The organism is Leucobacter sp. GX24907, from assembly GCF_053567335.1.
This window is the reverse complement of sequence record NZ_JBSGPD010000003.1, coordinates 110,920-168,590: the sequence shown is the minus strand read 5'-3', so window position 1 is coordinate 168,590 and position 57,671 is coordinate 110,920. Positions and strand designations below refer to the sequence as shown.

General features: G+C 65.0%; 53 protein-coding genes (1 of these 53 running past the window's edge). 13 read left to right on the top strand and 40 right to left on the bottom strand.

Features of this window, described 5'->3' with window-relative positions; translation table 11 throughout:
* Positions 1–352: the 3' portion of a PAQR family membrane homeostasis protein TrhA gene (gene trhA / locus ACUYV6_RS05875; RefSeq protein WP_449277723.1), read on the top strand. Its footprint begins 440 nt before the window's first position; only the last 352 of its 792 coding nucleotides appear in the window; the start codon falls outside the window, past its left edge; its stop codon occupies positions 350–352.
* A 307-nt stretch (positions 353–659) separates the two neighbouring features.
* Here trhA and ACUYV6_RS05870 read toward each other — a convergent pair whose 3' ends face one another.
* Positions 660–1,346: a TetR/AcrR family transcriptional regulator gene (locus ACUYV6_RS05870; protein WP_449277722.1), complete on the bottom strand. Its 687-nt coding sequence runs from the start codon at positions 1,344–1,346 to the stop codon at positions 660–662.
* 125 nt (positions 1,347–1,471) lie between these two features.
* Between ACUYV6_RS05870 and ACUYV6_RS05865 the strand changes: the two genes are divergently transcribed.
* Positions 1,472–2,380 (top strand): NAD-dependent epimerase/dehydratase family protein, encoded by a 909-nt coding sequence (locus tag ACUYV6_RS05865; RefSeq protein ID WP_449277721.1) that lies wholly within the window; start codon positions 1,472–1,474, stop codon positions 2,378–2,380.
* Between the two features lie 8 nt (positions 2,381–2,388).
* Here the strand turns inward: ACUYV6_RS05865 and ACUYV6_RS05860 are convergent, their stop codons facing one another.
* From ACUYV6_RS05860 to mca, 4 genes are read right to left on the bottom strand one after another with little or no spacing between them, the layout of a single operon-like run.
* Positions 2,389–3,159, bottom strand: a complete 771-nt coding sequence (locus ACUYV6_RS05860) for a DedA family protein (protein ID WP_449277720.1) — start codon at positions 3,157–3,159, stop codon at positions 2,389–2,391.
* Between the two features lie 5 nt (positions 3,160–3,164).
* A complete protein-coding gene (recQ, locus tag ACUYV6_RS05855) occupies positions 3,165–4,979 on the bottom strand; it encodes a DNA helicase RecQ (RefSeq protein WP_449277719.1) in 1,815 nt (604 codons plus the stop codon).
* Positions 4,980–5,018: 39 nt separating this feature from the next.
* On the bottom strand, positions 5,019–5,393 hold the full coding sequence (locus ACUYV6_RS05850; RefSeq protein ID WP_449277718.1) for a hypothetical protein: 375 nt from the start codon (positions 5,391–5,393) through the stop codon (positions 5,019–5,021).
* The gene (mca, locus tag ACUYV6_RS05845) at positions 5,390–6,274 is read right to left on the bottom strand and encodes a mycothiol conjugate amidase Mca (RefSeq protein WP_449277717.1); all 885 of its coding nucleotides are present in this window, start codon (positions 6,272–6,274) and stop codon (positions 5,390–5,392) included. The genes ACUYV6_RS05850 and mca overlap by 4 nt, the downstream gene beginning before the upstream one ends.
* Before the next feature lie 88 nt (positions 6,275–6,362).
* Between mca and ACUYV6_RS05840 the strand changes: the two genes are divergently transcribed.
* Both ACUYV6_RS05840 and greA read left to right on the top strand, forming a co-directional pair.
* Complete coding sequence (locus ACUYV6_RS05840; protein WP_449277716.1) at positions 6,363–6,812, top strand: DUF4307 domain-containing protein; 450 nt, start codon at positions 6,363–6,365, stop codon at positions 6,810–6,812.
* A gap of 49 nt (positions 6,813–6,861) precedes the next feature.
* Complete coding sequence (greA, locus tag ACUYV6_RS05835) at positions 6,862–7,347, top strand: transcription elongation factor GreA (RefSeq protein ID WP_449277715.1); 486 nt, start codon at positions 6,862–6,864, stop codon at positions 7,345–7,347.
* 82 nt (positions 7,348–7,429) lie between these two features.
* On the opposite strand, the gene ACUYV6_RS05830 is transcribed toward greA, so the two are convergent.
* The 8 genes from ACUYV6_RS05830 to ACUYV6_RS05795 form a co-directional block, all read right to left on the bottom strand.
* On the bottom strand, positions 7,430–8,335 hold the full coding sequence (locus ACUYV6_RS05830) for an amino acid ABC transporter permease (RefSeq protein WP_449277714.1): 906 nt from the start codon (positions 8,333–8,335) through the stop codon (positions 7,430–7,432).
* Positions 8,332–8,988 (bottom strand): amino acid ABC transporter permease, encoded by a 657-nt coding sequence (locus ACUYV6_RS05825; RefSeq protein ID WP_449277713.1) that lies wholly within the window; start codon positions 8,986–8,988, stop codon positions 8,332–8,334. The genes ACUYV6_RS05830 and ACUYV6_RS05825 overlap by 4 nt, the downstream gene beginning before the upstream one ends.
* Positions 8,989–9,053: 65 nt before the next feature.
* Complete coding sequence (locus ACUYV6_RS05820) at positions 9,054–9,959, bottom strand: glutamate ABC transporter substrate-binding protein (RefSeq protein ID WP_449277712.1); 906 nt, start codon at positions 9,957–9,959, stop codon at positions 9,054–9,056.
* 60 nt (positions 9,960–10,019) lie between these two features.
* Positions 10,020–10,766, bottom strand: a complete 747-nt coding sequence (locus ACUYV6_RS05815) for an amino acid ABC transporter ATP-binding protein (RefSeq protein WP_449277711.1) — start codon at positions 10,764–10,766, stop codon at positions 10,020–10,022.
* A 243-nt stretch (positions 10,767–11,009) separates the two neighbouring features.
* Entirely contained in the window at positions 11,010–11,999 is a 990-nt protein-coding gene (locus ACUYV6_RS05810; protein ID WP_449277710.1) for a TAXI family TRAP transporter solute-binding subunit, read from the bottom strand.
* Positions 11,996–13,369, bottom strand: a complete 1,374-nt coding sequence (locus tag ACUYV6_RS05805; RefSeq protein WP_449277709.1) for an ATP-binding protein — start codon at positions 13,367–13,369, stop codon at positions 11,996–11,998. Before ACUYV6_RS05805 ends, ACUYV6_RS05810 begins: the two co-directional genes overlap by 4 nt.
* Position 13,370: 1 nt before the next feature.
* A complete protein-coding gene (locus ACUYV6_RS05800) occupies positions 13,371–14,042 on the bottom strand; it encodes a response regulator transcription factor (RefSeq protein WP_449277708.1) in 672 nt (223 codons plus the stop codon).
* Positions 14,043–14,159: 117 nt separating this feature from the next.
* Entirely contained in the window at positions 14,160–14,678 is a 519-nt protein-coding gene (locus tag ACUYV6_RS05795; protein ID WP_449277707.1) for a helix-turn-helix domain-containing protein, read from the bottom strand.
* 23 nt (positions 14,679–14,701) lie between these two features.
* Between ACUYV6_RS05795 and ACUYV6_RS05790 the strand changes: the two genes are divergently transcribed.
* On the top strand, positions 14,702–15,907 hold the full coding sequence (locus tag ACUYV6_RS05790) for a benzoate/H(+) symporter BenE family transporter (RefSeq protein ID WP_449277706.1): 1,206 nt from the start codon (positions 14,702–14,704) through the stop codon (positions 15,905–15,907).
* Between the two features lie 79 nt (positions 15,908–15,986).
* Here ACUYV6_RS05790 and ilvA read toward each other — a convergent pair whose 3' ends face one another.
* The 10 genes from ilvA to truB form a co-directional block, all read right to left on the bottom strand.
* Positions 15,987–17,228: a threonine ammonia-lyase gene (gene ilvA / locus ACUYV6_RS05785; protein WP_449277705.1), complete on the bottom strand. Its 1,242-nt coding sequence runs from the start codon at positions 17,226–17,228 to the stop codon at positions 15,987–15,989.
* Positions 17,228–18,442 (bottom strand): AI-2E family transporter, encoded by a 1,215-nt coding sequence (locus ACUYV6_RS05780; RefSeq protein ID WP_449277704.1) that lies wholly within the window; start codon positions 18,440–18,442, stop codon positions 17,228–17,230. The genes ilvA and ACUYV6_RS05780 overlap by 1 nt, the downstream gene beginning before the upstream one ends.
* Positions 18,443–18,569: 127 nt before the next feature.
* On the bottom strand, positions 18,570–18,866 hold the full coding sequence (locus tag ACUYV6_RS05775; RefSeq protein WP_449277703.1) for a hypothetical protein: 297 nt from the start codon (positions 18,864–18,866) through the stop codon (positions 18,570–18,572).
* Positions 18,863–20,206: an anion permease gene (locus ACUYV6_RS05770; protein ID WP_449277702.1), complete on the bottom strand. Its 1,344-nt coding sequence runs from the start codon at positions 20,204–20,206 to the stop codon at positions 18,863–18,865. The genes ACUYV6_RS05775 and ACUYV6_RS05770 overlap by 4 nt, the downstream gene beginning before the upstream one ends.
* 183 nt (positions 20,207–20,389) lie before the next feature.
* Positions 20,390–21,439 carry a 6-phosphofructokinase gene (locus tag ACUYV6_RS05765; RefSeq protein WP_449277701.1) on the bottom strand — a complete coding sequence of 350 codons (1,050 nt, stop codon included), beginning with the start codon at positions 21,437–21,439 and terminating at the stop codon, positions 20,390–20,392.
* 61 nt (positions 21,440–21,500) lie between these two features.
* Positions 21,501–23,615 (bottom strand): DEAD/DEAH box helicase, encoded by a 2,115-nt coding sequence (locus ACUYV6_RS05760; RefSeq protein ID WP_449277918.1) that lies wholly within the window; start codon positions 23,613–23,615, stop codon positions 21,501–21,503.
* A gap of 194 nt (positions 23,616–23,809) precedes the next feature.
* Entirely contained in the window at positions 23,810–24,769 is a 960-nt protein-coding gene (locus tag ACUYV6_RS05755) for a bifunctional riboflavin kinase/FAD synthetase (RefSeq protein ID WP_449277700.1), read from the bottom strand.
* Positions 24,766–25,221: a hypothetical protein gene (locus ACUYV6_RS05750; RefSeq protein ID WP_449277917.1), complete on the bottom strand. Its 456-nt coding sequence runs from the start codon at positions 25,219–25,221 to the stop codon at positions 24,766–24,768. The genes ACUYV6_RS05755 and ACUYV6_RS05750 overlap by 4 nt, the downstream gene beginning before the upstream one ends.
* A 61-nt stretch (positions 25,222–25,282) precedes the next feature.
* Complete coding sequence (locus ACUYV6_RS05745; RefSeq protein ID WP_449277699.1) at positions 25,283–25,642, bottom strand: hypothetical protein; 360 nt, start codon at positions 25,640–25,642, stop codon at positions 25,283–25,285.
* A complete protein-coding gene (truB, locus tag ACUYV6_RS05740; protein ID WP_449277698.1) occupies positions 25,639–26,637 on the bottom strand; it encodes a tRNA pseudouridine(55) synthase TruB in 999 nt (332 codons plus the stop codon). Before truB ends, ACUYV6_RS05745 begins: the two co-directional genes overlap by 4 nt.
* A 41-nt stretch (positions 26,638–26,678) precedes the next feature.
* On the opposite strand from truB, the gene ACUYV6_RS05735 reads away from it, so the two are divergent.
* Positions 26,679–27,563 carry an A/G-specific adenine glycosylase gene (locus ACUYV6_RS05735; protein WP_449277697.1) on the top strand — a complete coding sequence of 295 codons (885 nt, stop codon included), beginning with the start codon at positions 26,679–26,681 and terminating at the stop codon, positions 27,561–27,563.
* 32 nt (positions 27,564–27,595) lie between these two features.
* On the opposite strand, the gene rbfA is transcribed toward ACUYV6_RS05735, so the two are convergent.
* A complete protein-coding gene (rbfA, locus tag ACUYV6_RS05730; protein WP_449277696.1) occupies positions 27,596–28,024 on the bottom strand; it encodes a 30S ribosome-binding factor RbfA in 429 nt (142 codons plus the stop codon).
* Between the two features lie 124 nt (positions 28,025–28,148).
* On the opposite strand from rbfA, the gene ACUYV6_RS05725 reads away from it, so the two are divergent.
* The gene (locus ACUYV6_RS05725; RefSeq protein WP_449277695.1) at positions 28,149–28,979 is read left to right on the top strand and encodes a DUF805 domain-containing protein; all 831 of its coding nucleotides are present in this window, start codon (positions 28,149–28,151) and stop codon (positions 28,977–28,979) included.
* A 254-nt stretch (positions 28,980–29,233) separates the two neighbouring features.
* Here the strand turns inward: ACUYV6_RS05725 and infB are convergent, their stop codons facing one another.
* From infB to ACUYV6_RS05675, 10 genes are all read right to left on the bottom strand, one after another.
* Positions 29,234–31,930, bottom strand: coding sequence for a translation initiation factor IF-2 (gene infB, locus ACUYV6_RS05720; protein ID WP_449277694.1), 2,697 nt, complete (start codon positions 31,928–31,930; stop codon positions 29,234–29,236).
* Between the two features lie 74 nt (positions 31,931–32,004).
* Positions 32,005–32,262, bottom strand: coding sequence for a YlxR family protein (locus tag ACUYV6_RS05715; RefSeq protein WP_449277693.1), 258 nt, complete (start codon positions 32,260–32,262; stop codon positions 32,005–32,007).
* A 91-nt stretch (positions 32,263–32,353) separates the two neighbouring features.
* Complete coding sequence (nusA, locus tag ACUYV6_RS05710) at positions 32,354–33,349, bottom strand: transcription termination factor NusA (RefSeq protein ID WP_449277692.1); 996 nt, start codon at positions 33,347–33,349, stop codon at positions 32,354–32,356.
* A 107-nt stretch (positions 33,350–33,456) separates the two neighbouring features.
* The gene (locus tag ACUYV6_RS05705; RefSeq protein ID WP_449277691.1) at positions 33,457–38,109 is read right to left on the bottom strand and encodes an FtsK/SpoIIIE domain-containing protein; all 4,653 of its coding nucleotides are present in this window, start codon (positions 38,107–38,109) and stop codon (positions 33,457–33,459) included.
* A gap of 30 nt (positions 38,110–38,139) precedes the next feature.
* Positions 38,140–38,679 carry a hypothetical protein gene (locus tag ACUYV6_RS05700; protein WP_449277690.1) on the bottom strand — a complete coding sequence of 180 codons (540 nt, stop codon included), beginning with the start codon at positions 38,677–38,679 and terminating at the stop codon, positions 38,140–38,142.
* A gap of 2 nt (positions 38,680–38,681) precedes the next feature.
* Positions 38,682–39,095: a hypothetical protein gene (locus tag ACUYV6_RS05695; RefSeq protein ID WP_449277689.1), complete on the bottom strand. Its 414-nt coding sequence runs from the start codon at positions 39,093–39,095 to the stop codon at positions 38,682–38,684.
* 122 nt (positions 39,096–39,217) lie between these two features.
* Complete coding sequence (locus ACUYV6_RS05690; RefSeq protein ID WP_449277688.1) at positions 39,218–41,017, bottom strand: hypothetical protein; 1,800 nt, start codon at positions 41,015–41,017, stop codon at positions 39,218–39,220.
* A gap of 34 nt (positions 41,018–41,051) precedes the next feature.
* Positions 41,052–41,348 (bottom strand): hypothetical protein, encoded by a 297-nt coding sequence (locus ACUYV6_RS05685; RefSeq protein WP_449277687.1) that lies wholly within the window; start codon positions 41,346–41,348, stop codon positions 41,052–41,054.
* An 80-nt stretch (positions 41,349–41,428) separates the two neighbouring features.
* A complete protein-coding gene (locus ACUYV6_RS05680; protein WP_449277686.1) occupies positions 41,429–41,722 on the bottom strand; it encodes a WXG100 family type VII secretion target in 294 nt (97 codons plus the stop codon).
* A gap of 415 nt (positions 41,723–42,137) precedes the next feature.
* Positions 42,138–43,904: a proline--tRNA ligase gene (locus tag ACUYV6_RS05675; protein WP_449277685.1), complete on the bottom strand. Its 1,767-nt coding sequence runs from the start codon at positions 43,902–43,904 to the stop codon at positions 42,138–42,140.
* A 69-nt stretch (positions 43,905–43,973) separates the two neighbouring features.
* Between ACUYV6_RS05675 and ACUYV6_RS05670 the strand changes: the two genes are divergently transcribed.
* Entirely contained in the window at positions 43,974–45,647 is a 1,674-nt protein-coding gene (locus ACUYV6_RS05670; protein ID WP_449277684.1) for a dolichyl-phosphate-mannose--protein mannosyltransferase, read from the top strand.
* Positions 45,648–45,803: 156 nt separating this feature from the next.
* On the opposite strand, the gene ACUYV6_RS05665 is transcribed toward ACUYV6_RS05670, so the two are convergent.
* Both ACUYV6_RS05665 and ACUYV6_RS05660 read right to left on the bottom strand, forming a co-directional pair.
* Positions 45,804–46,466, bottom strand: a complete 663-nt coding sequence (locus tag ACUYV6_RS05665; RefSeq protein WP_449277683.1) for a response regulator — start codon at positions 46,464–46,466, stop codon at positions 45,804–45,806.
* Positions 46,463–47,827 (bottom strand): ATP-binding protein, encoded by a 1,365-nt coding sequence (locus ACUYV6_RS05660; RefSeq protein WP_449277682.1) that lies wholly within the window; start codon positions 47,825–47,827, stop codon positions 46,463–46,465. The genes ACUYV6_RS05665 and ACUYV6_RS05660 overlap by 4 nt, the downstream gene beginning before the upstream one ends.
* 112 nt (positions 47,828–47,939) lie before the next feature.
* Here ACUYV6_RS05660 and ACUYV6_RS05655 point away from each other — a divergent pair, with 112 nt between their 5' ends.
* Positions 47,940–49,772 (top strand): PspC domain-containing protein, encoded by a 1,833-nt coding sequence (locus tag ACUYV6_RS05655; RefSeq protein ID WP_449277681.1) that lies wholly within the window; start codon positions 47,940–47,942, stop codon positions 49,770–49,772.
* Complete coding sequence (locus ACUYV6_RS05650) at positions 49,769–50,062, top strand: hypothetical protein (protein ID WP_449277680.1); 294 nt, start codon at positions 49,769–49,771, stop codon at positions 50,060–50,062. Before ACUYV6_RS05655 ends, ACUYV6_RS05650 begins: the two co-directional genes overlap by 4 nt.
* A gap of 58 nt (positions 50,063–50,120) precedes the next feature.
* On the opposite strand, the gene ACUYV6_RS05645 is transcribed toward ACUYV6_RS05650, so the two are convergent.
* Positions 50,121–51,632 carry a sensor histidine kinase gene (locus tag ACUYV6_RS05645; RefSeq protein WP_449277679.1) on the bottom strand — a complete coding sequence of 504 codons (1,512 nt, stop codon included), beginning with the start codon at positions 51,630–51,632 and terminating at the stop codon, positions 50,121–50,123.
* Positions 51,633–51,888: 256 nt separating this feature from the next.
* Here ACUYV6_RS05645 and ACUYV6_RS05640 point away from each other — a divergent pair, with 256 nt between their 5' ends.
* On the top strand, positions 51,889–52,380 hold the full coding sequence (locus ACUYV6_RS05640; protein ID WP_449277678.1) for an Rv3235 family protein: 492 nt from the start codon (positions 51,889–51,891) through the stop codon (positions 52,378–52,380).
* Between the two features lie 36 nt (positions 52,381–52,416).
* Here ACUYV6_RS05640 and rlmB read toward each other — a convergent pair whose 3' ends face one another.
* The 3 genes from rlmB to phoU all read right to left on the bottom strand — a co-directional run bounded on the left by rlmB (position 52,417) and on the right by phoU (position 55,603).
* Entirely contained in the window at positions 52,417–53,433 is a 1,017-nt protein-coding gene (gene rlmB / locus ACUYV6_RS05635) for a 23S rRNA (guanosine(2251)-2'-O)-methyltransferase RlmB (protein ID WP_449277677.1), read from the bottom strand.
* Positions 53,430–54,887: a cysteine--tRNA ligase gene (cysS, locus tag ACUYV6_RS05630; protein ID WP_449277676.1), complete on the bottom strand. Its 1,458-nt coding sequence runs from the start codon at positions 54,885–54,887 to the stop codon at positions 53,430–53,432. Before cysS ends, rlmB begins: the two co-directional genes overlap by 4 nt.
* 74 nt (positions 54,888–54,961) lie before the next feature.
* Positions 54,962–55,603: a phosphate signaling complex protein PhoU gene (gene phoU, locus ACUYV6_RS05625; RefSeq protein WP_449277675.1), complete on the bottom strand. Its 642-nt coding sequence runs from the start codon at positions 55,601–55,603 to the stop codon at positions 54,962–54,964.
* Between the two features lie 152 nt (positions 55,604–55,755).
* On the opposite strand from phoU, the gene ACUYV6_RS05620 reads away from it, so the two are divergent.
* Both ACUYV6_RS05620 and ACUYV6_RS05615 read left to right on the top strand, forming a co-directional pair.
* A complete protein-coding gene (locus ACUYV6_RS05620) occupies positions 55,756–56,976 on the top strand; it encodes a sensor histidine kinase (RefSeq protein ID WP_449277674.1) in 1,221 nt (406 codons plus the stop codon).
* The gene (locus ACUYV6_RS05615; protein ID WP_449277673.1) at positions 56,973–57,671 is read left to right on the top strand and encodes a winged helix-turn-helix domain-containing protein; all 699 of its coding nucleotides are present in this window, start codon (positions 56,973–56,975) and stop codon (positions 57,669–57,671) included. Before ACUYV6_RS05620 ends, ACUYV6_RS05615 begins: the two co-directional genes overlap by 4 nt.

Sequence of the window (57,671 nt, the reverse complement as noted above, 5' to 3'; positions counted from 1 at the left end):
CCTGCTCCTGCTCGTGCTGGTGTGGGCCGGTGCGCTGCTCGGCATCGGGTTCAGGGTGTTCTGGATCGGCGCTCCGCGCTGGCTCTACGTTCCCCTGTACGTGCTCCTGGGCTGGGCAGCGGTCATGTACGTGGTCGATATCGCGAACGCGAACCTCGCCAGCATGGTGCTCGTGGTTGTCGGCGGACTGCTCTACACAGCAGGCTCGGTGGTCTACGGGATGAAGCGGCCCAACCCGGTGCCCGGTGTGTTCGGGTTCCACGAGATCTTCCACTCGTTGACGGTGCTGGCGTTCCTGTGCCACTGGACGGCCGCGCTACTCGTCGCGCTCGATCCCGTGGCGCTGCGCTGAACGAGTGCTCGGCCTCGCGCCACCGGCTCTGCTCTCCCCGCGGCTTCCATCCACGTCCGCCGTACCCTGCGGCCTTCCCTCCCCCGTCCCCTGTCCCCGTCCCCGTCCCTGTACCCGGCCGAGATAAGCCTCGTTGTTGCTTCGCGCGCCGGCAAGGAACCACAAGGCTCATCTCGACGGGCAACTCGAGGTCGGATCGGGGCGCCGTTCCTCGATTCGAGGCACCGCGCACGAGCACCGCGCACGAGCACGAGCACGAGGCACCGCGCACGCGCGCTGCTGAGTCCGGACTCGAGGTCCGGCTCCTTCACTCCAGACCGAAGCGGAGAATCGTCGAATGGATCCAACGCTCCATCAGCTCGTCTCCGTGGCCGGAAAGGTCGACGCCGAGTTGCCCGAAGACCTCAGCGCTCACCAGTCCGATCATCGAGCACCAGGCCTCGACCGCGGCGGCGGCGAGCGGCGGAGCGGCATCGATCCCGAACTCTTCCGAAGCTGCGACGAGTTCATCCTCGAGACCCTGCGTAAGGTCCCGCCGGCCGTGTTCAGAAGGGACTGACCCACTCGCGAGGATCTCCAGAAACAGGTGCATCACTCGGGTCCCGGGGCCCGTCGTACGCTCCGCGGGTGCCCGGTAACCGGGCACCGGAGACCCGTAGGCGAGTGCCCATCTCGACGGGCTCGCGATCGCCCACTGTCGCAGAGTACGGACCAAGTTCTCGAATCGAAGATGAGGAGCTGCCGTGGGTTCATCCTTCGCATGCACGGTGTCTGCCAGATCCGTGTAGGCATCGACGAGCAGCAACGTCAGCAGATCGTCACGGTCCGCAACATGACGATAGATCGCTGAAGAGGCGACCCCGAGCCCTCGCGCGATCTCCCTGACTGAGAGCGCCGCCGCACCGACAGCGGCGAGCTGTTCATTACCGAGGCGCAGGATGCCCGCACGCATCTCGGCGCGCGCTTCGGCATGTGTGCGACGGGGGCGATCCATGCATTCAGTCTGGCACCCGGCGCAGATTGTGGCAATTCAGAGATCACTGCTCTTGTTTTCTCGAATCATCGCCGGTAACGTTATCTCAACATTTAGAGATCACTGATCACAAAGTTGGGAATCCCATGCGTTACCTCATCACCGGAGCCGGGCAGATCGGCGCACAACTCGTGCAAGACCTTTCCGCTGCCGGGCACGAGCCGATCGTCTTGCGGCGCCGAGCGGCTCCAGTACCCGGTGCCGCCATGATCACGGGTGATGCCGGCGATCCGACAACCCTCCGAGAGGCCGCTGGAGGTGCCGCAGCGATCTTCCACTGCATCCACGCTCCGTACTCCGCGTCGGCGTGGCGCAGGGAGCTCCCCACCCGCGAACTCGCCGTTATGGACCTCGCAGCCGAACTGAACATCCCCGTCGTATTCCCGGAGTCGGTCTACGCGTTCGGCATCGGCGCCCGAGAACTCGATGAGAACTCGGATCCGGCTCCCGTCTCCCCACTCGGACACGTGCGTGCAGAACTGCTCGCCGCGCGCGCCGAGCACCCGGCCCGCACCGCATCGGTCATCGCCTCAGACCTGGTCGGCCCGACTGCGGACCCGAAGGCATCGGTCATCACTTCGACAATCATCACGCCGGCGTCACAGGGGCGGCAAGTCTGGGTGCTGGGAGATCCGGATGCCCCTCACGCGGTCACCTACATCCCGGATCTCACACAAGCCATGATCGCCGCAGTGTCCTGGGCTCGACGCGGTGGAATCACACTCAACGCCCCGACGAACGAGGCCACGTCGCAGCGGCACCTGGCGGAGGCCATCGCTTCCGACGCCGGGCACAGCAGACCGACTGTCCGCCGCATTCCGGCTGCCGCCTTCGCGCTGTGCACCCCGTTTTCTCCGACATCGCGCGAACTGTTCAGGCAACGCTACCTCTGGGAACAGCAGAGCGCTCTGCTGCCGGGCCGGCTCAGTACTGAGCTCGGTCTCCGCCCCAGCCCCTGGAGCGAACTGCTCGGCACGGTCGAGCGGCGCGGCTGATTCGCCTGTCAGCCCTCGGGGCTCGGACCACCAGGACCCGAGGCATCAGCATCCGAGGCATCAACATCCGAGGCGCCAGACTCCGAAGCATCGGAATCCGAAGCACTCGAGGCGCCAAGATCCCCGACCTCGACAGCAGCACCGTCCGCGAAGTAGCGGGCCTCACGCTTCAGAATCAGTCGCTTCACGCCCCACACGATGAGCAAGAAGACCGCGATCGCTCCGACGAACACGTAGCCGGCCCCGTGCAGCTGTCCGCTGAGTTCTCGGAAGCTGCCCGCCGCCAACCAGCCGACCGCGGTGTAGGCGACCGCCCAGATCACGCAGGCCGGTACGGTCCATGCGAGGAACCGTCGGTATCGCATTCCGCTCATTCCGACGGCGAAGGGCACGATCGAGTGGAGCACGGGCAGGAAGCGCGAGAAGAACACTGCTGGGCCGCCACGAGTACTGATGTAGTGGCGGGATCGCTCCCAGTTCTCCTCACCCACACGTCGGCCGACCCTCGACGCAATAATGCGCGGCCCGAAGAACCGCCCCAGGAGGAACCCGATGCTCTCCCCCGCCAGCGAGCCGGCGAGCACGGCGACCATCATCGCGAACCATTGGCGGGGATTTTCAATCGCGGTCGAGGCGACGAGCACGATCGAGTCGCCTGGCACGAGGAGCCCCACGAAGATGGAGGTCTCGAGCATGATCCCGATCCCGGCGAACAGGGTGCGCAGCACGGGATCGATGCTCTGCACGAGGCCGAGCAGCCATTCGACGAAGACGTCCATCCCGGCTACTCCGCCGCCAATACGTCGAGCACGGCGTCTCCGTAGCGCTCGAGCTTGACTTGACCGATGCCCGGGATAGCGGTGAGCGAGGCCCGTTGTGTGGGTTTTGCCGCGGCGAGCGCTGCGAGCGTCGCGTCGCTGAACACGACGTAGCCCGGCACGCCCTGATCTTTCGCTTCGGCGGTGCGCCACTGCCTGAGGCGCTCGAAGATCTCGGTCTGCGCTTCGGTGAGGTCAGCCGTCGCGGCCGCACGCTTCGGAGCCGACGATCGCGTGCCTGATGAGCGAGCGATCACCTCTTCCCGCATCATCACCCGCTCTTCGCCGCGCAGCACCGGTTTGGCGGCTTCCGCGGGCACGAGCACGCCCCATTCCCCCTGTGATTCGAGCAGACCCGTCGCCAGCAGGTGGCGCACGACTCCCCGCCACTGCGCGACGGAGAGATCGGCGCCAATGCTCCAGGTCGAGAGTTCGTCGAGGCGCATCTGGGAGACGCGCTCAGACATCACCCCGCGCAATACATCGATGTGCTGCCCTGCGGCGTAGGTGCGGCCCCGCTCCTTTTGGGTTCGGATCACGGTCGAGAGCAGCTTCTGCGCGGGCACGGTCGCGTCCCAGAGCTTCGGCGGATCGAGGCACACGTCGCAGTTGCCGCACGCTTCGGCCGCCTCCTGGCCGAAATATTCAATGAGGTATTTCCGTCGGCAGCTCGTGCTCTCGCACAGTTCCAGCATCTGGTGCAGGTGTCGCAGTTGGTTGCGTTGCGCGGCGGCGTCACCGTCGGAGTTCTCGATGAACTGGCGCTGCTGCACGACGTCTGACAGCCCATAGGCCATCCACGCTTCCGAGGGCAGTCCGTCTCGCCCCGCACGTCCGGTCTCTTGGTAGTACCCCTCGACCGACTTCGGGAGATCGATGTGGGCGACGAAGCGCACATCGGGCTTGTCAATGCCCATCCCGAACGCGATCGTCGCAACCACGACGACACCGTCCTCACGGAGAAAGCGGCTCTGCGCTTCGAGGCGCTGCTCGCCGGGAAGCCCCGCGTGGTAGGGCACCGCATCGATGCCGGCCTCGCGGAGCGCCTCAGCTGTCTGTTCAACGCGCTTGCGGCTGAGCGCGTACACGATCCCGGCTTCACCCGCATGCTCGCCTCGGATGAAGTCGATGAGCTGCTTGCGCACCTGCCCTTTGGGTGCGATGCGGTAGCGGATGTTCGGCCGGTCGAAACTCGATACGAAGTGCCGAGCGTTGCCGAGGTGCAACCGCTCCGTGATCTCACGGTGTGTTTCAGGGGTCGCCGTCGCGGTGAGCGCGATCCGCGGCACGCTCGGCCAGTGCTCGGCGAGCGCCCCGAGCCGCAGATAGTCGGGGCGGAAGTCGTGCCCCCACTGGGAGACGCAGTGGGCCTCGTCGATCGCGAAGAGCGAGATCGTGCCCTGTGAGAGCAGTTCGACCGTGCCGGGAGCGCTGAGACGCTCCGGTGCGAGGTAGAGCACGTCGAGTTCACCGGCGCGGAAGGCTGCTGCGGTCTCGGCACGCTCGTCCGCACCCATGGCCGAATTGAGCGCGCCCGCACGAACTCCGGCGAGGCGCAGGGCCGCAACCTGATCGTGCATGAGCGCTACGAGCGGCGACAGCACGACCCCGGTGCCTTCTCGCACGATCGCCGGAATCTGGTAGCAGAGCGACTTGCCGCCGCCCGTCGGCATGAGCACGACTGCGTCTCCTCCTGAGACGACGTGCTCGACGATCTCCCGCTGCGCATCGCGGAACGACTCGTAGCCGAAGACCTCGGAGAGGACCTGCTCGGGTGTCACTTCAGCGCTCTCATCTCTCAGGTCGGAGATTGGACGCGCTCAGCCGCGCGCCTCGTCGTCTCCGGCGCTGGTGTCTCCGGCACTTGCGTCGCCACCGTCGTCATCGGCCGAGCCGCGGTCACCGTCAACTGCTCCGCCGGCGCTGGTTCCGCGACCAGCAGTGCCACCGCCACTGTCCGACCCGTCACCGTCCCCCTCTAGCGCAGCGAGCTCCGCGGCGATCTCCTCACGAATCTGATGCCGGTAGGCGTTGCGGCGCAGCCGGCGCACCAAGCTGATGCCGAGAAAGATTACCGCTACCGCGACCGCGGCGGTCCAGATGAACCCCTGCACCCCCGGCGAGACGATCGTCGGGTCGAACTGCTCTTCGCTCTCAGCGAGAAATGCGACGAATCGGTGGGGTGCGAGCATCATGCGGTCTCCTCATCGTCGTGCTGGGCGTCAATGCCTTGGAACAGATCTGCCTCGAATTCGGTCGTCGCGACCCGTGAGGCGGCCAGTCGGTAGTCCTCGAACGGCCAGGCCTGGCGCTGCAGCTCGTTCGGCCAGAAGAAGAAGGGGCTATCGGGTGGCACCTGGCTGGCGTGCGCTCGCAACGCCTCATCGCGCCGCTCGAAGAAGCGGCCGACCTCGATACGGGCCGTGCTGTAGTTCGTGCGCGTCACCGCGCGCTCATTGAGGTAGGAGAACTGCTCGAGCAGTGGCGACTCCGGATCCTGATCGACCAACCATTGATACACGGTGCGCACGCGCTCGGGGTTGAAGATCTCTTCGTAGTAGAGCTTCGATATTGCCCAGGCCGGGCCCGCATCCGGGTACGCCTGCGCGTCGCCGGAGAGCTCCCAGGCGAGGCGTGAAATCTCGTGGCACCGAATGTGGTCGGGGTGCGGGTAGCCACCGTTCTCGTTGTAGGTGATCATGACGTGCGGTCGGAACTCACGCACAATGCGTACGAGCGCTTCAGCCGAGACTTCCGCCGGGATGTCTGCGAAAGATCCCCGGGGCACCGCTTCGCCCTCTCCCGGCAGCCCGGAGTCCTCGTAACCGAGCCAGCGGTGTTCGAAGCCGATGATGCCCTGGGCCCGTTGCATCTCGCCGCGGCGCAGCCCTGCCAGGTCTCGCGTACTCTTCGGATCGCGGGCGACGAGCTCATTCAGCACGTCTCCGCGCTCGCCGCCGGTGCAGCTGACAATGAGTACCTCCGCACCCCGGTCGAGGTAATAGGCGTACGTTGCTGCGCCCTTGCTCGACTCATCATCGGGATGCGCGTGCACCGCGATCAATCTGAGCGTCATTCGAGTCCTTTCACATATGCCGCGCGGGTCACCCCGATACGCTGGCACTCGAGCTTGTATTCTACTCAGCCGAACTTCGGAGGATTCCGTGCCGAGCCCCGCACCGACAGAGCCGCCGCTTACCGACGGTTCCGCCGACACCGAGCGTGCGGCGCTCGAAGAGCGTTACGGCACCTCCCGCAGGAGGGGCATCGACCGGCGCTTCGGGTGGATCACCGCGGGCGTTCTGGTCGTCGCGGGGCTTGCTTTCTTCTTCTTCGCCGGCTGGCAGCAGTCGAGCACCGTCGAGGTTCGTGACCTCGATTACTCCGTGGAGTCGGATTACGGCCTCACGGTCCGTTTCGAGGTCACCGCCGATCCGGAAGCCCGTGTGGCCTGCGCGGTCGAGGCGCTCAACACCTCCAAGGCGGTGGTCGGATGGAAGGTCGTGGAGATCCCCCGCAACGGCGAGCGCTCCCACACCGTCACCACCTCCCTCACCACGACAAATCGTGCCACGACCGGTCACGCGAAGACGTGCTGGCTCGCAGAGGAGTGAAGGCGACTGATATCCTCGCCGTGTTCGCATACGGAAATGAGGATCGACGATGGCTGAGCCCGCACAGACCTGGCTGACGCAGGAGGCATACGACCGACTCCAGGCCGAACTCGATCATCTGACGGGTTTTGGCCGCCGCGACATCGCGGCGCGTATCGAGGCCGCCCGCGAAGAGGGCGACCTCAAGGAGAACGGCGGCTACCACGCGGCTCGCGACGAGCAGGGCAAGATGGAAGCCCGCATCCGCGACATCGAGGCGCTGCTGAAGGAGGCCGTCGTCGGCGAGGCCCCGGAAAGCAAGGGCATCGTCGAGATCGGCACCGTCATCACCGCTGAGATCGTCGGAGACGAGGAGCGCTTCCTGCTCGGCAACCGGGAGCTCGCGGATGGATCAGATCTCGACGTGTACAGCGCCGAAAGCCCGCTGGGGGCTGCGATTCTCGGGCTGAAGGTCGGCGAGAGCACCACCTATGCCGCTCCCAACGGCAAGAAGATCGAGGTGAAGGTTCTCGGCGTCGACACGTACAGCGGCTGAGGCGTACTCGCCGATCCGCACGACGCGGTGATGGGCCCGGGCTCTGAGGAGTCCGGGCCCATCACATTCCGCCGCCAATGGGTTATTTGAGTCCGCGCTGCACGGCGAGCACCTCGGTGACCGTTCCCCCGTCGTGCAGACGAGGATCCGGTTCGTCGTCCGGCCCCGCTGCAGCTACGGCACGCGCCTTGGGCGACTTGCCCATGCGTATCTCGAGCCACTTCGCGATGCCCGACAGGATCAGACACATCACGATGTAGATGCCGCCGATGACGAAGGCCGACTGCAGGAGCGGCCGCCCGGCGTTGCTGCTCATGATCTTCGCGAGGGTGAGCAGCTCCGGATAGGTGATGATGAAGCCGAGTGCGGTGTCCTTCATCGTGACCACGAGCTGCGCGACGATGACTGGCAGCATCGAGCGGATCGCCTGCGGCAGCAGAATCAGCCGCATCACCCCGCTCTTACGCAATCCGATCGAGTAGCCGCCTTCTTTCTGCCCGCGTGGCAGCGATTCAATACCGGCTCGGAGCGTCTCGGCGAGCACCGATCCGTTGTACAGCACAAGCCCGATGACGACTGCCCAGTAGGGCTCCATCTTGATGCCCACGCTCGGCAGACCGTAGTAGAGCAGCATCATCATGACGAGCACTGGCACGGCTCGGAACGCCTCGGTCACGATCGTGACCGGCACCCGCACCCAGGCATGGTCGGAAAGCCGCCCGATCGCGAGCACGAACCCCACCACGAGGCTGAAGACGGCGGCAACTGCGAAGGCTGCGAGGGTCTTCCCCAGAGCTTCGAAGATCTTCTCCCAGACCGCGGTGTACGTGAAGATCGACCATTTCTCAGGTGAGAACTGTCCAGACACCGATAGACGGTAGACGAGGAAGCCGATCACACCGCCGACGAGGATCACCGTCAGCACCGCGAGGATGCGGTTGCGCAGGATTGCCCGAGGGCCAGGCACGTCGTAGAGTACAGAGGTCATCGCACGATCCTCCATTTCCTTTCGAGTCTGTTCTGCACCAGGCTCAGGATCAGCACGAGTACGACGAACACGACTGCGACCCAGAGAAGCACTTCCATCGGATTGCCCGGTCGATCGGGCGCATCGTTGATCGTGGCCCGCAACGCCGCGAGCTCGGCGACCGAGAAGCCGGCCGCGATCGTGGTGTTCTTCAGCAGTGCAATGAAGACGCTCATCATCGGTGGCACGACGGACCGGAAGGCCTGCGGCATCACCACCAGACTCATCGATTGCCCGAATGGGAGCCCGATCGCTCGAGCCGCCTCCGCCTGCCCAACCGGCACCGTGTTGATGCCGGCCCTCAGTACTTCGGCCACATAGGTCGCGGTGTAGACACCGATCGCCAGTACACCGAGTACGAGTGAATCAAGCTTCGGCAGACCCAACGCGGGATAACCGAGCACGAAGAAGAAGAAGACGAGCGTGAGCGGGGTGTTCCTGATCAGATTGACGTAGAGCGTACCGACGCCTCGGGCGATCGGTACGGGTGAGACACGCATCGCGCCGACGATGCTGCCGAGCACGAGCGCGATGACTCCTCCGCCGAAGAATACGATCAGGGTGTTCCTGATCGCCTGACCCCAGAGGTCGAGGTTTCCGAAGATGACGTCCATGCGTCTTCCTCTCTCCGCAGTGTCCAGGTGAGGGGAGGCGGCACCGCCTCCCCTCACCGACGGTTCTAGTAGGCGTCGACCTCGGGCTGCTCCACCGAGATGCCGGAGGAGCCGAGGTTCTGATCGAAGATGGCCTGCCAGACATCGCCGCCATCGGTGAAGAGGTCATCAATATGACCACGGAGCACGTCATCGCCCTTGCTCAGGCCGACGCCGTAGCGCTCCTCGGTGAACAGTCCGCCAGTGACCTTGAGCTCGTCAGGATACTGGGCCGCGTATCCGAGTAGGATCGCCTGGTCGGTCGTCACTGCGTCGACCTGCCCGTTGATGAGATCCTCGACGCAAGCCGAGTACAGGTCGTACTCCTGGGTCTTGATCTCAGGGAAGTTCGCCTTGATGTTCTGGATCGGAGTGGAGCCTGTCGCAGAGCAGACCGTCTTGCCGTTCAGCTCTTCGAGTTCCTCGACGTCGTCGTCATCGCTGCGGATGAGGAGGCCCTGACCCGTGACGAAGTACGGACCGGCGAAGTCGATATCTTCCTTGCGCTTGTCATTGATCGAATAGGTGCCGACGTAGTAGTCGATATCACCGTTCATGATGGCCTGCTCGCGGTTCGCAGAGGCGATCGCCTTGTACTCGATGTCTTCTTCGTCGTAGCCGAGCGAGGCTGCGATCCAGCGCGCGATATCGATGTCGAAGCCCGAACGCTCATCGGTGGTCAGATCGAGATACCCGAGACCAGGCTGATCTTCCTTGACGCCGATGATCACACCGTCGCGCTTCGTAATATCGTCAAACGTGGGGCTGCCGTCAAGAGTGACCCCCTCTGCCACCTCCCATGGCGTGCCGGAGCTCTCTCCCCCACCGTCCGTAGTCGAGTCGCCGCCGGGGCTGCCACTATTGCAGGCCGTCAGTGTGGCTGCCAGTGCCACGACTCCGAAGCCGGCGAGCAGTCGTCGAGTGTGCTTCATGATGTTCCCTTTCGTTTCTTCGGGGTGTGCCGCAGCCGGAGTTCCGACCAGACACGGCACTCAGTTGGTGATGAGCTTGGAGAGGAAGTCCTTGGCCCGGTCGCTCTTGGCGTTGGTGAAGAACTCCTCGGGAGTGGCTTCCTCGACGATGCGCCCATCGGCCATGAAGACCACGCGATCTGCGGCGCGCCGAGCGAAGCCCATCTCGTGGGTGACCACGATCATCGTCATGCCTTCTTTGGCAAGGCCGACCATCACGTCGAGCACCTCGTTGATCATCTCGGGGTCGAGCGCACTCGTCGGCTCGTCGAAGAGCATGACCTTCGGGTGCATCGCGAGTGACCGAGCGATGGCCACGCGCTGCTGCTGGCCACCTGAGAGCTGGGCCGGAAGCTTCGATGCCTGCTGGTCGACGCCGACGCGGGCGAGAAGCTCCATGGCCTCACGCTCCGCGGTCGCCTTGTCGATGCCGCGTACCTTGATCGGGCCGAGCGTCACATTCTCCAAGATCGTGAGATGCGCAAAGAGGTTGAAGGACTGGAACACCATGCCGACCTCCGCGCGCAGTTTCGCGAGAGCGCGACCCTCGGCAGGCAGCTCCTTGCCGTCGACGCGGATCGATCCACTGGTAATGGTTTCCAGACGATTGATCGATCGGCACAGCGTTGACTTTCCGGATCCCGACGGGCCGATGATCACAACGACTTCGCCGCGATCCACTCTGAGATCGATATCGGTCAGCGCTTGGAAATCGCCGTAGTGCTTCTGCACGTTCTCCACGACGACAAGCGATTCGCTCGTTCCCATCTTGTCTCCACCTCTGAATCGTGACCTGCGGCACGAAGGACGTTCCGCAGGAACCTTGCTTGTTCGAAGCGGTTCAGGGCGGAACTCCCGAAGAAGTGACTCGGGTGTTCGAAGCGTTCACCGTTGAACCGAACTGGCTCAACGGTAGGGATGAATGCGATCTTCACTCATCCCTCTTGAGGGCTTCTTGAGCGTTCTCTTGAGCGGATCTTGAGCTTCGCGAAGAACGTCACTCGGAACGGGCTAGTGGCGACTCTCGACGTAGAACTCGGCAGCCCCGGGATGCAATTCGACGGGCCCAGTAAAGATCGCCTGTCTGATGTCGAGGAACTCCGCCGCACGAACCTCTCGCGCAATCTGCGGGCGAGCAGCGAAAAGCACCTGCACCACCTTTCGGATGAGTTCGGGCGGCGCTTCCGATGATGCGACAAGGTAGTTCGGAACGGTCATCGTGGTCACCTGGTTCGGTGCCCCATAGGTTCCCGAAGGAAACTCACCTGATCGATAGACTCCGGCGTGGCCGGCGTTCACCCGATCCACAGTCTCCGGCTTGATGGGCAGGAGACGGAGCGGCATCTCTTCGGCCAGGCTCTCGATACTCGGGGTCGGAATGCCACCGACCCAGAAGAATGCGTCGATCTCACCGTCGCGCAATGCAGAGATCGACGCGTTCAATCCGAGCTGCGGATCATCCACGTCAGCGATATCGACCTGCGCCGCCGCAAGCACCCGGGTGGCGATGACCTGAACTCCTGAGTTCTCCGCACCGAGCGAGACGCGACTCCCGGCGAGCCCCGTGACATCTTGCACATCCGAATCTGCCGGCACGACCAGGTGCACGTACTCGTCGTACACTCGCGCGACAGCCGTCACCGGCAGGGGATCCTCGAATGCGCCCGATCCGGCGACAGCGTCCGCTGCGGTGTCGCCCTGTGCGAAGCCGACCAGCGCTGCTTCTTCGGCGACGAGCCTCAAGTTCTCGACTGATCCCTGCGTCTCAGCGACCATGACGTCGATTCCGACCTCTTCGTGCAGTGCCTCGGCCAATTGCTCGCCGTACGCGTAGTAGACCCCGGCGGTGCCCCCTCCTGCGATCGTGAAGAGCTGGTCAGGCACGGCCGGTGCCGAGCTGCATCCGATAAGAGCGGACGCAAGCAGAATGACGGCCGCACCGCGCGCTCCTCGCGCGGTGCGACGTGCCCTACCTGCGATTCGGGATCGCCGACGAGTCATTGCTCCTCCTCCGGCAGCATGAGTGTCACGCGCAATCCGCCGCCCGGCGGCGAATCGACGGTGAGACGGCCGTGCAGCGCCCCGAGCAAGTCGTTGGCGATCGCAAGACCGAGCCCCGAACCGGGGACGTTCTGATCTCTCGGGCTGCGCCAGAAGCGTTCGAGAACCCGCTCGAGCTCTTCGGGTTCGAGTCCCGGGCCACGATCCCGAACCGAGATGCGGAGCTGCCCGTCTGCCCGTCGAACAACCACATCTACTGTCGAGCCTCGCGGCGCGAACTTCAGGGCGTTGTCGACTACCGCATCGAAGGCACTCTCCACTGCGGTGCGGTCGGTCGTACTCACGAGCGAAGCGTCACCGCTGAGCGCCAGCTCGACACCACGATCGGCGGAGACTTCGCGCCACGCCCGCAGCCGCTCATCCACCAGCTCAACCAGGTCGACGGGTGCGAATGAGGAGTCTTTGCGCTGAGACCTCGCGATGCTCAGCAGCGTATCCAGGATCCGCGCCATGCGGCGCCCCTCCTCCCGGACCTCCTCTACCTCCGCCTCCCAGGACTCGTCGAGCCCGGTGGCGATGTATTCCACACGTAGCAGCAGCGCGCCCAGAGGGTTGCGCAGTTCATGCGACGCGTTCATCGCGAACTCCTGCTGCCTCGAGACCACGCGCTCGATCTCATCGGCCATGCTGTTGAAGATCCGGATCATGCGCTGCATTTCAGACGGACCGGTGTCATCAGCAATACGCGCATGCATCTCGCCCTGCTCGATCGCCGCCATCGCCTGATCGACGCGCAGCATCGGGCGCAGCACCCAGTTCGCGAGACGCGATGTCGCGAAGGCCAGCAATCCGATGAGCGCAACGGCCGACACCGCGAGCAAGGTCCACCGCACCGCGATCTCGGCTCGCGGTGCCTCGAGGCTCTCGGAGACCATGACGGCCCCGATCACTCGCCCACCGTCGAACACCGGGTCGACAAGCACCGAGTCACCCGACACCCAGGGCAGCAGCGCATGCTCCAGCTCCGCACGACGCCCCGACAGCGCCAGAGTGATCCGTGCCTCGACCGCTTCGCTCACGCCCGCACTCGGCAGCCCGCCAGAAGCCACGAGCACCCCATCGTGATCCACGACCGCGACCTGGGCCCCGTACAGCTCGCTGTACCGCTCCATCTCGTCCTTGACGAGAGCTGCGTTGCCAGTCTGCAGCGCCTGCCGCGATTCCGTGAGGAAGTACCCGAGGTCGTCAAGCTGCTGCCGTGAGAAGTCCTGCTGCAGGCCACGGGCCGAGCTCCAGGCATAGGCTCCGCCGAGCACCAGCAGGATCACGATCAGCGGACCGAGGAAGACCGCCATCAGGCGCGTGCGCATCTCAGCCTCCGGTCAGTCGATAGCCGACTCCACGCACTGTCGCGATGATGGACTCTCGGCCGATCTTTCGTCGGATCGCAGCGACGTGCACCTCGAGTGAGCGGCTGTACCCGTTCCAATCGGTGCCCCAGACCTCTCGAATGATCCGATCGCGCGGCACCACCACCCCCGGGTAGCGCGCGAGCACCGCGACAATGTCGAACTCCTTGGGCGTGAGTTCGATCGGGAAGCCTTCGGCGAGAACGATCCGGCCCCCGAGATCGATGTGCACGCCATCGATCTCGAAGCTGCGCCCACCTGCATCATCCGCAGAAACCGCACGCGTACGCCTGGTGACCGCTTCGATCCGCGCCACCAGCTCCCGAACATCGTAGGGTTTCACCACGAAGTCATCGGCGCCGGCATGCAGACCTTTGATCCGCTCCTCGACCTGGCTGCGCGCGGTCGCGATGATGATGGGGACGCCCGAGAGGCCGCGAATGCGTCGGCACACGTCGAGCCCGTCCATGTCGGGCAGTCCGAGATCGAGCAGCACCGCTTCCGTATCCGATCCCAACGATTCAAGCGCTGAGGCTCCATCGGCGACGCGCGCAGTCGCATACCCGGCCCGCCCGAGAAAAGCGACGAGCGCCTCCGCGACACGGTCGTCGTCCTCGACCACCAGAATCCGCATGTGTCTCCTTCGATACGCTGCGTACGACTCTAGCGCCCCACGGCTCGCCGCTCAGTCCCCGCCATTCAGACCCACGGCATTGCTCCTGCCACGCCGGGTTCCTGTTCGGCTTCAGGTTCAGAGAACATGCGGCGTTACGATCGTGAGCACGCCCTCGCCACCGAGATCGCTCGCGTACCCGTGCTCCCCAGCACTTGACCAGGTGAGGGATTCACCTGCAGCGATCTCCTCCGTGCTGCCAACCGGTCCGAGTCGCAGTTTGCCTCGAGTAACGAAGAGGTGCTCCGTGACTCCCGCGCCATGCCCTGCGGAGACGTGACTGCCACCAGCGGGCACGTCAAGCAGAAACACTTCAACGGTGTGTTCGGGATCCCGCCGAACCGACAGCAGCGTCGTGGTGATGCCTCCTTGCGAGACAGATGAGGCGCCCGGGGCGTCGCCGACGATGGCTGAGAGCGGTACGCCCAGCGGCGTGCAGAGCGCGTACAGGGTCTCAACTGTCGGATTTCGCTTGCCCGACTCGATTTCCGAAAGCGTTCCCTTGCCGATACCGGCCAGTCGAGCGAGCTCAGAGAGCGAGAAACCGTGTTCGGCGCGGAAGGCACGCACTCGAGCACCGAGGCTATACGAGGTCATACTCCTCATGATACGTTCTAAATATGGAACGTTCTGTAAACAGAACCCTGCGGGCATCCCTCTTCACTCCGATCGGGGCCGGCGTACTGTGCGGCGTGGTCGGCTTCACCGCAACCTTCGCCGTCGTGCTCACCGGGCTGCGTTCCGTAGGCGCAAGTGAGTCTCAGGCAACATCAGGACTCATGGCAGTCACGGTGTGCGCCGGGGCAGCATCGTTGTTCCTGTCAATACGACACCGGATCCCCATCGTTGCCGCATGGTCAACCCCCGGGGCTGCGCTACTCATGAGTCTCGAAGTACCTACCGGGGGTTGGGCTGCTGCCGTCGGCGCGTTCATCACGTGCGGTGCGATGCTCGCAGTCACCGGCCTCTGGTCTGCACTCGCCGAACTCGTAGGCCGCATTCCCGCCCCCATCGCACAGGCAATGCTCGCCGGTGTGCTCCTGCCGCTCGTCATCGCACCCATTGTTGCGCTCCCGAGCGAGCCGCTCGTCATCGCACCAGTACTGCTCACGTGGCTGATCATTGGCAGGTGGTGGCCGCGCTGGGCGGTGCCGGCTGCTCTCGTCGCAGCAGCAGCGGCACTCATCTCGGGTGCGGCACTTCCTGATTCCGGCATCACCCTGCCAAGCGTTGCCAGCTTCGCCCCACACCCTCAGTTGACTACTCCCGCATTCGAGTGGTCTGCGATACTCAGCATTGCACTTCCGCTCTACCTCGTCACAATGGCCTCGCAGAACGTACCAGGAACAGCGGTACTCGCAAGTTTCGGCTACATGACCCCCTGGCGCCCCGCACTGCTCACCACGGGCATCGGCAGCATGCTGGGAGCCCCACTCGGAGGCCACGCCATCAACCTCGCCGCAATCAGCGCAGCACTCGCCGCCGGGCCCGATGCCGGAGCGCACAACCGACGATGGATCGCCGGCGCCACGGCTGGCGGCACGAACCTGGCTCTCGGAGCCATCAGCAGTGCATTGGCGGCGCTCATGCTCACCGCACCTGCGGGGCTCATCACAGCGATCGCCGGAGTCGGTCTGATCGGCACACTGATAGCGGCAATCACAGAAGCAGTCGCAACTACCTCCCACCGCGAAGCTGCCGTCGTAACGTTCGTCGTGGCAGCATCAGGCATCGCTCTGTGGGGCGTCAGCTCAGCATGCTGGGCTCTGCTCGCAGGCCTCACCGTGCACGCGGTCCGGAGACACCGCCGATTGCGCGTCCGCTAGTAGCGTTCCACCCCGCGCTTCGCTCCGTGGGCTGCCGCCGTGGGCGGCACCGAACGCGATAGCGAACGCTGCGCGTCCGCTAGTAGCGTTCGCCCACCCGCACGGTGTAACCGGCGTCGCGCAGCGCCTGCGCGACGCGATCGCCATGATCGTGCCCACGCGTCTCGATGTGCAACTCCAGCTCGACCTCACTGATCGGCAGTTCTGTCGCATGCCTCGTGTGCAGCACCTCAACGACGTTGGCATTCTGTTCGGCCACGATCGACGCAGTGCGCACCAACTGGCCGGGAACATCGGGCAGCAGAATCCTGAGCTTCAGGTAGCGAGCCGAGGCCGCGAGACCGTGACCGATGACGCGCTGCAGCAGCAGCGGGTCGATATTGCCCCCCGAAAGAACCGTCGCCGTTACGTTGTCCGACCGCACCTTACCGGCGAGGATCGCCGCCACGCCTGCCGCACCCGCGGGCTCGACGACGAGCTTGGCGCGCTCGAGCAGCATCACGATCGCCCGCGCAATATCGTCATCGCTGACCGTGACGATCTCGTCGACATACTCGCTGATGAGCTCGAAGTTGAGGTCGCCCGGGCGTGAGACGGCGATACCGTCGGCGATCGTTGGAGTGGTCTTGATCGTGACTGGTTCTCCCTCGGAGAGCGAGACCGGGTACGGCGCTGCGTTCTCCGCCTGCACCCCGACGATGCGCATCGGGCGCCCCTCGCGTGCTGCAACCTTCTTCGCGGCGGTTGCGACGCCGGCGATCAGCCCGCCTCCACCGACTGGCACGATGATCGTCTCGATCTCGGGCGCCACCTCGAGCATTTCGAGGGCGATCGTCCCTTGGCCCTCGATGACGGCCCGATCATCGAACGGCGGGACGAAGTGGGCCCCGGTCTCACTCACGAATTCTTGGGCCGCCGCATTGGTCTCGGCGAAGGTTTCGCCGTGCAGGATCACCTCAGCCCCGTACTGGCGGGTCGCCTGCAGCTTCGGCAGAGCGACTCCGAGCGGCGTGAAGATGGTCGCCTTGATGCCCAGTTCTCGTGCCGCAAAGGCAACGCCCTGAGCGTGGTTGCCGGCAGACGCAGCGACAACACCGCGAGCGCGCTGCTCCTCACTGAGGCGAGAAATATGGTTGTACGCGCCCCGCAGCTTGTAGGCGCCGGTGCGCTGCAGGTTCTCGCACTTCAGGAACACCTGGGGGGAACCGAGCACCTCGGCAAGATATCGCGATGATTCGAGCGGCGTCCGCTGCGTAATACGGTGCACGGCCGCCAGTGCGCGTTCGAAGTCTTCAATCTCGGGTGCTGCGGGAGAGCTCATCAGTTTCCTTCCTTGCGTCGCTGCCGAGCGACTCGTCGTACTCGTGCACGCACGAGCTGATGCTTCTTCGAGGTCGCGAGATAGTCCGCGACGGGATCCGCCCCCGGATCCCACCTCCGCTCCATCAACGAATTGACGATGGCATTTGCCGACGCGGCGAGCGGCACTGCGAACAATGCGCCCGGGATGCCTGCGAGCAGCGCACCGGCAGAGACGACGAGTACGACGCCCAGCGGGTGCACGCGCACCGCGTTGCCCATCACAAGCGGTTGCAGCACATGCCCTTCGATCTGGTTGACGAGGATCACCACGCCCAGCATCATCAGCGCGTTCACCGGACCGTTGTACGCCAGCGCGATGAACGCCGCGAGGGCTCCGGTCGAGATCGCACCGAGGAACGGGATGAATGAACCCATGAACACGAGCACGGCGATCGGGATCGGGAGAGGAACCCCGAGCAAGAACGCTCCGAGCCCGATCCCCACGGCGTCGACGAACGCGACGAAGATCTGCACTCGCACGTACTGCCCGACGGAGACCCACCCGGCGACACCGGCCGCATCGAGCGGAGCATGGGCTTTCGCCGGTGTGAAGCCGAGCACCCAGTACCAGATCCGTTTGCCATCGATGAGCAAGAAAATCAGGGAGAAGAGCGTCAATAATGTACCCGCCGCAACCTGGCCAGCGGTCGTAGCGATCCCGAGCGCTCCGCTCCAGATCGCGGACTGATGCTCTTCGACCGTCTGCATGATCTGCGCGACGAACGAATCGAGCTGATAGGCGGAGATATCGACGAAGTCGAGGTCGCTCTCGGCCCATCGCAAGAACTCCTGCCAGACCTCCGCGGATCTGACAGTAAGGTCGTCGAAACCGCTGCGGAACTGCGTGATGATCAAATGGATCAGGATCCAGACCGCTGTGACGAACAGTGTGAGCGCCGCGATCACCCCTGTCCACTTGGGCAGCCCCATCTCGACAAACCACTGCACCACCGGGGCAAGCAGCGCTGCCAGCAAGATCGCGACGAGCAACGGGATCACGATGATCCGCACTTGGACGATGAGCCAGATGAACCCTGCAAGGGCGATGCCCACGATAATGAGCCGCCACGACCAGGCCGCGGCGATCCTCATACCGAGCGGCAGTTCCTGCGCCGCGTCCTTGACCTCTGTCGAGACGGGGCGGGCCGGTTGCTCACGCTTCTGGTCGTCCACGGGATCATCCTAGCGACGGCCACTGACCATCAGTGCATGCGGGCTGATCCGATGACAACGCACGCCGCACTGTTCTCCCGCGGCGTCAGCTTGCAGCAGGCTCCGCAGAAGGCTTCACGACTGTGCGCTATCCGTGGAGCGCGGGCACGATCAGGTAGATGCCGACGAGCACGCAGATCGCTGAGAGCCCGAAGCAGACATTCGCCGCCACGGTCGCCCACACGGGGCGACCCGCGTCGTCGACATCGTCGTCCTCGTCATCGCGCGAGGGGCCGTTCGGCTCGAACGTCCCGTCCTCTCGCGGAACTGCGGGAGCCGGCACTGCCAGGAAGCGAATACCGAGCGAGTACAGCGACACCACCACGCCGGCCGCGATGATCGAGGTGACGAAGACGATGACGAATGCCATCCAGTCGATACTCATCGGGCTTCTCCTTCGCTCGCTTCGTCGGCGTGACGCTCCTGCTTCTCGGCTTCACGCTCGGCCTTCTCGGCCTCGCGGGCGGCCTTCTCGGCCTCGCGAGCCGCGAGATCATCGCGCACCGCACTTTGCGCGACCGCGGTGAGCGGAGGCACGGTGCCGGTCTTGGTCTTGATCTTCCGCACTTTGCCCTTGCGGATGCGCACGGCGTACCCCGACTCGGCGACATCGGGAACCGGAATGGCGTTCGAATGGTCGACCTTGTTGCGACGCGAACGCCAGAAGATGAAGATGATGAACCCGAGTCCGACGACGGCGTCGATGATGATTCCGGCGGGGCCGATGTGCGCGATGAGCGCGGCGAGTGCTCCGACGGCCGCCGACGCGGGAAGCGTGAAGAGCCAGCCGAGCCCGATACGTCCGACGGCGCGCCAGCGCACGCTCGAACCACGACGCCCGAGGCCCGAACCGATCACGGACCCCGAAGCAACCTGCGTCGTCGAGAGCGCGAAGCCCAGGTGACTCGAAGCGAGGATCGTGGCTGCAGTGGAAGTCTCCGCGGCGAACCCCTGCGCCGGCTTGACCTGCGTGAGTCCGGCTCCGAGCGTGCGGATGATGCGCCAGCCGCCGGAGTAGGTGCCGAGCGCGATGGCCAGCGCACACGAAGCGATCACCCAGAAGTGCGGGCCGGTCCCGGGGTCCTGCAAGTTGGCGGCGACCAGGGTCAGGGTGATGACGCCCATGGTCTTCTGCGCGTCATTCGTACCGTGGGCGAGCGCGATGAGCGAGGATGACGCGATCTGCGCATACCGGAATCGGCCTCGACCGTCCTTCTTCCCATCGTGACGGCGCGTGATCGAATACGCGATCTTCGTTGCGGTGAAGGCGACGAGACCCGCGGTCAGCGGGGCGGCGAGCATCGGGATGATGATCTTCGAGAGGAAGACGCTCCCATTGATCGCGGCAAACCCGGCGCCGACGATCGCAGCACCGATGAGACCGCCGAAGAGCGCGTGCGACGAACTCGACGGGAGACCGTAGAGCCAGGTCACGAGGTTCCAGACGATGGCGCCGATCAGGCCGGCGAAGATCATCTCGGGCGAGATGAGCACTCCCCCATTTCCTTCGTTGATCAGGCCTCCGGAGATCGTCCTCGCCACCTCGGTCGACAGAAATGCGCCGATGAGATTGAGGATCGCGGCGAGCAGCACCGCAGTCCTCGGCTTGAGCGCGCCGGTCGCGATGGGGGTGGCCATCGCGTTCGCCGTGTCGTGGAAGCCATTCGTGAAGTCGAAGAAGAGCGCCAGCACGATGACCAGCAGCACGATGAGAGTGAGTTCCACCGGCATCTTTCCGTTCGGGAACAGAGGATTCTAAGGGTGCCCGCCACTGCTATCGAGCATCGCCGAACAGCCGATGAGCACACCGCCGTTCGACGCACGCGCGCCACACGTTTATGTTTCCACCTCGCTACCGGATGGTCAAGCTGCGTACACCCCGTTTACCCGCTGTTCACGATCTGCGGATCAACCGAAGTTCAGGCGCACTTCCTCGTACCTTGCCCGAGGCACGGTTTTCAGCTGCCGTACGGCATCTGCAAGCGGCACGGGCTCGATCCGATCACCGTGAAGCCCGGCCAATGTGCCCCAGCGCCCCTCGTGCACGGCATCCGCAGCGGCGATCCCCGTACGGGTCGCGAGCACTCGGTCGAACGCGGTCGGCGAGCCTCCACGTTGCACGTGTCCGAGCACGGTCGCGCGGCTCTCGATCCCGGTCATCTCCTCGATTCTCGGTGAAAGCACTTCGGCGATCCCCCCGAGACGGGGGCGCCCGAGCGTATCGGTGCCCTCGCGCACCACGGTCCGTTCATCGGCAAGCGCGAAGCCTTCGGCGACGACTACGAGTGCCGAGCGCCCTCTGCGGTAGACGCTTCGAACCCACTCCCCGACCTGCTCAAGAGTCTCGGGAAATTCTGGCAGCAGCATGGCCTGGGCGCCGCCGGCGATGCCGGCGTGCAGAGCGATCCACCCGGCGTCACGCCCCATCACCTCGAGTACCATGCAGCGCCGGTGAGACTCCCCCGTCGTACGCAGACGGTCGATCGCCTCCGATGCAATCGAGACGGCGGTATCGAATCCGAAGGTGTAATCGGTACCGCCGAGATCATTGTCGATCGTCTTCGGGAGACCGACGACGGGCACACCCGCCTCGTTGAGAGCGAGTGCGACGGTCTGGGTCCCGTTGCCGCCGATCAGCATCAAGCCGTCGAGCCCATAGCTGTCCATGCGAGCTCGAAACGCCGCATGGTCAGCTTCCGTCGCGCTGCTGACATCACCCTCGAGACCCGGGAACGGCGGCACCCTGCTGGTGCCCAGAACGACCCCGCCGAGAGGAGAGAGCCCGCGCACCGCCGGGCGGTCGAGCGGCATGAATTCGCCCTCATGAAACCCGCGCCACCCGTCGATGAACCCGACCATCTCGTATCCGTGGACATCGACACCGCGGAGCACCGCTCCACGGATGGCCGCATTCATGCCGGGGCTATCACCACCTGAACACAGCACTCCGATACGCATAGCCTCAGCCTAGCCCGCCTCCGAAAGCAGACCCAGGAGAGGGGCAGGCGGCTCCGGGGCCTCAGGAGGCGAGCGCGGACTGCAGCACCGCCATGAGCGCCCGCAGCTGCACCGATTCCTCTTCTCCGGTCGGGCCCGCGGCCCCGTCGAGTGCGCGCGCCGCGAGACCGGCCTTGCCATCGATGAGCTCGGCGATCTTCGCGTCGATCGTCTGGGCGGCGACGATGCGCCAGGCGGTGACCGGCTCATCTTGCCCGATACGGTGGACGCGGTCGATTGCCTGCGTCTGCTCAGCATCGGTCCAGCTGAGCTCGGCGAGCACGACGTTCGAGGAGGCCTGCAGGTTCACTCCGACGCCGGCGGCGGTCAGCGAGCACACGGCAACCGACACCTCGGGGTCGGTGTTGAACGCGTCGATCTGACGCTGACGGAACTCCGCGGTCTGATCGCCACGAATGGAGATGGTCCCGAGACCCTGCTCGGCGAGCTGTCGCTCGACCCGATCCATGACCTCGATGTGCTTCGCGAAGAACACGACCTTCCCGACCGAGCGGGCGAGCTGCGCCGTATAGTCGGCGGCGAGCCCGGCCTTGGCAAGACCGATCTGCCTGACCACTGTGAAGACGTTCATCCCATCGGCCGACGCATTCGATTCCTCGAGCTCCTGCGCGCACACCATGCGGATGATCGCTTCGTCGTCGAGCTTCGCACCGAGCTTGCCGCGCTTTACCGCACCGAAGCGCTCCACGAGCTTGCGGGCGAGCTTCTGCTCCGCCTCGCGCAAGCCACGGCCGGCCTCGTCATCCAGCTCGACAGGCAGATCCACCACCCGCTTCGACGGCAGGTCTGCTGCGACATCGATCTTGCGGCGCCTCACAACGCCCATGTCGACCACGGCCTGCCGCGCCGCCGGATAGAACGCCGAATCGACCGGCGTATAGCCGTTGCTCTCGAGTTTCGCGAGCAGCTCAGCGCGGGGCTTGTCTGCATCCGTCCACCCGAGGAAGCGCCAGATGGCACGGAAGTCATCGATGTCGTTGATGAGCGGCGTACCGGTCAATGCGATGAGCAGCGGACCGCCCGGAGTGCGTTCGCGGATGCGGTCGGCGATCGTGAGCACGTTGCGCGACCGCTGCGATTGCACATTCTTGATCATGTGAGCCTCGTCGACGACCATGCCCTTGAACCCGAAGCGTGAGATCCAGCTGAGGTGCCTGTCGAGGATCTCGTAGTTCACGATGAACACGTCGGCGAAGGCGTCGATGTCTTTGCCGTCGCCATGGATCACGGTCACTCGTCGCTGCGGTGTCCACCGCTCGACCTCGCGCGCCCAGTTCATCTTGACGACGTTCGGCACGACGACGAGCAAGGGGTAGGCATCGGCGACCGAGGCCGCGATGACCGACTGCGCGGTCTTGCCGAGGCCCGGTTCGTCAGCGAGCAAGAAGCTGCGATGGCCCTCGCCGACCGAGGCGAGGAAACGCGCCTGGTGCGGCATCAGCTCGCGGTCAGCAGGGGCCAGCCGGTCGACAATGGGCGCAGGCGGAAGGTGCATGCAGGCCGATCCTCCACCGCCCTGCTCGAACGACTTCAGCAACGGACCCAGCAATTCCCAGTTGGCGAGACGCACTACGGGCGTCGGACGCCCGATGTGTTCGAGGTCGGGCTGCAAGAAGGGATTCGCCCGCAGGCGCGCCTCGATACCGCTCGGTTCGACCTGTCGCTCTGCGAGCTCGGGCGGCACGATCTCGGCCGCCGGCTCAGGGGTCGCCGGCTCTTCGGGCAGTTCGACGCCGGCCTGCTCGAGCATCTTCCGCTTGAGTGCGCGTGTCGAGTCCGTGATCGTCGCGGCGGGCTCGAGCAACGTGATGAGCGACGTATCGCGTGCCGCCGTCTTCGCAAGGATCGCTGCGACGCCGTCAAGTCGCTTCAGCGTTTCAGCTCGCTCGACGTCGCTCACCGACTCGTCGGTTTTCACGCGAGCACGCTCCTCGCGCATGAGCAGGGCAATCACCTGGAATTTGGTGCGGTTCGCGGCAGTGGCGCGGCCGCGCTGAGCAGACGCCTCGACCTCGCGTACGGCACGCGCAAGCAGCGGGATGATGCCCTCGTTGTGTGAGTGCTTTCGACGCGCGCGCGATGAGCCGGCACGCTTCGAGGCGGACTTCGCGGGCACAGAGTTTGCAGGCGCGCTCGACGCGGACGTGCTGCGCACGGCAGTGGTGGTTGCCAATTGATCTCCTGATCGGCTGGTGCATCTCGATGGGCCTGGCAACGCGCAGAACACAGAGGCCACTACGCGGAGGCCGTTAGCACAACGGCTCGAGAGGCGGGTTCGAATAACCCTGAGGAGATCTTAGCACCCTCACCTCAGTGAGAGAACAGCTTCCTGGTCTCTTCGACATCGAGTTGCATGCGAGCGATCAACGGATCGATGCCGGTGAAGGCCTCCATCCCCCTGAGTCGCGCTACGAACCGCACATCGATTCGCACACCGTAGATGTCGCCATCGAAGTCGAGCAGGTACGCCTCCACGCGCGACTGACCGTCAGGCGTGAATGTCGGATTCGTTCCGACCGAGATCGCGGCGACGTGCTCGACACCTCCGACAATTGCACGACCGGCGTAGACGCCGTCGGCAGGGACGAGCCCCTCGATCTCTCCCCCGAGATTGGCTGTCGGAAACCCGAGGTCGCGTCCTCGGGCATCACCGTGCACAACGTCGCCGATGACCGAGACTTCTCTGCCGAGCATGCGACCGGCGGCTTCCACGTCTCCTCGTTGGATCGCTTCACGGACCCGTGTTGACGAGATCCTGCCCAGTTCGGGATCCACGACCGAGTCCACGACCGAAACCTCGTATCCGTGCTCGGCTGCGCGCTCCCGCAACAACGCCACATCGCCGGCGCCGCCACGACCGAAGCGGAAGTCGGAGCCCACGATGAGGTGTTCGGCATTCAACTCACCGACGAGCACGCGTGAAATGTACTCCTCGGCGGGAATCGAGGCGAGCGCCTCGTCGAAGCGAACCATGACGCAGGTGCTCACACCAGCGGCTTCAATGGCGGCGAGGCGCTGCCGTCGGCTCATGAGGGGCTGCGGGCAGGCATCGGGGCGCAGATGACTGAGCGGGTTGTTCGCGAAGGTGAACACCACTGACTCGAGATCGCGCCGATCGGCCGTTTCCATGAGGCAGTCGAGCAGCGCCCGGTGCCCCAGATGCACGCCATCGAACTTGCCGATGGCGATCGCCGTGCCGCGCTGCCGACGGTGCGATGAACCCTCGGCATCTTCTCTGGCGAAATCGGAGCAGTCGCTGAGCACTCTCATCGCGCATCCTGCCCGGCAAGACTCCGCCGTCGCAACCAGATGAGGCCCAGAATCGGCAGCACGAGCGGAATGCAGAGATATCCGGCGCCGAACCATGACCAGACGCTCGGATGAGCGAACCACTGCGGCACGACAAAGCTGAGCGTTCCGACGACCAGTACGCCGACCAACTCGAATACGAGACAGATTCGGGCGATCCGCGCCCACTTCGCTCCGCGTCGTGAGAGCGCGATAGTGGCGAAGATGTACACGAGACCCGCTACCGCGGAAAGAACGTAGGCCAGTGGCGCCTCGTCGAACTTCGTGAGGATCTGGTAGACGGACCGAAAGGTCGCGGCGATCGCGAGAATCCCGTACACGACGATGAGCACTCGACCCGCACCGCTGAGACGATCATCGGCGGGCACGGTGGAACGGTCGGAACGCTCCGTCGAGGCGGAGAATCGCGTCATTCGGTCTTCGTGTGGCACGCCGATCAGTGTACCGCTCCGTTCCGACCGACGCGGTCGCAGCTCACGCCCCCCAGATCACCAGCATCCGATAGACCATGACCGCAACCGAGAAGTGGACCACCCCGAGCACCAGGTTCGCCCAGCGCGTGCGATCGATGAGCGCCCAAAAACCGGCCCCGAAAGGCAGCAGCAGCGCCACGATGAGGTACATCCAGAATTCAAGAGGATCGCCCGTCGCCGAGTTGCCAACCGCCGGCTGCACGATCGACACGACCACCTGACCGACGAGGAGCAGCCCCACGAGCAGCGTCGCCCCGAGCGTGTAGTCGTTGGGTCCCTGCTTGCGGGCCGCCGTAATGATGCACAGCACCATCGCGAACAGGGCGACGATCATCTGCGCAACGGCATACCAGAGGATCATCGCCGTCCACTCTCGGTCGCTGCAGCATCGGGGGTGGGGAAATTCGTCACCACACGCGCCCGCCCCCGCTTCACCTTGACCAGGCCGATCAGACGACCGTCCGGTGAGAGCGCGGCGACCAGCGGTGCCTCAGGTTGCGCCCACTCCGAGTTCTGTCCCTCTTCGAGATCTATGCGCTTCCCGTGTCCGAGATCAATCGCCTGCTGCTCGGTGAGGCGAAGAACCGGGAACAGCCGTGCGGCCACGTCGGACGGCAGAAGCAGCGGACCGACATCGCCGTCGACGATGCGTTCGGTACTCACGGCATCGTCGACGCTGAAGGGCCCAACCTCCGTTCGCCTGAGCGCGGTCAGATGCCCCCCGATTCCAAGCGCTGCTCCCAGGTCTCGCGCGAGCGCACGAACGTAAGTACCCGAGGAGCAATGAATGACCGCGTCGATATCAATCACGTCGGTCTCGACGCCGTCGACACCGAGCCCTTGAGCCGCTCGAGGTTGGCCGAGCTCGAAGCGATGCACCGTCACCGACCGCTTCTGCAACTCAACCGCTTCCCCGGCGCGCACACGGTCGTAGGCGCGTCGGCCATCCACCTTGATCGCACTGACCGCGCTCGGCGCCTGCTCAATCGCGCCGGTGAGCTCGGCGACTGCGGCGCGCACTCGATCGGGGTCTCGCAGCACGTCTGCGACGGCCTGCGCATCGGCCGCCGCCACGACCTCTCCTTCCCGGTCGTCGGTCACGGTCGTCGCGCCAAGCCGGAGCGTGGTCGTGTACACCTTGTCGAGCCCCACGAGATGGGTGAGAAGCCGGGTGGCCGGCCCGGCGCCGAGCATCAGCAATCCCGTAGCCATGGGATCGAGGGTGCCCGCATGCCCGACTTTGCGGGTGCGGAGGGCTCCCCGGGTCTTCGCGACGACGTCGTGGCTCGTCCAGCCCTCGGCTTTGTCGACCAGCAGGATCCCGCCCTGCGGCGGCAAATGTGACTCGTGACTCATCCCCATCAGCCTAGTCAACGGACGCCTCCTACACTGATGGGGTGGACACGACTGGACTCTCCGAGGCACTCGGTTCCTGGTATCGCTCCGAGGCGAGAGACCTGCCGTGGCGCGCCGCCGATGCCTCACCTTGGGCGATCCTCGTCTCTGAATTCATGCTGCAGCAGACACAGGTCGACCGCGTGCTCCCCCGCTGGGAAGCATGGCTCAAGCGTTGGCCGCAACCGTCGGCGCTCGCGTCCGAGGACCCGGGAGAGGCCGTACGCATGTGGGATCGCCTCGGCTACCCCCGCAGAGCCCTCTGGCTGCACCGAGCCGCCGTCGAGCTTGCCGAACAGCACGCCGACCGTGTTCCGTCGGATGTCGAGACTCTGCTCGCTCTCACCGGCATCGGCCCCTACACGGCCCGAGCTGTGGCCGCATTCGCATACGGCGAGCGGCATCCCGTCGTCGACACGAATACGCGGCGCGTCATCGCCCGTCTCGTGCACGGTCGAGCCGCTGCCGGGATGCCGGCCGCGAGCGACCTCGACGACATGGAGAAGCTCCTTCCCGAGGCTCCCGCGGAGGCCGCCGTATTCAACGCTGCAGCGATGGAACTCGGTGCGATCGTCTGCACCGCACGCTCCCCTCGCTGCTCCGACTGCCCGATAGCCGCGTGGTGCGAATGGCGCGGTGCGGGCTACCCCGACAACGCGCCGGTCAAGCGCCCGAAGCAGGCGAAATTCGCCGGCAGCGACCGCCAGGTCAGAGGGAGGATCATGGCCCTGCTTCGGGAGACCTCGGAATCGGTGCCGGTGGAAGAAGCGCTCGCCGCGGCAGCGAATGGAGGCGTCCGTGATCCGGAGCAACCGCGACGCGCCTATGATTCCTTACTCTCGGACGGGCTCATCATCGAGTTCGAACAGCACGTACGCCTGCCCTGACCGAGGGCTCAGCCGGTCGTCAGATCGAAGGATCAGTCCTCGTCGTCGCGAGGTTTGACGTAGGGATCCTCATCGCCCGCATACCGCGCGTCAGCCGCGAGAGCAGCCGACTCCTCATCGCGCCGCTTCGCCTCAGCGAGCAGGTCGCTCAGATGCTGAGCACTCTCAGGCAGCTCGTCGTGGATGAACTCGAGCGCCGGCGTCAACCGAGTGCCCAATTGCTTCCCCACCTCGCTCCGCAGCATTCCGGTGGCAGCCTTGAGCGCTGCCGCGGAGTCCGCGAGCTCCTCCTCCGTGCCGTACACGGTGTAGAAGACGGAGGCGTTCTGCAAGTCCCCGGTCACCCGCACATCGGTGATCGTGACGAAGCCGAGCCGCGGGTCACGCAGCCCCTTCTCGAGTCGCCGCGCGATGATCTGCTGGATGCGCTCGGCAACTCTTCCTGCGCGTGGATTACTCATACCGACCACCTTATCGCCACATCCACAAGCGTCGACTTCTAGGTAAGGCGACCCTTTCCCCCCTAGGCTGTATATGCAATCACCAGAGGGTGACGCCGAATAACCAGCACACAGAGAGGCGATAATGACTCTTCCGCCCAACACTGATGGTCCGGAGCAGAACGGAAACCCGGGCAGCCCCAACCCTGAGAGCGGCGCTCCCCAGCCGCCCGTGCCTCCGGTACCGCCCCAGGCACCGAGCGCACCTACGTCGAATTCGCAGCCGCAGCCTCCCCAGGCACCGCAGCAGCCGCAGCAGCCACAGGCTCCCCAGCAGCCGCAGGCACCGCAGCAGCCGCAGTACGCCGCACCCGGCCAGCAGCAGTACGCCGCACCGGGAGCCGCACCCCAGTACTCGCAGCAGGCAGCGGGTGGCTTCGTCGGCGACCCGGGCCCCGGAGGCGCATTCAACGGCGCATCCGATGCCGATGACATGACTCGCCCGCTCTACGGTGCGAGCTTCGGTCAGGCCATCCGCCGCTTCTTCAAGGGTTACGCGAAGTTCGACGGCCGCGCATCGCGCAGCGAGTTCTGGTTCGCTTACCTGTTCCAGTTCCTCGTCATGCTGATCCCGGGCATCTTCCTGATGATCGGTCTCTTCGGCGTGATCGCCTCGGCCGCCTCCTACGACAGCTACGACTACGGTTACAGCTCCGGCCCGACCGCCGGCTCCGTTGCCATGCTGGTCATCGGCGGCATCCTGTACGGCGTCATCGCGCTTGCGCTGTTGATCCCGTCGATCGCCATCGGTTGGCGCCGTCTGCACGACGCCAACTTCCCCGGCACGCTGTGGCTCATCAACATCGCCGGAATGATCCCCTTCCTCAACTACATCGGCTGGATCGCGAACATCGCGTACATCGTGCTCACGATCATGCCGTCGAAGCCGGAGGGCCGCCGCTTCGATCGTCAGTAATCAAGCGCAGTCCCACCCCGAGGGCCCGGCATCATCGATGCCGGGCCCTCGGTCTGTTTTCAGGAGGCCCCTTCCAGACACCTCGTCTATGCCGTATCTGGCTTGCACCGCATCCGGCTTGCGCCGCACCGTCCTCGTTGTGCCGTCACCAGCTCGCATTGCAACGGCTGTGCACCGCCGTCCTTACTTGACTGGGCAACGAAAAGGGGGACCGGCCGAAGCCGATCCCCCTCAGTCGTCGTAGCGAAGCCGCACTAGTCGCGGGGCTTCTCCACCATCTCAGTCGTCTCGATCTCATCGCCGATCTGGATGTCGTTGAACTTCCCGAGACCGATACCGCACTCGAAGTCGGTCTTGACTTCGGTGACGTCGTCCTTGAAGCGACGCAGCGACTCGATCGCCAGGCCGTCGGCGAGCACCACGCCCTCGCGGATCACACGCGCCTTCGCGTTGCGTGTGATGGTGCCACTGCGAACGATGACACCAGCGATGTTGCCGAACTTCGACGAGCGGAACACCTCTCGGATCTCCGCCACACCCGACTGAACTTCCTCGTATTCCGGCTTGAGCATGCCCTTGAGCGAGCTCTCGATGTCATCCAGCGCGTTGTAGATGACGTTGTAGAACCGGATGTCGATTCCCTCGCGCTGTGCGCGCTCGCGGGCTTTGACGTCGGGGCGCACATTGAAGCCGATGACGATCGCATTGTCGATCGTCGCGAGATCGATGTCGCTCTCGGTGACGGCACCGACGCCACGGTGCAAGATACGCAGCTGCACCGACTCGTCGACCTCGATCTTCATGAGCGACTCCTCGAGCGCCTCCACAGCACCCGACACGTCTCCCTTGATGATCAGGTTGAGCGACTCGACCTTGCCATCCTCGAGCGCCTTCGTGAAGTCCTCGAGGCTGATGCGCTTGCGCGCCTTCGCCAGGAGTGCGTTGCGCTCCGCGGCCTCACGCTTCTCAGCGATCTGACGCGCGGTGCGGTCCTCGGAAGTGACGATGAAGTTGTCACCGGCGCGGGGCACCGTTGACAGACCCTGCACGAGCACCGGCCGCGAGGGCAGCGCCTCGGCCACGGCGTCGCCGTTCTCATCGCTCATCGCACGCACGCGCCCGTAGGCGGTACCCGCAACGATCGCATCGCCGACGCGCAGCGTTCCCGACTGGATCAGAACGGTCGCCACTGCGCCGCGTCCCTTGTCGAGCTTCGCTTCGATCGCGACACCGCGAGCATCCTTGTCAGGGTTCGCACGCAGATCGAGACCCGCGTCAGCGGTGAGCAGAACAGCATCGAGCAGTTCGTTGATGCCGAGGTCGTTCTTCGCAGAGACGTCACGGAACATGACGTCGCCGCCCCACTCCTCAGCGACCAGCCCGAACTCGGTGAGCTGCTGTCGCACCTTCTCCGGGTTCGCGCCTTCTTTATCGATCTTGTTGACTGCGACCACGATCGGCACACCAGCCGACTGGGCGTGGTTCAACGCCTCAATCGTCTGCGGCATGATGCCGTCGTCAGCCGCGACCACGAGAATCGCGATATCCGTGACCTGCGCACCACGGGCACGCATGGCGGTGAACGCCTCGTGACCCGGGGTATCGATGAAGGTCAGGGCGCGATCCACACCGTCGTGCTCGGTGTGCACCTGGTATGCGCCGATGTGCTGCGTGATGCCACCGGCCTCGCCGCCGCCCACGTTTGCCTTACGAATCGCATCGAGCAGTCGGGTCTTACCGTGATCGACGTGACCCATGACTGTGACGACCGGCGGACGAGGCTGCAGGACGTCATCGCCCTCATCCTCGAGCTCGCTCTCGATGTCGATGTCGAAGCCCTCGAGCAGCTCGCGATCCTCGTCTTCAGGAGAGACGATCTGGATCTTGTAGCCGAGCTCGTCGCCGAGAATCTCGAACGTCGCCTCGTCGAGCGACTCCGTAGCCGTCGCCATCTCACCCAGGTGGAAGAGGATAGTCACGAGGTTCGATGCACTCGTATCGATCTTGTCCGCGAAGTCGGAGAGCGATGCGCCGCGGCGCAGCCGGACCGGGGTATTCCCGTCACCGCGAGGTACCTGGACGCCGCCAATCGACGGAGCCTGCCGCATCTCGAATTCTTGCCGCTTCGCCCGCTTCGACTTGCGTGCCTTGCTCTTGGAGCCGCCTCGGCCGAATGCACCGGCCGTTCCGGCACCACGACCACCGCGACCGCGACCTGCGAAGCCACCACCCGGGCGCGGAGCACCGAAGCCTCCACCCGGAGCACCGCCACCGCCGGGACGACCCGGGCGACCCGGGCCTCCGGGACGACCTGCGCCACCGGGACGACCCGGAGCACCCGGACGTCCGGCACCTGCGCCCTGCGGGCGCGGCGACGGCCGCGGGATGTTTCCCGGGTTCGGACGGTTGCCGCGACCCATGCCCTGGCTTGCGGCGAACGGGTTGTTACCCGGACGCGGCGGGCGCGGAATTCCCATGCCCTGGCTCGAGGCGAACGGGTTGTTACCCGGACGCGGGCCCGAAGGCTTCGGGGCCCCGGGCTTCGGCGCTGATCCACCCGGCTTCGGCGCAGCGGTCTTCGCTGCGTTCGGCTTCGGAGCTGCGGGGTCCGACTTGGCGTCGGCGCTCTTCGACTCAGCCTCAGCAGCTGGAGCCTGCGGCGCCTCATCCTTCTTCTTGGCGGGCGCCTTGGGCCCCGGCTTCGGGGCAGCAGCGCCCGGCTTCGGGCCTGCCGCCTTCTTCGCCGCCGGCTTCGCTGAATCATCGCTTCCGCCCGCGGGCTTCGCGACGCCTTCAGCCTGCAACGCGGCCTTGACCTTGCGCGCCACGGGAGGCGCGATTGCGGAGGAGGGCGCCTTGACGAACTCCCCCATCTCCTTCAGCTTGGCCAGAACGACCTTGCTATCGACACCGATCTCCGTAGCGATCTCGTGTACGCGTGGGTTTGCCACATTTCTCCTGTCTGGGTTCACGCCAGACAGGCGAGAACCATAGTTATCGGACGGGCCTCATTTTGAGCCGCTCATTAGTTGTCCATGAGTGTTTTCAGCCTGTTCTCTAGTGGGCTGGCATCGGGCTTCCCCGATACCTTGAGCGCCCGCGAAAATACTCCGCGCGACACTGCTCGTTCCAAACACTGCGCCGTGGGATGCACCCAGGCTCCCCTACCCGGCAGCACCTTGCGATCGTCGGCGATGAGCCGACCATCTCGCAGCACTACTCTCAGCAGTTCAGCACGCGGCGCGCACACGCGACACGCAACGCAGGTTCGAAGCGCAACCATCCTACCAGCTTCCCTCTTCCCAGCGTCTCCTCGCCGTGTCGTTCGCGGTGGGGTGCGGATCATGCCGCACCCCACCGCGAACGATGAGACGTCAATCGTTCATGATTGAATCGGGCTGGATGTCGATCTTCGCGCCGGTCAGCTTCGCAGCGAGTCGAGCGTTCTGGCCTTCCTTGCCGATCGCGAGCGAGAGTTGGAAGTCGGGAACCAGCGCCCGCACCTGCTTCAGCGATTCGTTCAGCATGAAGACGTCGGTCACCTTCGCAGGCGAGAGCGCATTCGCGACGAAGGCCGGCAGTTCGGGCGCATAGTCGACGATGTCGATCTTCTCTTCACCGAGCTCACTCATGACCGCGCGTACGCGGCGCCCCATCTCGCCGATGCAGGTGCCCTTGGCGTTAATGCCCGGCTGCTTCGCGCGCACCGCGACCTTGGTGCGATGCCCGACCTCGCGTGCCAGCGAGACGATCTCAACGATGCCCTGGTTGAGCTCGGGCACCTCGAGCTCGAAGAGGCGTCGAACCAGGCCTGGGTGCGTACGGGACACCACCACCTGAGGCCCCTTCAGACCCTTGGAGACGCTGGTCACGTATACCCTCAGGCGGGTGCCGTGGGGGTACTCCTCACCGGGAGCCTGCTCCTCAGGAGGCAGAATCGCTTCGAGCTCTCCCAGGTCGACGTGCACCATGCGCGGGTTCGGCCCCTGCTGCACGACGCCGGAGACGATCTGCCCCTCGCGATCCTTGAACGACCCGAGTACCGCATCGTCGGAGAGGTCGCGAAGGCGCTGGTTGATGACCTGCTTGGCAGCACTGGAAGCGACACGGCCGAATTCATCGGCGGTTACATAGGCCTCTCCGATCACCTGTCCCTGCTCATCAACCTCGGGCACGAGAACCGAGATGTCACCGGTCTTTCGGTCGAGAGTGACGCGGACCTCATCCTCCTTCGGGATGGAGAGGTTCTGATTCTCGGCGTGGCGCAGATACGCGGACTGGATCGCCTGCTCGATGATCTCGACGAGCTCGTCGAAGGGGATCTCCTTCTCGCGCTCGATCTGTCGCAGCGTCACGAGTTCGATCTTCACAGTGGCCTCCTCGGTGGTATTGAGATGTCTATTCAGCTGTCTCGGCCCACCGCCCCAACGGGCAGCAGGCCGAGGCCTCAGAATACCCCACGTTCGGCGGCGCGCTCTCAGCCTGCGCGAGCGACGTGCACCGGCGTCGTCCGGCCGCCTTCGATCGCGAACCCACGCCCCGGAGGAAAGTCCGCACGCTTCACTCTACCGAGACTCTCGCGGAAGGGGCTCTGCGATTCGCCGTCGTCGGGTTGCAGCGAGAGCCCCCAGGTGGGTTGCTTCAGCGCCTGGTAGAGATCCCAGATCGCGCTCGCCGCGCCCATCTCGTACTCGAAGAGCACGAGAACGTTCGAGCGTCGGGCCGCCTTTGCGAGGGCAACAAGGTGCGACAGCGCCGCCGATCCTTCCGCTTCGGCCGGCCGTTCGACGACGATCACTCCGGTGGCCCCAGCCGCGGGAAACTCCAGCTTGTCCCCAGAGGCCGGATCGGAACTGTCGTCTTGCTTCGCGTTCGAGGGTGCGGGGCCGGGGTCGCCAATCAGACCGCCGCCGAAGATCCCATTGCTCCGACGAGCCGGTGGCCGTCCTCCGAGGGCGACCACCAGCTTCTCCGCGAGTCGTTCAATCTCTTCTTCGGATGCAGCGATGCGTCCCCATTCCCGGGAGCGCTGCAGGCCGTCGTCGACGAACGACAGCAGAATCGTATCGACTGGTTCCCCCTGTTCGGCAGCGAAGCGCTCCTGGGCGGCTACGCAACTCAGCATTCCCTGTGACAGACCCGCTCCGCTCGGACCGGCCACGACTCCGAGACCGCGGGTCGGCATGGAGATCGGATCGAAGCTCCGCACGTTGATCCCGTAGATCGGTCGACCGGCGGAGCTGACCGGCAGGTCGACGATCGGGATCTCAGCTGGCGCCTTCACGATCTCGGGCACTTGCGCGATCCCATCACGATGCAATGCCGCGGCGAGCGCTTCGATACCTCGTGCCTGAGAGGAGAGCTCACTCCTTCCGTCTACCAGCGCGAGATGGAGCTCACGCGTATCGCCTGCGGCGACTGCTCGGCCCGGAGGTGCGTCTTCCAGCGCATCGCTCTTGATCCCGAGTGCGCCGTAGTCGTTCGGGTTCGCGAGTCGCAGTGAGAACTGCTGCTGCAGATTCGCGGCCATCGATGCCGGGATCGCCGACGGGCGGTCGCTCGTGATGACGACGTGCACCCCGACCGCACGACCGTTCATCATGATCTCCGACAGTTTCTGAAGCGGCTGCTCAGTCCCGCTGATCGACTCGACCGACTGCCTGAACGCGGCGAATCCGTCGAGCAGCAGGAACACCCGGGGTTCTGCGGCGCCTCCGGGGGACCTCCGGTAAGCGGCCAGGGATCCCGCGCGCGCTGCGGCGTACCGCGGACCGCGTTCGGAGATGAGCTCGGTCATGTGCTGCAGCACGCGGTTCGCGAGTTCGGTGTCGCTCAGCTTGGCCACGGCGCCCACCGTCGGCAGCGGGCTGACCGTATCGAGTGCGCCGTTCGCGGCGTCGATTCCGTAGATGCGCACGGGATCTTCGGCCGCAGCGCTGCTGAGCGCCGCAGCGAGAGTCAGCAGCGCGCTGGTCTTGCCGGTGCCACCCGCGCCGATGATCGCCATGCTGCCGACCTCCTCGAAATCGATCGAGACCGGGTACTGCGTCTGAGCCTCCGGGTCGTCACGCAGACCGATGACGGGGCCTCGACCGTCTCCCATGCTGCGCATCTTCCGAAGGTCCTCCAGATTCAGCGCCGTCGGGAGCTCATCGAGCCACGGCCTCCGAGGCGATCGCAGACCGGCGGCGCGGTTCGCCTCGATGATGCCGTCGCGGAGGCGCTCGATGTCCCGGGCCTGCGCCTCGGTCGAAGCGGGCTTCGCGGATACCGCGGGTTCTGCGGGGATGGCCCAGGGCTCTCCCTCGAGGAAGCCGAGGGATCGCAGCTCGATCTCCGGCGCACGATCATGTTGTGATGCGCGCCCACCGAGGTAGCCGGTCTGGAAGTGAGAGATTCTGCCCGGTCCTACCTTGATGGCGCCTCGCCCCGGTGCCTCGGCGTCGAAGAATGCGGAGTCGACAACACCGATGACGTCTTTGCTATCGGATTCGTCGGCCATGCGCAGTGCCACTCGGAGATTGGTGTTCGCACGGAGGTTGTCCTTGATGACTCCCGCGGGGCGCTGCGTCGCCATAACGAGGTGCAGTCCGAGTGAGCGCCCGCGCTGCGCGACATCGATGACGCCGTCGACGAACTCGGGAACCTCTCTCGCAAGCGTCGCGAATTCGTCGATGACGATGATGAGCACGGGAGGCGCCGCGGGGTCGGAGCGTCGCTCCATCGATATGAGGTCTTTCGCTCCGTGGGCGGCGAGCAGTTCCTCCCGGTAGTGAAGCTCTGCTCTGAGCGACGTGAGCGCTCGGCGCACGAGGTGCGGGCTGAGGTCGGTGACGAGTCCGACGGTGTGCGGCAGGTCGACGCACTCTGCGAAGGCGGCGCCGCCCTTGTAGTCGACCATCAGGAAGGTCAGGCGATCCGGGCTCACCCTGGAGGCCATACTCATGATCCAGGTCTGCAGGAACTCGGATTTGCCCGCTCCCGTCGTCCCGCCGACGAGGGCGTGCGGGCCATGGATGCGCAGGTCGATCTCGGCGGGCCCGTCGGGGCCCTGCCCGACGACAGCTGCAAGCGACACCGGAGGGCGATCCTGCCCCTGTTGCCAGGCCGAGATAAGTGATCCCGTGCGCTCCCAGGATTGCAGGATGGGCCCGGCGCCGCCGAGCAGGTCGACCTCGTGCAGTTCTCGCAAATTCACGGCCTTCGGCAGATCGCTCTCGTCGAGCACGCGCGCGGCCGAATCCTCCACAGGGGCGAGACGGCGCGCGAGACCGTTGGCCACGAGCGAGTCCAGGTGATCGACACGGGTGAGCGGCACCCTGGATCCCGAGCGCACGAAATTCACGACTCCGTCGGCCGTTCCGAGTTCGACGAAGGTGCGGCAGGCTGCCGGGGTTGCTGCCCGATCTTGCGCGACCCAGAGCAGGTGGATGCCATGATCTGGGCCCGTCTCTCCCAACTCGATGAGCCTCGACTGGTCGACGAAGCGGTCTTCGAGCACGAGCACGACGACCGCCGGGATCGTGGGCAGACCGGTCACGGCGTCGCCCTGGCCGTCATCGTTGCGCGTGTCGACGTCGAGATGGGAGCGGGTGCCCGATCCTCTGCCGTGCGAGGCGGCACTGCGGGCTTCGAGCAGGCCTTCGAGCGCGATGAGCAGGCGCAGCGAGCTCTGCTCGGTGTCTGCGAGCTGCCAGGTCGGAATCGGGCTCGCCACCGGGTCGACGTGGGGCAACCATTTCAGCCAACCCCAGCTCTCGGCGTGCCGGGGCCCCGCGAAGCAGGCGAGCACCAACTCGTAGGGTGAATGGAGGCCCACGAGCTGGAGCACGAGTGAGGTCGCGAGACCCTCTGCCCAAATGCGGTCGCCGGCGACGCCGATCGACCCGCAGCGGTCGAACCGTTCGATGACGGGAACGGGTGAGACCTGCTCGAACGACTCGACCATGCTCTTCAGCATCTGCCAGTGCTCACGCGGGGATTCTCCTCGCGTCGGAAGTTTGAGCACGGTTCTGCTCGGCAACACGCCTTCTCCGAATCGCACTTCGAGGAAGGCACGGTGCTCGGGGCGGCGGGTCCACAGGAGTTCGTCGCGGCGAGTGATCGCAGTTCTCACCTCATCGACGGTGGGGGTCTCCGTCGCGCGCACTTCGATCTCCCGCTGTCGCAGCTGCACGAGCTCCGTCTGTTCCTCCGCAAGGTCTTCAGCGAATCGCGCGGTGTCCTTCTTCAACCGGCGTTTTCCGTTCAGCTTGCCGTCGATCCAGGATCCGATCATCATCATCGGGGAGAAGGCGATCATCATGAGGCTCATCGGCGACCGGGTGATCGCGAACATGACGCCGCCGAGAAGCATCGGTGCGAGCATGGCGAGCATCGGAATGCGGCTGGGCTGGGCTGGTTTCGGAGGAGCGGGCAGCTCTCGTTCCGAGGACCTGAAGCGCGGCGCGATTCTCGGGGCACGAGTGTGCAGGATCCGGTGGGCGAAGCGGGATGTCTCGCGCGTGGCCGGGCCGGGCGTAATTCGGATCTCGGTTTCGCCGAGACTCACGGTAGTAATTCTCGTGACCAGGTATTCGCTGTAGCGCTCGCCGCCAATCAGCAGGCCGTTGGCTGATCCGGTGTCAATGATCGTCGTGTTTCCAACTTCGTCCACCGTGATCGTCGCGTGGCGGCGCGACACTCCGGGATCGTGCAGGTGCACCCGGCTCATACGATCCCGGCCGATGTGGTTGCTGCCGGTGATCAGGCTGAACTGCACGCCGCGCTGTTTGCCGTTCAGTACTTCGATGCTGCCCGCCAACGGGATCAGGCGTATGCTCTCCCCCTGCCCGGCGATCTCGAGGAGCGGTTGCAGGATCCAGCCCGACTGCAGCCCGGAGGCGCCGACAGAGGTCATCGGGTCGAGCATGACGTAGTGGTCAGCCGTTCCCGGCAGGGCACGCAGGGTGATCGGCGCGAGCCTCTCAGCTGCGATTCGGTCGAGTCGGGGGTCGCCGCTGAGGCCCGCACGGACGAGCGCGTGCGCGATGTCGGAGACAGTCGCGGTGACGTCGCACGAAAGCGTGATGTCGTGCGTCGTGCTCGGTCTGCCGTTCTGCGGCAGCACTACTGAGACCCGGAACTTCATGGTTCGCTATCGGTGTAGTCCGCGCTGTCGTTACCGCATTGCTGGAATGTCGGCCGGGGTCAACACCCAGTTGAGCACGATCATGAGGAGGGTCATCAGCCCCGCGATCGATACAAGCACTACGACCACCACATGCCACATTTTCATCGCAGGAGCACCAGCTCTCTCCGCACGCACGTGCAGGGCGACAACGAGTGTCGATATGCCCGTCGTCGTGACCACTAGACCGAAAATTAACGCAGGGATCGGTTCTGGGAGGACATGCGGGAGCGCGAGTAGACATACGGCTATCACGACCTCGATAAGGCTGGTAGCCACCCAACGTCGCACCATGACCCGGCGGCGGCTGTCGCTGGTCTCAGCATCTCTGACATGCAGCACCGACCACACCGCGGCCATGATCGTTGTGCCAATGAGAAAGACTGGACCGACGATATACCAGGCGAACATAGCCAACAAGAACATGCCCCATGCGGCTCCGTCTGAATCGGCCTGAAGCGCGAACGGGGCGAGAAACGCCACCAGAGTAAGTACCCCGAAGATAACGGCGAATGTCTTCACGACCTTCATGATCAGAATTTCCCACCGGGATAGATGCCCTCGGGGAGCGTGAAGCAGGCCGAACCGGAAGCGATGCGCAGCCGATCCGGCTCTAGATCTGCGACGACAATGTAGTTCTCGCCTTCGGTCGGGGGCAGGACCTGGATTCGGTAGTTTCCTTTAACGCTCCTCTTAGCAGAGACTTCAATATCGACTGCACTATAATGACCTTCGATGTCTTTCACGAGCGATTCAATATCGGCGCCGCCCACAAGGGTGACCGTCGTAGCTCCATTCCAGTTATGCCTTGTCTCGTCACAGGAGAGCATCATTCCCATTGACTCTTGATCCACACTCACCACCAGGTCTTTGGGGATAAGGTCAGCGATCTCGAGTTCTTTCTTCTGAGCGACTGCTTTCGCTTCTTCCCAGGTCAGTTCGTTCATTTCTTGCTCCTGCTGCGTTGACTCAGTCGGTCGTTCATCTGTGTCCTTCCCGAGCATGCTGCACCCGCTAGAAACTGCGATACCAGCGACCACGCACACAGATATGAATCTCTTCAAAACGTTCATTGCTCTGCGAGTTCCTTCATATCTTCTAGTGCGTCTTTGTTGTCTTCACTGTCGCGCGTGATGCGGTTGTGGTTGTCGAATAGCACGTCGAACTCCTCACCGGTATTGAGATAGTTCCCCTTGATGCGATCGTCGAAGTAGTAATGCTGCTCGAAGTCGGTGCTGTACATCGGGTTATTGCCCTTCCACACCACACCCTTCGTCTGCGCGTGGATCAAGACGTCGTAGTAGAACAGGTTGGAGTACTCGGTGCCCGCCTTGGGCTTCCATCCCTCCGGCATGCCCGCGCCCGCAAGCGAGATCACCTTGTCGTAGCGAACGCCGGCTTCCTCCGACGACACGACGTTCGCAAGACCCCAGCTGTGCCCGATAGCGACCTGTTCCACGTTGCGCAGGGCCTGGTCGGCTCGCATCCCGGCTTCGAACGCGGCAAGTTGCCTCCCTGCCTCCAACGTGTCGCCTTGGTTGTTGGCCTCAGTAATTCGGAAGTAGTTCGGGTCACCGAGTCTGCCGTGGTTCTCACCTGGAAAGAAACCATCCTTATAGACGAACGCCACGGTTCCCGGGAGGCTGCCCTCCAGGTAACTCGAGATCTGCTGCACACCGCCTGTGAAAAAGGAGTCCATGCCGGTGTACGTACCCGGCACATACGTGACGGCGCGGGCTGTTTCAGGGCCGGGAGTGCCGATCATCTCGATGATGCGGGATTTGCTGGGGTCGTACAGGTAGAGCTGCACATCACTCGAGGCGACTTGCTTCAAGTAACTGATCTCGTGCTCGAGGTACTCGATGACCTCAGGGTCAGCGCCGCTGGCATGCTCTGCAGCAAGTCGTGCCTCGGCCGCGCCTAGCAGTGCGGGTACGCGGTTTCGATTCGCTTCGATCCTCGCCATGATCGGAATCCCATCGAGCGCACCAAGAACATCGGCATAGTCGACCAGCAGCTCATCAGCTTTGTATTTGCCCGACTGGTCATCCAGCAGGTCCTGCCATGCGGCGGCAACCTGTTCCGGAGTAAGGTCTCCGCTGAGCAGTCTGGCGATCTTGGGGTCATCCGAATGGCTGGTGCTGCCCCACAGCTCACCTGAAACAGCGTGGGCGATAGTGCGCTTCAGGCCAGATGACCCAGGCGCTGCTCCGAGGATGATCAATTGACCAATCTCCGTACCCGCGAGCACAGTCAGTAGTGCTCGTTCCGCTGAGCGGCGCTCCGTGATGAGGTCTTCCCACTTCCCGCGATCCGACTCGATGCTGTCAGCAGCGGACTGCCACCGCATCACCGCCGCCTGCCAGCCCAGCGCATACGTGGTCTCGAGCATTTGCAGATGCCGCTCCTGCGCGTCCGTATCCATTTCCGGCGCGTCCAAGCCCAGCACTGGCGTCGGCATCGTCGGGGACGGCGGACCGTTCCAGGTCATCGCAACCGTGACATTGATCGCCTCGCTGATCTCTTCGATCGCGGTCGACTGAATTCGGATGTCATTGAGCGCATCCTGCACCCGCTCCCGGGCCTTCCGCGCATCGCCGTGAATGCGATCCACCTCGGAGGCATACGTCTTGAACCCGCCGGCTGCGTCATCCGCGCTCTGCGCGAGTCCCTTGTTACCAGTGCTGAGCGTCGTGTCGATCTTGCTCTTCGTCTTTGTGATCGCATCACTGCTCGACGAGGTCAAGCCAATCGACGCTTGCATGGTCGACATCTCGAACCAATGACAGTCACTCACGAGATCGTTCGCGAACGCCTTCGCGCTCTCGATCGCCTCGACGCTGCCCTTGATCGGAGACGGACTGCTCAACACACTCTCCGAACCAGCAGGCACATACACAGAATCACCTCCTCACCGCAAAGTCGGCGTCCAACGCTGCCCCCAGTTCCGCATCGAGCGTGGAGGCCTGATCCATCACTGCACGCACACTCCGGCCGGCGGTCACCGCCGCGTCGGCAAGCGCCGCGCGCGCGACCGACAGTCCGCGCAGATACAGATCGACATCACCGGCAATGCCCGTCAGGCTCTCGAACCCTGCGGTGGGTCGCGGCTTGTTGCCCGTGGTCATCTGAGTCGCCGCACTCACCAGAGAACTGATCGCACTGCTTGCTGCCTCGGAATCGATACGAAAATCGCCCATCTGAGCACCTCATCCATTTCGGGCAGGCCGAGGCCTCCGCTCGCACGCACGAGCTGAGACCCCGAACCGCGACGGGGGTGCTAGTTGATCTTCGAGGCGATCTGCGAGTCCATCTCCTGGTGCGCCGTCGCGACGTTCTGGATGAACTGCTGGATCTCGGTGAGCTTTTCGACCACGGTGTTCGCCGAAGTCGTGTACTCGTTATATGCAGTCTCGAACCGCTTCGACGCGGTATCGGTAACGAAGCCTGAGGAGACGAGCGACTGGATCTGCTGCTGCAGATCGCGCAGCTTCTCGATCATCTCGCCGCGCCCGGTGTTCAGCTTCGTCGCCGCAGCGCTGATTTCGTCGTAAGAGACAGTGATGTTTGCCATCGGATTGAGGTCCTTCTCGATGAAGTGATGACGCCCCAATCGCCATCGGGTGAACTTGAATGCTTCCCGCTCACGAAACCAACGGCGTCACCAAGACCAGTCGCTCCAACAACAGACTGTCTCGACTACACCTATAGTCGGATTCGCTGGAACAGACACTACAACACAGCGCAACCCGGGCACCGCCACAAAATCTCAATTGTGGAAAACTTGAGCTGAGACCGCCGCATTCACCGCACGTGAGGCGAGATCGGCACGCAAACGATGGAGCTGCGGCGCTACGAAGCTGCGGCGCTACAGCTCTCCGGCTCCAGGGATCTCCAGCGCTGGAGCGCACGCGAGCACCGGCACACGGGCGCGAACGAGCGCCCGCACGCACTCGGCGCGCCGTCCCTCGACCACGGGCCCGTCCCGATCAGGCTCCGAACAGCGCAGGAACGTCTGCGATCGCCACTTTCTCCTTGGTGCCGGCGGCACGATCCCACACCTCTGCGAAGCCATCAACCGCGTCGCGACCGACGACGACGACTCGGGGCACACCGATCAGCTCGGCATCACCGAACTTCACACCCGGCGATACCTTCGGACGATCGTCGAAGAGCACCTCGACACCGGCAGTGTCGAGCCCTGAGGCGAGCTGCTCAGCAATGTCGAAGACGGCCGGATCCTTGCCCGTGGCGACGAGGTGCACGTCGAACGGTGCGATCGCCCGCGGCCAGATCAGCCCGCGATCATCATGGTGCAGCTCCGCGAGGATCGCCATGATGCGAGTCACACCGATGCCGTACGAGCCCATGGTCACGGTGACGAGCTTGCCATTCTCGTCGAGCACCTTCAGCCCGAGCGCCTCGGCATACTTGCGGCCGAGCTGGAAGATGTGTCCGATCTCCATGCCGCGGGCGGTCTCGATCGTTCCGGTTCCATCCGGCGCAGGATCTCCATCCCGCACGTTCGCGATATCGGCGACGCCATCACCCTCGAAGTCGCGTCCCGCGACGAGGTACGCAACGTGCTTCTCATCGAGGTTCGCCCCGGTGACCCAGGCGGTGCCCGGCACGATCCGGGGGTCGAGGAGGAAACGGATCCCGGTCGTACCGTTTTCGCCGAGCACAGCCTGATCGCCGAGCACGGGACCGATGTATCCCTTGACGAGGCCCGGATGCTTCTCGAAGTCGGCCGGCGTCGCAGGCTCGACCTCGGCACCGCCGAAAGCGACCTCGGCACGCTTCATGTCGGCATCTCGGTCGCCAGGAATTCCGACGACGACGATCTCCCGCTCTCCCTCGGGCGTCGTCACCGCGAGCACGATGTTCTTCAGCGTGTCGGCGGCGGTCCACTCCCGACCGTCTTCACGCGGCAGCACGGCGTTCGCGTGCGCGACGAGCGTTTCGATGGTGGGCGTATTCGGCGAGTCGAATACCACTGCCTGTGGCTGGCCCTCGATCGGCAGAGCCTCGGGCACCGGAGTCTGGTAGGCCTCGACGTTCGCAGCGTATCCTCCGGAGGAGCGCACGAACGTGTCTTCGCCGATCTCCGTGGGCAGCAAGAACTCTTCGCTCCGCGATCCGCCCATAGCTCCGGCGTCGGCCGATACGATGACGTACTCGAGCTCGAGCCGCCGGAAGATTCGCTCGTACGCGTCGCGCTGCTTCTGATAGCTCGCGTCGAGCCCTGCGTCAGAGGTGTCGAAGGAGTAGGCATCCTTCATCGTGAACTCGCGGCCGCGCAGCAGTCCGGCACGGGGACGTGCTTCGTCACGGTACTTGCCCTGGATCTGGAACAGCGTCATCGGCAGATCCTTGTACGACGAGACGAAGTCCTTCACCATGAGGGTGAAGACCTCTTCGTGCGTCGGGGCGAGGAGGTGATCGGCGCCGTGCCGATCCTGCAACCGAAACAGCGCCTCGCCGTACTCCTCCCAGCGACCCGTCTGCTCGTAGGGCTCGCGCGGCAGCATCGCGGGGAAGTACACCTCGTGCGCACCCGAAGCCAGCATCTCCTCGCGGATCACCTGCTCGAGCTTCGCCTTCACCCGTAGCCCCAGCGGCATCCAGCCGAAGACGCCTGGCGATTGGCGGCGCAGGTAGCCGGCGCGCACCAGCAACTTATGGCTCATGACCTCGGCGTCGGCCGGATCCTCGCGCAGTGTTTTCAGGAAGAAGTTCGTCAGGCGTGTCAGCACCCGTCCATCGTAGCCCGGTGAGGCCGATCCCGGCGAGCATCGGGGACCCTACGGCCATAGGCTGGTGCCGTGATCTCCGTCGACGCCTGGCCACCGCCGCAGCAGCGCCGGCACCAGAGCCCGCATCGTCACGAGCGATACAGCCGACGTCAGCAGATCGTGCGCGTGCTGGCCCCCGTGCTGGTGCTCGCCGTCGCCGCGATCCTGCGCTTCTGGGCCCTGGGCCGCCCGGGCACACTCGTGTTCGACGAGCTCTACTACGTGCGCGATGCGATCAGCCAGCTCGCACACGGCTTCGCGACCACTTGGCCAGACAGCGATCCGAGCCTCGCCGGCGAACGCGCGCGGAGCTTTTCAGACGAAGCCTCGTACGTCGCCCACCCTCCGCTCGGCAAATGGCTCATCGGGCTCGGAGTACTGCTCTTCGGCCCCGACAACGGGTGGGGGTGGCGGTCGGCGGTAGCGCTCGCGGGTGTCGCAACCGTGGCAGTGACCATGCGGTTGGGCTGGCGACTGACTCGCAGCCTCGGGATCGCCTGCCTCGCCGGCTTGCTGCTCGCGCTCGATGGCGTGCACGTGACACTGACACGCGTGGCACTGCTTGACGGCTTCTTGACCCTCGCGGTCGTCACAGGAGCGCTCTTCGTGTGGCGAGACATCGAGTCTTCGCGAGCTCGTGCGAGGGTACTGCCTCCACCAGGCGCGGGTTCCGAACCGTCTCCGGCCGGGAATCTACGCCGGCGGATCCCGATTCTCTGGCGTCGCCCCTGGCTTCTCGGCGCGGGGCTCGTCTTCGGAGCCGCCGCGGGCATCAAATGGTCTGGGCTGTACCCGCTGGCGGCATTCCTGGTGCTGATCGTGATCCTCGACCTGTTCCGGAGACGCGCAGTCGCCGAACGGCTCGCACTGCTCCGCGCGTTCACTCAGGCCCTCGTGACCGCGGTCATCGCCTTACCTACGGCTGCGGTCGCCTACCTGGCCACCTGGACCGGCTGGATCGTCACCGCAGACGGCTGGGGACGACAGGCCGAGGGATCCTGGCCCGCCGCCCTCGCGAAGTACCACGTCGACCTCCTCCGTTGGCATGCCTCTCTCACCGCAGAGCACCCGTTCAGCTCCCACCCGCTCAGCTGGCCCCTCGCGTTGAGGCCCACCGCGATGTACGACTCGCGCTGGGAGGAAGGCTGCCAGGGGGTGACGGGCTGTGTCTCAGGGGTCTCCCCCTTACCGAACCTGCTCATCACCTGGGGCGGGGTCGCGGCGCTGCTCGCGCTGCTGTGGTTGCTGCTGCGCCGCACGCCGTGGCGTCTCCTGGCTCCGTCGCGGCTGCAAGGCGTGTCGCAGACGGGGTCGGATCGGCGCAGCCTGGTCGGTATCGATCCGCTTCCCGCGATCGCGGCCTTTGTGCTGGTCGGTTACCTTTCGGGGTGGATCCCGTGGGTACTGACGGTCTCCCGCTCGGCGGTGTTCCAGTTCTACACCGTGGTACTGACGCCGTTCTCCGCGCTGGCGCTGGCTCTCACGCTCGGGCTGCTTGCTGGCATCGTCGTCCGCGGGTCGCGCGGCTCGGCAGCGCTCGAACTCGATCCGGACCCTGAGTCAGTGGCGGCCCGCCGCGTCTCCGTCGGAGTGTTCATCGCCGCCGTCGTGCTCGTCAGCGCCTGGTTCTTCCCCGTCTGGTCGGCGATTCCAGTGCCCGAGTGGTTCTGGCGGGCGCATCTCTGGTTGCCCGGGTGGGCGTAGCTCGAGCGCGCACTGAGCAGCCCCGCGCCTGCGGGATTCCTGCGCCCCAACGACCCGCGCTCCCTCGCGTGCCCCGCACCCCCTCATAAGCCCGGCGAGACGAGCCTCGTCGTTGCTTCGCGCGCCGGCAAGGAACAACGGGGCTCATCTCGCCGCTCAGAGCAGCCGGCGAGCAAGCGCCCAAGCGGTGAGCTCGTGCCTGTTGGAGAGCTGCAACTTGCGCAGCACCTTCGACACATGGGTCTCGACTGTCTTGACCGACAAGAAGAGCTCGGCCGCCACCTCCTTGTAGGCGTAGCCGCGCGCGATCATGCGCATGACCTCCTGCTCTCGGGCCGTGAGGCGGTCGAGTTCATCGTCGGCATCGGCCACCTCTCCCCCGCCTGTGCCGAACGCATCCAGTACGAAACCGGCAAGCCGAGGCGAGAAGACCGCGTCTCCGCCATGCACGCGCACGACTGCGGCGGTGACCTCCGCACCGGTCGCGGTCTTCGTAAGGTAGCCTCGCGCTCCGGCGCGGATGACGCTGACGACGTCGTCGGCCGCGTCGGACACGCTGAGCGCGAGGTATCGGGTGCGTGCGATTCGCTCGGCACCCGCCCGGCGCAGCACCTCAGCACCGCCGCCTCCGGCGCCTCCCGGTAAATGGACGTCGAGCAGCACCACATCAGGATCGAAGCGCTCGATGCGATCAACGGCCTCCTCCACGGTCGCTGCCTCCGCTACCACTTCCAGCTCCGAGCCGAGAGCGGCCCGGAGTCCAGTGCGGAAGATCTGGTGGTCGTCGACGATGACGACGCCGATCGGGTGCTCACTCACCTGTGCTCCTCGTTCCGTTCTCTCGGTGCGTCGGGCACCGCCGCACCGCCGACAGCGACCTCATCGGCCGATACCTCAAATTCACCGATCTCGACGAGCGGAACCGACAACCGCACGGCGGTTCCGGCTCCCCCGGGGCCGGAACCGATCCTCGCCGTTCCACCTGCCCGGTCCATGCGTCCCCTGATCGACTCTCTCACACCCATGCGCCCCTCGGGCAGGTCATCGGCGTCGAAGCCGGGCCCGCGGTCGGTCACGTCGACGGACGCACGATCCCGAGCGATCTCGATGTAGACGGTGACCGTGCCCCCGGCGTGACGGGCGGCGTTGAGCATCGCTTCGCGCGCGGCTGCGGCGAGCGCCTCGGGTACCACGCGGTCGGCTCCACCGCCTACGACGACGAGCTCGAACCGGACGGCGTGGGTCTCCTCGAGCTCACCGGCGTGGACCCGCAGCTCGGCTTCGAGCTCGCGATGGCTCGCCTCCCCACCGTCTGCCGCTCGGAACAGCCACTCCCGCAGTTCGCGCTCCTGCCCGCGGGCGAGCCGGTCGACCTCGCTTCCCGGGTCGGCCCGCTGCTGGATCAGCGCGAGCGTCTGCAGTACGGAATCGTGCAGGTGCGCCGCGATCTCGGCTCGCTCAGCCTCGCGCTCGCGCGCCGCGCGCTCCGCAATGAGCTCGCGGTTGAGCCGCAGCAACCACGGCGCGAGCGCGAGGGCGATGCCGGCGAGCACCGCGAGCGCTGCGGCAACGACCGTCCAGAGATCGGGTTGCTTCGCGGTGACGAAGAACATGAGCACCCCGACCGCGACGAGGGCGAGCGCTCCGAGCACCCTCGGCAACTGATGCCGCTCGGGCCGCTCGCGGTCGGCGATCTGCCACCAAGTGAGTCCGACGCCCACGAGCACTGCCATGCCGGGCAAGATCACCTCGAGCCGCAGACTCACACCGAGGCGGTCGAGCACCAGAGCTGCTCCGGCGATCAGGAGCGAGACGCCCAACAGCAGTTCGGCGACGGGCCAGGAGCGCACGCGCCGCGTCTCGATCTGTGAGCTCGGTTCCGGATCCGGGGCGTCGGGCAGGGGAATCTGCGAAGCCGCGATTGAGGTATCAGGGCTCTGTCCTTCCGCAGCACGAGTGAGGGCGCTGCGCATCGGCACGATGCCCGCAGTCTCCCCCTCCCGTGGCGCGGTCGCCCACAACCAGAGGTAGAAGAGCGCGCCCGCACCGCCGAAGAGCGTCAGCACAGCCATCCCGACCCTCACTACGAGCACCGGGAGCCCCAGATGCGCAGCGAGGCCACCGCAGACACCGGCGAGCATGCGGTCATCCCGCGAGCGGTGCAGCATCGGTGTCGTCATAGCTCCATCCAAGCACTCGCACCGGTGATCGGGGAGACACCCGACGAAGTTCAGGGTTCGATCAGGGTGAACCCCCATCGTGCGGAGGCTCTTCGGGCGGCAGACTCGAAGCATGAACGATACGACCCCTCCCCACGGAACCTCGGGACCCGACGGATCCAGCACCGGGACTCCCCCGCACAACAATCCGCAAGGCGGTCAACAAGGCGGCCCGCAACCCTTCGGCAGCGGCTTCTTCGCTTGGCTCCGTCGCCTCCGCATCGTCCGCGGTCAAGAACGCTGGTTCACCGGCGTAGCCGGTGGCATCGCGGCCCGTGCCGGGATAGACCCGCTGATCGTGCGCGGCCTCTTCGTCGTACTGGCGCTCCTCGGCGGCCCAGGCCTGCTGCTCTACCTCGCCGGGTGGCTATTGCTGCCCGACTCCTCCGGACGCATCCACGCCGAGGAGGTCATCCGGGGGCGAGCGTCGACCGGGGTGATCGTGACCGCGGCCGTCATCGCAGGCCTCGTCGTCATCCCGGTCATCTTCGGCCTGAGTCTCGGGGGCGCTCCGATGCTCGGAACCCCGAGCTTCTGGGGATGGGATCTCTGGGTGGCCATGGGGCTCCCACTGTGGCTGGTCCGCACGGCGGCCTGGGTGTTCTGGATCGCCGTCGCCGTCGCCGCGTTCTTCATCATCAGGCACTTCGTTCTGCAGCGCGGCCGCGAGCACACTTCGAGGAACAGCGATTCGACCTCCTCGAACACCACAGAAACTCCAACTGCCGCCGCGACGTCGTCCGGCGCGGATCCTGTCTTCGAAGCCGGGTCGGGCACCGACACCGATCAAGCCGCCGGCGCTGAACCGCACCCCGGCACGGGCTCCGACATCGGCGCCCAAGCCAGGGCCTTCGCCGACCGGACGGAGGAGTTCGCATCCCGCACGAGCGAACAGGCGAAAGAATGGGGCACCCGCACCGGCCAGAAGGCTTCGGAGTGGAGTGCCGAGGTCGGCCGCCAGGCCGACGAGTGGAGCGCCCGGTACGCCGAGCGTCACGAGGCTCACAAACTCGGCGCGGCGCACACGGTGCTGACGCTCGCTCTCGCCCTGCTCGCAGGTGGCCTCTTCCTGTTCTGGTCCCTCGGAGTGGGTCTCCCTCAGGGCGAACCCACACGCCCGGCCCTGCCCTGGGTGCTGGCCGCCATCGCCATGCTCGCCGTTCTCGGTCTCTCACTGATCGTCGCGGGAATCCGCGGACGCAACACGGGATTCGTCGGATTCCTCGCGGCTTGCGGAGTCGTGGCGCTACTCTTCACGGCGGTACTGCCCTGGGGCACGCGCTTCCAGCCTTTCGGCGACATCGAGATCACCGGCACCAGGGACCCCGGCACCGTGGTGATCGCAGGGGATGCAGACATCGATCTGCGAGACCTCGACACCGATCCGTCGCAGGCCAATGACGAGATCGTCGTCTGGCAGCTCGCCGGCACTGCGACCGTCACCCTGCCGGATGACGCTCCCTCCTCGGTACTGGTCAGGGTACTCGCCGGGAACATCTCTGAGAACTCGGCAGCGCACGAGGGGTTCCGGGTCTCCGGCCCCTTCCTCAGCCACCGCTCCAGCAGCCCTGCCACACTCCCGGCGAGCACTAGGAACATGTCCGGAACCACAAGTGATGCGACTGCGGAGAGCGTCCCCCGGGTAACGGTGTACCTGCTGGCCGGCAACGTGCGGATCGTCGGCGGCGGATCCGCCCTCGTACAGGACGACCGCGCGGGAACCACTCGCGAACGCAGTGATCGGAACGCCCGTGAAGACTTGCAGCGACTCGAGGACGATCTCGCTCAGACCGAGTGGCAGATCGAGGAACCGGGCATCACTGTGCACGAACGCCGCGGCCTCGAAGATAAACGCGATGCGATTCAAGACGACATCGATGCGATCGAGAAGGAGCTGGCACGATGAGCACCGACGATAAGACCTCACAGCCCACGGACACAGTACCCCTCGAGAATGACCGCCCCGGCGGCGCAGCGCCTACGGCCACCGATCCTACAGAGACGCGACGGTCAGTGCCGCGCACCGGCCCGATCATCTGGGGAGTACTGATCCTCGCCTTCTGCGCCTACGTCACGCAGCGCTCGCTCGCCCCGGACACGGTGGACACCACAGTCTGGGCCACGGGCACGCTGCTCGGGCTCGGCGCGGTGCTGCTGCTGGTCGGGCTGGGTCTGCTCTTCCGCCGCAACCGGTGAGCGCTTCGGGTCGGCGCCGCATCTCGCGGTGTCGGCCCGAACGCGTCAGAGGAAAGCGTCAGACGACGACGCGCGGGAACTCGCTCGTCATCGTCGAGATCAGGTGCAGCGGGATGTCGATGTCGACACGCGCTCCGCCGCTGTCCGACGGACCCCAAGAGATCGTTCCACCGAGTTCACCCTCGATCAGGGTCTTGACGATCTGCGTGCCGAGCCCATCGCCGACGGCGCCTCCGGGCAGGCCGATTCCGTCATCGGTGACCACGACAGTCAGGCGTTCCTCGGTGCGGTCAGCGGTGATCCGAATCTCTCCTTCGCGCTCGGCAAGCCCGTGCTCGACTGCGTTGGTAACCACTTCCGTGAGGGCGAGAGCGAGCGGGGTCGCGTACTCCGAGGGGAGCTTGCCGAAGGTGCCCTCCTTGTACTGATGCACGGTGGTGTTGTGCAGACTTGCGACCTCGGCCGCGAGCCCGATCACCCGATCGAACACCTGGTCGAAGTCGACAATCTGGGAGAGCCCCGAGGAGAGCGTGTCGTGCACCACCGCGATCGCGGCGACACGACGCATCGCCTGCCCCATGACGTTCTTCGCCTCTTCGCTCTGTGCACGGCGAGCCTGCACACGCAGCAACGAGGCGACAGTCTGGAGATTGTTCTTCACTCGGTGATGAATCTCTCGGATCGTCGCGTCCTTGGTGATGAGTTCCTGCTCCTGCTGCCGCAGACCGGTGACGTCGCGGGTGAGCACGATCCCGCCGGTACGCTCACCATTTGTGACAACGGGGATCGATCGCAGCGTCACAGTGCGGCCGCGCGCATCGATATCGGCACGCTTTGCGGTCTTGCCCTTCGCGATGAGCGGCAGCGACTCATTCGTGTCGAACTGGCCCTTGACGACTTCGCTGACGACCTCACCGAAGTCTTCCCCCTCCAGCTCATCCCGGTACCCGAGCAGCATGAAGGTGGATTGCGTATTCGGGCTCGCGAAGGTCACCAGGCCTTCAGGATCGACACGGACCAGTCCGTCGGCCGCACGCGGAGCACCACGCTCACGGCCCGGCTCGGTGCCGGGCGACGGGAAGAGCCCGTTCTGAATCATGGCGAAGAGATCATCAGCGCACTCGCGGAAAGCTGCTCCGATACGTGAGGCGTTCTGGGTGTCGCCGACGCTCGTGTGCAGCGTTGCTACTGCGAAAGGCGGAAGCAGTTCGCCTGATTCGTCCCGGCGGCTCACGGAGTAAGCCGTGAGCTTCATCGGATTCTCCTCGTACCAGGCGGGCGCGGTCGAGGCCACGGGCTCACGCGTGGTCATCGCCTCATCGATGAGCTCGCGCCAGTCAGCCCGGAGAAACTCTCCGATGACATCGCGATAGAAGAGCGTGAAGGATCCGGCGGGCCGCGAATGGACGACCGCGAGGTAATTCCCGTCGTTACTCGGCACCCAAAGCACCACGTCGCCGAGCGCCAGATCAGCGAGCAGGGGCCAATCGAGCACGAGCATCTCGAGCCATTCGACCTCCTCTTCGCCGAGAGGGGAGTACTTGCTCACGAAGTTCCGCAGTGAAGACACGTCCGGTAGCCTACGGCCTTCAGCTGAAGACAAGCCGTCCCGTCCCGGTGTTCGCGCGATCACACATCTGCGCACTGGGCGCAGAAACCATTGACCCCAATTGACACTCGTTTCCTAATATGGGCAATCCACGAGAGAGACATGCAGCGCCGCAGTCCTGATGGGGAGGCGCAGTGGAAGCTGCTACTTGTTCAGAAAGATCAGCATCATGTCATCCACGATGGGTTCACCATCCCTTCCCCCTCGCCTCCGCCCGGTGCCGAATGTTCCCGAGAGCGTTGCAGCAACGACGCAGCCGGTCACCGGCGAGGTCGTACCGTTGCGACGCGGAACATCACCCCGAACGCACTCGATGTCGCTCGCGGGCAACGGCTCGCAGCACTCCCGAGATCATCCTGAGCGCGCCCCGGCGATTCATCCGGCGCTCGTCGCACGCCTCTCGGTGTTGGCCTACGAGGTGCTCGAAGGCGACCGCTCGCTCATGCAGTTGCACGGGATGATTACCGACGAGGTCGCCTCCGAGCTCAGACAGCGCAGCGCAGCGCGCGCCGAGAGCCGTCTCGTGAATCGGGATCACCGCCGCAGAGTCCCCCAAGTCACTCGCGTCACGCTCACCCGACCGGGGCCGCACGTGGTCGAGGCAACAGCCGTCCTGAACGCGGGAGCCCGGACTCACGCCGTTGCCGTGTGTCTGAAGTTCTGCGATGATCGCGGGCGTTGGCGGGCGCACTGCCTGACGGTGCTCTGACTGCATCGCAAGACTTTGCAGCACCTGCGACCGAAGCTAGTCGGCCGTGATCGTCGACGCGCGGGTCTTAGCCACCTCGTAGAGGGCGACACTCGCCGCGATGCCCGCATTGAGTGACTCGGTCACCGATGAGATCGGAATCGACACAACCGCGTCGCAGGTCTCTGTGACGAGTCGAGACAGACCTTTGCCCTCGCTCCCGATCACCAGGAGCAGCGGACGGTCGGCCAACTCGAGGTTCGGCAGGCTGACATCGCCATCGCCGTCGAGACCGACGACGAAGACCCCCTGCTTCTTGAACTCTTTGAGTGTCTGGGTCAAGTTCGAAGCCATCGCAACGGGGATGCGAGCCGCAGCGCCGGCAGAGGTCTTCCAAGCCGCCGAGTTCAGTCCGGTCGAGCGACGTTGCGGCACGATAACGCACTGGCCGCCGAACGCTCCGACAGAGCGGATGATCGCTCCGAGATTGCGCGGATCCGTCACCCCGTCGAGTGCAACGAAGAGCGGAACCTGCCCGCGGTCGATGACTCGGTCGAGTTCTTCAAGCGGGTGAGCGTACTCCATCGGAGGCACCTTCAAGACGACGCCCTGATGCACCGTGTCGCGCGGTGTCATTCGGTCGAGCTCGGGGCGCATGACCTCGAGCACTGGAATGTTCATCCGGACCGCGGTACCCAGGATCTCGCGCACCCGATCGTCCATTTCGACGCGCGCGGCGACATAGAGCGCCGTGGCCGGAACTTTGGTCCGTAGCGCTTCGAGCACGGCGTTGCGCCCGGTCACAAGCTCGACGTCATCGCCCTTCTTGCCGGCGCGCCCAGAGCGCTCCGGGCCTCGGCCACTTCCCGGGCGGCCGGCGCCATGTCGCTCGCGAGCTGCTTGCAGTCGCTCCTTCGCGGCCTTCGCCTTTCCTGCGGGATGGTAGGGCCGATCCTCTGCCTTCGGCGTGGGCTTGCGCCCCTCCAGGGCTTGCCGGCCCTGACCTCCCGAACCGACCGCTTTGCCACGGCTCTTCTTGCGTACGGCGCCGGGCCGCGCACCCTTGTTACTCATATCAAACTCCAGCGGGTCTCGTTCGGGCCGTCTTCCAATGCGATGCCGGCAGCACTGAGCCGGTCGCGAATCGCATCGCTCGTCGCGAAGTCCCGGTTCTCACGGGCTGTGCGCCGCTCGGCGATCAAAGCGGTTACCAGAGTACCCAGAGCCTGCTGGGCGGAGCCGCCATCAGCATCTCCGCGGGCTCCCCACACCGCGTCTCGCGGGTTGAGTCCCAGTACATTCAACATCGCCATCGTCTGCGACAGGTGGTTCTTCACTTCGTCTGCGCCGAACTCGCCGCGTTGCTCCAGCGCCGCGTTGCCAGCCCGCACCGTCGTGTGCAGCACTGCAAGGGCCTGCGGAGTCCCAAAGTCATCGAGCATCGCCTGCGAGAAGCTCTCAGGCAGATGTTCCGCGGTCACACTCGAATCATGCGAAGCCGTCACTTCGAACCCGGCGTGCTCCGCACGGTCGAGAAACGACTCGATACGCGAAAACGCGGTCTCGGCTTCGACCAGCGACTCGTCGGAGAAGTCGAGCACCGAACGGTAGTGCGCCGAGCCGAGGTAGTAACGCAGCACGATCGGCCGGGCAGCAGCCAAGAGGTCCTTCGCGAAGAGCGAATTGCCGAGCGACTTCGACATCTTCTGACCCCGAGTGTTCACCAGTCCGTTATGGATCCAGTGACGAGCGAACGGGTGCCCCGCCGCACTCGACTGAGCAAGCTCGTTCTCGTGGTGCGGGAATCGCAGGTCAAGACCCCCGCCGTGGATGTCGAATTCTTGTCCGAGGTATCGAGTGGCCATCGCCGAGCATTCGATGTGCCACCCCGGTCTGCCGCGACCCCACGGTGACGGCCAGGACGCCGAGAGCGGCTCATGGTCGCGATGGGCCTTCCACAGAGCGAAGTCCCGCGGATCCCGCTTCCCCACCGGTTCAGAATCCGCGGCATCTTCCATCTGATCGCGCTGCTGGCGAGTGAGCGCGCCGTACTCGGGCCAACTGGCCGTGTCGAAGTAGACGCTCGCGGAGCCGTCAGAGGCCTGATACGCGTGACCCCGCTCGATGAGGAGCTCGATCAGTTCGATCATCTCGCGGATGTTCGCGGTCGCCCGCGGCTCGTAGCTTGGCGGCAGCACGCCGAGCGCGTCGTAGGCGGCGGTGAATTCCCGCTCGACGCGGTAGGCGAGCGCCCACCATTCCTCGCTCTCACCGGCTTCCTGCGCAAGCCGCGCATTCTCGAGGATCTTGTCGTCGATATCCGTGACGTTGCGAATGAGCGTCACGCGGTGCCCCGTGGCCTCGAACCAGCGCCGCATCTGGTCGTAGACGAGTGCGCTACGCAGGTGCCCGATGTGCGGGGCAGACTGCACCGTCGGCCCGCAGACGTACAGACAGACTTCTCCCGCGGTGCGGGGTTCGAAATCGACCACGTCCTGTCGCCGGGAGTCGTAGATGCGCTGCTTCACGTGCTCAAGCCTAGAGCCTCTTCAACGCGAAATCGCCCGACCTGCGCACCGGCCCGGAACACCGAGCCCGACGCTCAGCTGAGTTCGCCGCTGAGGAAGTACTGCACCTGCTTCGCGATATCGACGGCGTGATCGCCGAAGCGCTCGTGGTAGCGGCTCGCGAGCGTGCCATCGACGACGCCGGTCGGGTTGTCTGCCAGCTTGTCGCTCAGCACCTTCTCAAACACCTTCGCATGCAGTTCGTCGAGCCCATCGTCAAGGTCACGGAGTTCGACGACCGTACGCGGCTGAGGATCGCGCAGCAGTGTGACGAGGGTTTCCGCCATCTCGCAGTCGATCTCACCCATGCGCGAGAAGGTCTTGCGAAGGCCGGCCGGAATAGCGCTCTCGGGATAGCGGTAGCGCGCGAGCTGCGCGATGTGCTGGGCCAGGTCGCCCATGCGCTCGAGCGAAGCGCTCATGCGCAGCGCGCTCACCATCAGGCGGAGATCGGAGGCGACCGGCTGCTGGCGGGCCAGAATATCGATCGTGAGCTCGTCAAGCGTGGTCGCGAGCGCCTCCACCTCGTCGGCGCTATCGATCACCGATTCAGCGAGCGCTACATCGGACGTGCGGAACGAGGTCGTCGCGTCCACGATCGCGGTGTGGACGAGTTCGGCGATCTGCACCAGGCGATCCTGCACCTCGCGCAGCTCCTGCTGAAATACCTCGCGCATGGGTTTCCTCTCGGTGGTGGCACGCGAATAATCGGCGCGCTCGTAGCGGGTCTTCCACTAGCGTGCCCGATGACGGTAAACCCCTCCCAGCCCGCAGGTGAACAGAAGCTGAACTCGCAGCGGTGCGAACACGCTCCCCATACGATGAAACCATGACTTCGTCGACGCTGGTGCTCCTCTCGATCGCGCTGGGCCTCATCCTCGGCACAGCGCTCACCGCGTCCATCTTCCTGACACGGGCGGCAAGCCGTCGTCGTGCCGCCGAGATGCGCCCCGAGCTTCCTGAGATCGCGACGTCGATCCTCCACGAGATGGACACCTTCGCTGTGATCCTCGATGCTTCGCTCTCCCCGGTCTATGCGAATCCTGTCGCGCAGCAAGATCAACGCATCAGCGGCGATGAGCTCGGCACCCCGGAGTTTCTCACGCATGCACGCATGGTGATGTCGACCGGTGTCCCCTACACCAGACACCCGAACTCCGATGACCCGACCGACACGTTGCGCGTGCATATCGTGCGCGTGCAGCCGCGGTTCATCGTGGTGCTGGCAGATGATCTCGGGGAAGAGCAGCGCGTGAACGCGATGCGCCGAGACTTCATCGCGAATGTGAGCCATGAGCTGAAGACCCCGATCGCGGCGATCGGATTGCTCGCCGAGGCGGTCAAAGAAGCCTCCGATCAACCGGAACTCGTGCGCGACTTCGCGAAGAGCCTCATGAAGGAGTCCAAGCGACTGGGCGAGCTCTCCCGAGATGTGATCCGCCTCTCAGAGGCGCAGTCGACTCTGATGCCAGAGGATCGCGAACCGGTGCTTCTCGCAGCGCTCGTACGCGACGAGGTCGAGGCCCATCGGGAGTACGCGGGAGGACGTGCCGTCGAGATCGCGTTTACCGACCCTGACGGGGAAGCCGCGGAGGCATCGATCATCGGCAAACCCGCGGCGCTCGGCGTCGCCGTCGCCAACTTGATCAGCAACGCGATCAAGTACTCTCCCGAGGGCGGGCGAGTCGGCGTCGGTACGAGCTGTTCCGGCCAGCAGTTCACGATCACGGTCACCGATCAGGGCCCCGGAATCGAAGCCGAGCACCTCCCGCGCATCTTCGAGCGCTTCTACCGCGTCGACGGCTCGCGCAGCCGGGAGGGCGGCGGCACCGGCCTGGGCCTGTCGATCACGCGCCATACCGTTCGTGCGCACGGTGGCGACGTGACCGTGTGGTCGCAGCCGGGTCAGGGGTCCACCTTCACCATCACGCTCCCCGTCGCAGTAGCCGGGCGCAACGACAAGAAGGTCCGCAAGCGTATCAAGCGTCTCAAGAAGCACCGCGAGCCGGCGAAGTCCGGCTCATCGCAGGAAGGCACCGCACAGGCATGACCACACAGCGCATTCTCCTCGTCGAAGACGAGGCATCGATCTCCGGCCCGCTCGCGTTCCTCATCGAGCGAGAGGGTTACAGCGTCACAGTCGTCGATGACGGTGCGGAGGCAGTGCACCGTTTCGACGAAGTGCAGCCCGACCTCGTACTGCTCGACCTGATGCTGCCGAGCCTCCCGGGAACCGAGGTGTGCCGTGCGATCCGCACGCACTCCCAGGTACCGATCATCATGCTGACCGCGAAGGACAGTGAGATCGACATCGTAGTGGGCTTGGAGCTCGGCGCCGACGACTACATCACGAAGCCGTACTCAACGCGAGAGCTGCTTGCCCGGGTACGTGCAGCCCTACGCCGTAGGGCCTCGGAAGCGCCCCAGGAGGGCGAGTCGGAGGAGATCCCCGTGCTCGAGAATGACGGAATCAAGCTCGACGCCGAGCGACACTCCGTGACCGTGCGCGGAGAAGAAGTCACCATGCCGCTGCGGGAATTCGAGCTGTTGGAGCTGCTCATGCGCCACGCGGGCCGCGTGCTTACCCGTGGGCAACTCATCGACCGCATCTGGGGCAGCAACTACTACGGCGACACCAAGACGCTCGACGTGCACATCAAGCGCATCCGCTCCAAGATCGAAGAGGTGCCTTCGAACCCGAAGCTCGTGACGACCGTACGCGGAGTGGGATACCGCTTCGGCTGA

Coding starts and splice junctions, on each gene's coding strand:
- ACUYV6_RS05850 (WP_449277718.1), bottom strand. CDS start 5,393: ATGATGCTCGCACCCCACCGATTCGTCGCATTTCTCGCTGAGAGCGAA.
- ACUYV6_RS05815 (WP_449277711.1), bottom strand. CDS start 10,766: ATGGGAACGAGCGAATCGCTTGTCGTCGTGGAGAACGTGCAGAAGCAC.
- ilvA (WP_449277705.1), bottom strand. CDS start 17,228: ATGAGCTCTCCCGCAGCACCCGAGATTGAAGACTTCGAACGCGCACTG.
- ACUYV6_RS05700 (WP_449277690.1), bottom strand. CDS start 38,679: ATGAAGGTCGTGAAGACATTCGCCGTTATCTTCGGGGTACTTACTCTG.
- ACUYV6_RS05765 (WP_449277701.1), bottom strand. CDS start 21,439: ATGCGTATCGGAGTGCTGTGTTCAGGTGGTGATAGCCCCGGCATGAAT.
- ACUYV6_RS05790 (WP_449277706.1), top strand. CDS start 14,702: ATGGAACGTTCTGTAAACAGAACCCTGCGGGCATCCCTCTTCACTCCG.
- ACUYV6_RS05650 (WP_449277680.1), top strand. CDS start 49,769: ATGAGCACCGACGATAAGACCTCACAGCCCACGGACACAGTACCCCTC.
- ACUYV6_RS05805 (WP_449277709.1), bottom strand. CDS start 13,369: ATGCGCACGCGCCTGATGGCGGTCTTCCTCGGTCCGCTGATCGTGATC.
- mca (WP_449277717.1), bottom strand. CDS start 6,274: ATGACGCTCAGATTGATCGCGGTGCACGCGCATCCCGATGATGAGTCG.
- greA (WP_449277715.1), top strand. CDS start 6,862: ATGGCTGAGCCCGCACAGACCTGGCTGACGCAGGAGGCATACGACCGA.
- ACUYV6_RS05695 (WP_449277689.1), bottom strand. CDS start 39,095: ATGAACGAACTGACCTGGGAAGAAGCGAAAGCAGTCGCTCAGAAGAAA.
- ACUYV6_RS05870 (WP_449277722.1), bottom strand. CDS start 1,346: ATGGATCGCCCCCGTCGCACACATGCCGAAGCGCGCGCCGAGATGCGT.
- ACUYV6_RS05680 (WP_449277686.1), bottom strand. CDS start 41,722: ATGGCAAACATCACTGTCTCTTACGACGAAATCAGCGCTGCGGCGACG.
- ACUYV6_RS05810 (WP_449277710.1), bottom strand. CDS start 11,999: ATGACTCGTCGGCGATCCCGAATCGCAGGTAGGGCACGTCGCACCGCG.
- ACUYV6_RS05745 (WP_449277699.1), bottom strand. CDS start 25,642: ATGATCCTCTGGTATGCCGTTGCGCAGATGATCGTCGCCCTGTTCGCG.
- ACUYV6_RS05660 (WP_449277682.1), bottom strand. CDS start 47,827: ATGACGACACCGATGCTGCACCGCTCGCGGGATGACCGCATGCTCGCC.
- ACUYV6_RS05830 (WP_449277714.1), bottom strand. CDS start 8,335: ATGACCTCTGTACTCTACGACGTGCCTGGCCCTCGGGCAATCCTGCGC.
- phoU (WP_449277675.1), bottom strand. CDS start 55,603: ATGCGCGAGGTATTTCAGCAGGAGCTGCGCGAGGTGCAGGATCGCCTG.
- ACUYV6_RS05750 (WP_449277917.1), bottom strand. CDS start 25,221: ATGACGCGATTCTCCGCCTCGACGGAGCGTTCCGACCGTTCCACCGTG.
- ACUYV6_RS05705 (WP_449277691.1), bottom strand. CDS start 38,109: ATGAAGTTCCGGGTCTCAGTAGTGCTGCCGCAGAACGGCAGACCGAGC.
- ACUYV6_RS05620 (WP_449277674.1), top strand. CDS start 55,756: ATGACTTCGTCGACGCTGGTGCTCCTCTCGATCGCGCTGGGCCTCATC.
- ACUYV6_RS05820 (WP_449277712.1), bottom strand. CDS start 9,959: ATGAAGCACACTCGACGACTGCTCGCCGGCTTCGGAGTCGTGGCACTG.
- ACUYV6_RS05825 (WP_449277713.1), bottom strand. CDS start 8,988: ATGGACGTCATCTTCGGAAACCTCGACCTCTGGGGTCAGGCGATCAGG.
- ACUYV6_RS05795 (WP_449277707.1), bottom strand. CDS start 14,678: ATGACCTCGTATAGCCTCGGTGCTCGAGTGCGTGCCTTCCGCGCCGAA.
- ACUYV6_RS05655 (WP_449277681.1), top strand. CDS start 47,940: ATGAACGATACGACCCCTCCCCACGGAACCTCGGGACCCGACGGATCC.
- ACUYV6_RS05685 (WP_449277687.1), bottom strand. CDS start 41,348: ATGGGCGATTTTCGTATCGATTCCGAGGCAGCAAGCAGTGCGATCAGT.
- ACUYV6_RS05865 (WP_449277721.1), top strand. CDS start 1,472: ATGCGTTACCTCATCACCGGAGCCGGGCAGATCGGCGCACAACTCGTG.
- truB (WP_449277698.1), bottom strand. CDS start 26,637: ATGAGTCACGAGTCACATTTGCCGCCGCAGGGCGGGATCCTGCTGGTC.
- rbfA (WP_449277696.1), bottom strand. CDS start 28,024: ATGAGTAATCCACGCGCAGGAAGAGTTGCCGAGCGCATCCAGCAGATC.
- ACUYV6_RS05775 (WP_449277703.1), bottom strand. CDS start 18,866: ATGAGTATCGACTGGATGGCATTCGTCATCGTCTTCGTCACCTCGATC.
- ACUYV6_RS05725 (WP_449277695.1), top strand. CDS start 28,149: ATGACTCTTCCGCCCAACACTGATGGTCCGGAGCAGAACGGAAACCCG.
- ACUYV6_RS05800 (WP_449277708.1), bottom strand. CDS start 14,042: ATGCGGATTCTGGTGGTCGAGGACGACGACCGTGTCGCGGAGGCGCTC.
- ACUYV6_RS05860 (WP_449277720.1), bottom strand. CDS start 3,159: ATGGACGTCTTCGTCGAATGGCTGCTCGGCCTCGTGCAGAGCATCGAT.
- rlmB (WP_449277677.1), bottom strand. CDS start 53,433: ATGAGTAACAAGGGTGCGCGGCCCGGCGCCGTACGCAAGAAGAGCCGT.
- ACUYV6_RS05615 (WP_449277673.1), top strand. CDS start 56,973: ATGACCACACAGCGCATTCTCCTCGTCGAAGACGAGGCATCGATCTCC.
- ACUYV6_RS05755 (WP_449277700.1), bottom strand. CDS start 24,769: ATGAGAGTGCTCAGCGACTGCTCCGATTTCGCCAGAGAAGATGCCGAG.
- ACUYV6_RS05715 (WP_449277693.1), bottom strand. CDS start 32,262: ATGGTTGCGCTTCGAACCTGCGTTGCGTGTCGCGTGTGCGCGCCGCGT.